This window comes from Virgibacillus sp. CM-4, from assembly GCF_000445495.1.
Taxonomy (GTDB): domain Bacteria; phylum Bacillota; class Bacilli; order Bacillales; family Amphibacillaceae; genus Virgibacillus; species Virgibacillus salexigens.
This window is the reverse complement of the sequence record NZ_AUQA01000001.1, coordinates 115,343-173,013: the sequence shown is the minus strand read 5'-3', so window position 1 is coordinate 173,013 and position 57,671 is coordinate 115,343. Positions and strand designations below refer to the sequence as shown.

General features: G+C 37.5%; 58 protein-coding genes, 1 pseudogene and 2 other annotated features (2 of these 61 running past the window's edge). Of the genes and pseudogenes, 33 read left to right on the top strand and 26 right to left on the bottom strand.

Annotation, left to right across the window (positions count from 1 at the left end):
* The 3 genes in view from M948_RS23395 to M948_RS23385 are tightly spaced (at most 29 nt apart) and all read right to left on the bottom strand, a layout consistent with a single transcriptional unit that may run on beyond the window.
* A protein-coding gene (locus M948_RS23395) for a LytTR family DNA-binding domain-containing protein (protein ID WP_021288764.1) crosses the window boundary here: on the bottom strand, positions 1 to 148 show its beginning. 314 nt of this gene lie to the left of the window's left edge; only the first 148 of its 462 coding nucleotides appear in the window; it begins with the start codon at positions 146 to 148; the stop codon falls past the left edge of the window.
* A gap of 17 nt (positions 149 to 165) precedes the next feature.
* Entirely contained in the window at positions 166 to 915 is a 750-nt protein-coding gene (locus M948_RS23390) for an ABC transporter permease (protein ID WP_021288763.1), read from the bottom strand.
* A gap of 29 nt (positions 916 to 944) precedes the next feature.
* A complete protein-coding gene (locus tag M948_RS23385; RefSeq protein ID WP_021288762.1) occupies positions 945 to 1,844 on the bottom strand; it encodes an ABC transporter ATP-binding protein in 900 nt (299 codons plus the stop codon).
* Between the two features lie 220 nt (positions 1,845 to 2,064).
* On the opposite strand from M948_RS23385, the gene M948_RS23380 reads away from it, so the two are divergent.
* Positions 2,065 to 3,555 carry a BCCT family transporter gene (locus M948_RS23380; RefSeq protein WP_021288761.1) on the top strand — a complete coding sequence of 497 codons (1,491 nt, stop codon included), beginning with the start codon at positions 2,065 to 2,067 and terminating at the stop codon, positions 3,553 to 3,555.
* 36 nt (positions 3,556 to 3,591) lie between these two features.
* Here M948_RS23380 and M948_RS23375 read toward each other — a convergent pair whose 3' ends face one another.
* Together M948_RS23375 and M948_RS42675 are read right to left on the bottom strand one after the other, a co-directional pair.
* On the bottom strand, positions 3,592 to 4,035 hold the full coding sequence (locus M948_RS23375) for a YueI family protein (protein ID WP_021288760.1): 444 nt from the start codon (positions 4,033 to 4,035) through the stop codon (positions 3,592 to 3,594).
* A 118-nt stretch (positions 4,036 to 4,153) separates the two neighbouring features.
* A complete protein-coding gene (locus M948_RS42675; RefSeq protein WP_021288759.1) occupies positions 4,154 to 4,324 on the bottom strand; it encodes a YfhD family protein in 171 nt (56 codons plus the stop codon).
* 191 nt (positions 4,325 to 4,515) lie between these two features.
* Between M948_RS42675 and M948_RS23370 the strand changes: the two genes are divergently transcribed.
* A complete protein-coding gene (locus M948_RS23370; protein ID WP_021288758.1) occupies positions 4,516 to 6,471 on the top strand; it encodes an aconitate hydratase in 1,956 nt (651 codons plus the stop codon).
* A gap of 16 nt (positions 6,472 to 6,487) precedes the next feature.
* A complete protein-coding gene (locus M948_RS43400) occupies positions 6,488 to 6,664 on the top strand; it encodes a hypothetical protein (RefSeq protein ID WP_021288757.1) in 177 nt (58 codons plus the stop codon).
* Between the two features lie 117 nt (positions 6,665 to 6,781).
* On the opposite strand, the gene M948_RS23365 is transcribed toward M948_RS43400, so the two are convergent.
* Positions 6,782 to 7,405: a spore coat protein gene (locus tag M948_RS23365; RefSeq protein WP_021288756.1), complete on the bottom strand. Its 624-nt coding sequence runs from the start codon at positions 7,403 to 7,405 to the stop codon at positions 6,782 to 6,784.
* A 172-nt stretch (positions 7,406 to 7,577) separates the two neighbouring features.
* Between M948_RS23365 and M948_RS23360 the strand changes: the two genes are divergently transcribed.
* The 5 genes from M948_RS23360 to M948_RS23340 all read left to right on the top strand — a co-directional run bounded on the left by M948_RS23360 (position 7,578) and on the right by M948_RS23340 (position 13,483).
* Positions 7,578 to 7,832: a hypothetical protein gene (locus M948_RS23360; protein ID WP_021288755.1), complete on the top strand. Its 255-nt coding sequence runs from the start codon at positions 7,578 to 7,580 to the stop codon at positions 7,830 to 7,832.
* A gap of 3 nt (positions 7,833 to 7,835) precedes the next feature.
* The gene (locus tag M948_RS23355; protein WP_031334891.1) at positions 7,836 to 9,188 is read left to right on the top strand and encodes a tripartite tricarboxylate transporter permease; all 1,353 of its coding nucleotides are present in this window, start codon (positions 7,836 to 7,838) and stop codon (positions 9,186 to 9,188) included.
* Between the two features lie 90 nt (positions 9,189 to 9,278).
* A complete protein-coding gene (locus M948_RS23350) occupies positions 9,279 to 11,066 on the top strand; it encodes a cation:proton antiporter (RefSeq protein ID WP_021288753.1) in 1,788 nt (595 codons plus the stop codon).
* Positions 11,067 to 11,172: 106 nt separating this feature from the next.
* Positions 11,173 to 12,468 (top strand): alpha/beta hydrolase family protein, encoded by a 1,296-nt coding sequence (locus M948_RS23345; protein WP_031334890.1) that lies wholly within the window; start codon positions 11,173 to 11,175, stop codon positions 12,466 to 12,468.
* A 67-nt stretch (positions 12,469 to 12,535) separates the two neighbouring features.
* Positions 12,536 to 13,483, top strand: a complete 948-nt coding sequence (locus M948_RS23340) for an MBL fold metallo-hydrolase (protein ID WP_021288751.1) — start codon at positions 12,536 to 12,538, stop codon at positions 13,481 to 13,483.
* A 77-nt stretch (positions 13,484 to 13,560) separates the two neighbouring features.
* On the opposite strand, the gene M948_RS23335 is transcribed toward M948_RS23340, so the two are convergent.
* Together M948_RS23335 and M948_RS23330 are read right to left on the bottom strand one after the other, a co-directional pair.
* Complete coding sequence (locus tag M948_RS23335; RefSeq protein WP_021288750.1) at positions 13,561 to 13,953, bottom strand: hypothetical protein; 393 nt, start codon at positions 13,951 to 13,953, stop codon at positions 13,561 to 13,563.
* Between the two features lie 81 nt (positions 13,954 to 14,034).
* Positions 14,035 to 14,796 (bottom strand): exodeoxyribonuclease III, encoded by a 762-nt coding sequence (locus M948_RS23330; RefSeq protein ID WP_021288749.1) that lies wholly within the window; start codon positions 14,794 to 14,796, stop codon positions 14,035 to 14,037.
* A 241-nt stretch (positions 14,797 to 15,037) separates the two neighbouring features.
* Here M948_RS23330 and M948_RS23325 point away from each other — a divergent pair, with 241 nt between their 5' ends.
* Genes M948_RS23325 through M948_RS23310 form a run of 4 tightly spaced genes read left to right on the top strand, consistent with a single transcriptional unit; the run spans position 15,038 to position 18,201 of the window.
* On the top strand, positions 15,038 to 15,436 hold the full coding sequence (locus M948_RS23325; RefSeq protein ID WP_021288748.1) for a GntR family transcriptional regulator: 399 nt from the start codon (positions 15,038 to 15,040) through the stop codon (positions 15,434 to 15,436).
* Positions 15,429 to 16,118 carry an ABC transporter ATP-binding protein gene (locus M948_RS23320; protein WP_021288747.1) on the top strand — a complete coding sequence of 230 codons (690 nt, stop codon included), beginning with the start codon at positions 15,429 to 15,431 and terminating at the stop codon, positions 16,116 to 16,118. The genes M948_RS23325 and M948_RS23320 overlap by 8 nt, the downstream gene beginning before the upstream one ends.
* Positions 16,115 to 16,951 (top strand): hypothetical protein, encoded by an 837-nt coding sequence (locus M948_RS23315; protein ID WP_021288746.1) that lies wholly within the window; start codon positions 16,115 to 16,117, stop codon positions 16,949 to 16,951. The genes M948_RS23320 and M948_RS23315 overlap by 4 nt, the downstream gene beginning before the upstream one ends.
* Before the next feature lie 14 nt (positions 16,952 to 16,965).
* The gene (locus tag M948_RS23310; protein ID WP_021288745.1) at positions 16,966 to 18,201 is read left to right on the top strand and encodes a hypothetical protein; all 1,236 of its coding nucleotides are present in this window, start codon (positions 16,966 to 16,968) and stop codon (positions 18,199 to 18,201) included.
* A 20-nt stretch (positions 18,202 to 18,221) separates the two neighbouring features.
* Here M948_RS23310 and M948_RS23305 read toward each other — a convergent pair whose 3' ends face one another.
* Entirely contained in the window at positions 18,222 to 18,563 is a 342-nt protein-coding gene (locus M948_RS23305) for a thioredoxin family protein (RefSeq protein ID WP_021288744.1), read from the bottom strand.
* 110 nt (positions 18,564 to 18,673) lie between these two features.
* Here M948_RS23305 and M948_RS43395 point away from each other — a divergent pair, with 110 nt between their 5' ends.
* Positions 18,674 to 18,850, top strand: a complete 177-nt coding sequence (locus tag M948_RS43395; RefSeq protein ID WP_021288743.1) for a hypothetical protein — start codon at positions 18,674 to 18,676, stop codon at positions 18,848 to 18,850.
* A 193-nt stretch (positions 18,851 to 19,043) separates the two neighbouring features.
* On the opposite strand, the gene M948_RS42465 is transcribed toward M948_RS43395, so the two are convergent.
* Positions 19,044 to 19,586, bottom strand: a complete 543-nt coding sequence (locus tag M948_RS42465; RefSeq protein WP_021288742.1) for a CotY/CotZ family spore coat protein — start codon at positions 19,584 to 19,586, stop codon at positions 19,044 to 19,046.
* Positions 19,587 to 20,020: 434 nt separating this feature from the next.
* On the opposite strand from M948_RS42465, the gene M948_RS23300 reads away from it, so the two are divergent.
* A complete protein-coding gene (locus tag M948_RS23300) occupies positions 20,021 to 20,224 on the top strand; it encodes an SHOCT domain-containing protein (protein ID WP_101953562.1) in 204 nt (67 codons plus the stop codon).
* Positions 20,225 to 20,270: 46 nt separating this feature from the next.
* Here M948_RS23300 and trpA read toward each other — a convergent pair whose 3' ends face one another.
* From trpA to trpE, 7 genes are read right to left on the bottom strand one after another with little or no spacing between them, the layout of a single operon-like run.
* A complete protein-coding gene (gene trpA / locus M948_RS23295) occupies positions 20,271 to 21,044 on the bottom strand; it encodes a tryptophan synthase subunit alpha (protein ID WP_021288740.1) in 774 nt (257 codons plus the stop codon).
* A complete protein-coding gene (gene trpB, locus M948_RS23290; protein ID WP_021288739.1) occupies positions 21,045 to 22,241 on the bottom strand; it encodes a tryptophan synthase subunit beta in 1,197 nt (398 codons plus the stop codon). It lies immediately after the preceding gene.
* On the bottom strand, positions 22,219 to 22,851 hold the full coding sequence (locus M948_RS23285) for a phosphoribosylanthranilate isomerase (protein ID WP_021288738.1): 633 nt from the start codon (positions 22,849 to 22,851) through the stop codon (positions 22,219 to 22,221). The genes trpB and M948_RS23285 overlap by 23 nt, the downstream gene beginning before the upstream one ends.
* Entirely contained in the window at positions 22,841 to 23,626 is a 786-nt protein-coding gene (gene trpC / locus M948_RS23280) for an indole-3-glycerol phosphate synthase TrpC (protein ID WP_202406577.1), read from the bottom strand. Before trpC ends, M948_RS23285 begins: the two co-directional genes overlap by 11 nt.
* 6 nt (positions 23,627 to 23,632) lie before the next feature.
* On the bottom strand, positions 23,633 to 24,658 hold the full coding sequence (trpD, locus tag M948_RS23275) for an anthranilate phosphoribosyltransferase (RefSeq protein ID WP_021288736.1): 1,026 nt from the start codon (positions 24,656 to 24,658) through the stop codon (positions 23,633 to 23,635).
* Complete coding sequence (locus M948_RS23270) at positions 24,642 to 25,241, bottom strand: anthranilate synthase component II (RefSeq protein ID WP_021288735.1); 600 nt, start codon at positions 25,239 to 25,241, stop codon at positions 24,642 to 24,644. The genes trpD and M948_RS23270 overlap by 17 nt, the downstream gene beginning before the upstream one ends.
* Positions 25,222 to 26,622: an anthranilate synthase component I gene (gene trpE, locus M948_RS23265; RefSeq protein ID WP_021288734.1), complete on the bottom strand. Its 1,401-nt coding sequence runs from the start codon at positions 26,620 to 26,622 to the stop codon at positions 25,222 to 25,224. The genes M948_RS23270 and trpE overlap by 20 nt, the downstream gene beginning before the upstream one ends.
* Before the next feature lie 70 nt (positions 26,623 to 26,692).
* Positions 26,693 to 26,946, bottom strand: a binding site (T-box leader).
* Positions 26,947 to 26,988: 42 nt separating this feature from the next.
* Positions 26,989 to 27,235 (bottom strand) — a binding site (T-box leader).
* 370 nt (positions 27,236 to 27,605) lie between these two features.
* On the opposite strand from trpE, the gene ddlA reads away from it, so the two are divergent.
* Positions 27,606 to 28,706: a D-alanine--D-alanine ligase gene (ddlA, locus tag M948_RS23260; protein WP_021288732.1), complete on the top strand. Its 1,101-nt coding sequence runs from the start codon at positions 27,606 to 27,608 to the stop codon at positions 28,704 to 28,706.
* 66 nt (positions 28,707 to 28,772) lie between these two features.
* Here the strand turns inward: ddlA and M948_RS23255 are convergent, their stop codons facing one another.
* The 3 genes from M948_RS23255 to M948_RS23245 form a co-directional block, all read right to left on the bottom strand.
* Positions 28,773 to 29,327 (bottom strand): nitroreductase family protein, encoded by a 555-nt coding sequence (locus M948_RS23255; RefSeq protein WP_021288731.1) that lies wholly within the window; start codon positions 29,325 to 29,327, stop codon positions 28,773 to 28,775.
* A 371-nt stretch (positions 29,328 to 29,698) separates the two neighbouring features.
* Entirely contained in the window at positions 29,699 to 30,460 is a 762-nt protein-coding gene (locus M948_RS23250) for a DeoR/GlpR family DNA-binding transcription regulator (protein ID WP_021288729.1), read from the bottom strand.
* A gap of 96 nt (positions 30,461 to 30,556) precedes the next feature.
* Positions 30,557 to 31,657 (bottom strand): alcohol dehydrogenase catalytic domain-containing protein, encoded by a 1,101-nt coding sequence (locus tag M948_RS23245; RefSeq protein ID WP_021288728.1) that lies wholly within the window; start codon positions 31,655 to 31,657, stop codon positions 30,557 to 30,559.
* 203 nt (positions 31,658 to 31,860) lie between these two features.
* On the opposite strand from M948_RS23245, the gene M948_RS23240 reads away from it, so the two are divergent.
* The 4 genes and pseudogenes from M948_RS23240 (at position 31,861) to M948_RS23225 (ending at position 36,183) form a co-directional block, all read left to right on the top strand.
* On the top strand, positions 31,861 to 33,543 hold the full coding sequence (locus tag M948_RS23240) for a ribulokinase (RefSeq protein WP_021288727.1): 1,683 nt from the start codon (positions 31,861 to 31,863) through the stop codon (positions 33,541 to 33,543).
* 194 nt (positions 33,544 to 33,737) lie between these two features.
* Complete coding sequence (locus tag M948_RS23235) at positions 33,738 to 34,775, top strand: PTS transporter subunit IIC (protein WP_021288726.1); 1,038 nt, start codon at positions 33,738 to 33,740, stop codon at positions 34,773 to 34,775.
* A gap of 73 nt (positions 34,776 to 34,848) precedes the next feature.
* A pseudogene (locus tag M948_RS23230) lies at positions 34,849 to 35,712 on the top strand (fructosamine kinase family protein).
* A gap of 18 nt (positions 35,713 to 35,730) precedes the next feature.
* Complete coding sequence (locus M948_RS23225; protein WP_021288723.1) at positions 35,731 to 36,183, top strand: DUF2269 family protein; 453 nt, start codon at positions 35,731 to 35,733, stop codon at positions 36,181 to 36,183.
* Between the two features lie 145 nt (positions 36,184 to 36,328).
* On the opposite strand, the gene M948_RS23220 is transcribed toward M948_RS23225, so the two are convergent.
* From M948_RS23220 to M948_RS23210, 3 genes are read right to left on the bottom strand one after another with little or no spacing between them, the layout of a single operon-like run.
* Positions 36,329 to 38,221 (bottom strand): PTS fructose transporter subunit IIABC, encoded by a 1,893-nt coding sequence (locus tag M948_RS23220; RefSeq protein ID WP_021288722.1) that lies wholly within the window; start codon positions 38,219 to 38,221, stop codon positions 36,329 to 36,331.
* Positions 38,222 to 38,236: 15 nt separating this feature from the next.
* Positions 38,237 to 39,148, bottom strand: coding sequence for a 1-phosphofructokinase (gene pfkB, locus M948_RS23215; protein ID WP_021288721.1), 912 nt, complete (start codon positions 39,146 to 39,148; stop codon positions 38,237 to 38,239).
* Positions 39,145 to 39,897 (bottom strand): DeoR/GlpR family DNA-binding transcription regulator, encoded by a 753-nt coding sequence (locus tag M948_RS23210; protein WP_021288720.1) that lies wholly within the window; start codon positions 39,895 to 39,897, stop codon positions 39,145 to 39,147. The genes pfkB and M948_RS23210 overlap by 4 nt, the downstream gene beginning before the upstream one ends.
* Before the next feature lie 224 nt (positions 39,898 to 40,121).
* On the opposite strand from M948_RS23210, the gene M948_RS23205 reads away from it, so the two are divergent.
* Entirely contained in the window at positions 40,122 to 40,658 is a 537-nt protein-coding gene (locus M948_RS23205) for an HD domain-containing protein (RefSeq protein ID WP_021288719.1), read from the top strand.
* A 39-nt stretch (positions 40,659 to 40,697) separates the two neighbouring features.
* Here the strand turns inward: M948_RS23205 and M948_RS23200 are convergent, their stop codons facing one another.
* Positions 40,698 to 41,720 carry a D-alanyl-D-alanine carboxypeptidase family protein gene (locus tag M948_RS23200; RefSeq protein WP_021288718.1) on the bottom strand — a complete coding sequence of 341 codons (1,023 nt, stop codon included), beginning with the start codon at positions 41,718 to 41,720 and terminating at the stop codon, positions 40,698 to 40,700.
* A gap of 154 nt (positions 41,721 to 41,874) precedes the next feature.
* On the opposite strand from M948_RS23200, the gene M948_RS23195 reads away from it, so the two are divergent.
* On the top strand, positions 41,875 to 43,080 hold the full coding sequence (locus tag M948_RS23195) for an MFS transporter (RefSeq protein WP_021288717.1): 1,206 nt from the start codon (positions 41,875 to 41,877) through the stop codon (positions 43,078 to 43,080).
* A gap of 7 nt (positions 43,081 to 43,087) precedes the next feature.
* On the opposite strand, the gene pepT is transcribed toward M948_RS23195, so the two are convergent.
* Complete coding sequence (gene pepT, locus M948_RS23190) at positions 43,088 to 44,317, bottom strand: peptidase T (RefSeq protein WP_021288716.1); 1,230 nt, start codon at positions 44,315 to 44,317, stop codon at positions 43,088 to 43,090.
* A gap of 224 nt (positions 44,318 to 44,541) precedes the next feature.
* Here pepT and M948_RS23185 point away from each other — a divergent pair, with 224 nt between their 5' ends.
* Together M948_RS23185 and M948_RS23180 are read left to right on the top strand one after the other, a co-directional pair.
* Positions 44,542 to 45,390: a sulfurtransferase gene (locus tag M948_RS23185; protein ID WP_021288715.1), complete on the top strand. Its 849-nt coding sequence runs from the start codon at positions 44,542 to 44,544 to the stop codon at positions 45,388 to 45,390.
* Positions 45,387 to 45,950 carry a DNA-3-methyladenine glycosylase I gene (locus tag M948_RS23180; protein ID WP_021288714.1) on the top strand — a complete coding sequence of 188 codons (564 nt, stop codon included), beginning with the start codon at positions 45,387 to 45,389 and terminating at the stop codon, positions 45,948 to 45,950. Before M948_RS23185 ends, M948_RS23180 begins: the two co-directional genes overlap by 4 nt.
* Positions 45,951 to 46,064: 114 nt before the next feature.
* Here the strand turns inward: M948_RS23180 and M948_RS23175 are convergent, their stop codons facing one another.
* Positions 46,065 to 47,831 (bottom strand): methyl-accepting chemotaxis protein, encoded by a 1,767-nt coding sequence (locus M948_RS23175; protein ID WP_021288713.1) that lies wholly within the window; start codon positions 47,829 to 47,831, stop codon positions 46,065 to 46,067.
* 161 nt (positions 47,832 to 47,992) lie between these two features.
* Between M948_RS23175 and M948_RS23170 the strand changes: the two genes are divergently transcribed.
* From M948_RS23170 to rsgA, 10 genes are all read left to right on the top strand, one after another.
* A complete protein-coding gene (locus tag M948_RS23170) occupies positions 47,993 to 48,505 on the top strand; it encodes a hypothetical protein (protein WP_021288712.1) in 513 nt (170 codons plus the stop codon).
* Positions 48,506 to 48,645: 140 nt separating this feature from the next.
* On the top strand, positions 48,646 to 50,061 hold the full coding sequence (locus M948_RS23165) for a LysM peptidoglycan-binding domain-containing protein (protein ID WP_021288711.1): 1,416 nt from the start codon (positions 48,646 to 48,648) through the stop codon (positions 50,059 to 50,061).
* 69 nt (positions 50,062 to 50,130) lie between these two features.
* On the top strand, positions 50,131 to 50,244 hold the full coding sequence (locus M948_RS43910) for an RAxF-45 family protein (RefSeq protein ID WP_021288710.1): 114 nt from the start codon (positions 50,131 to 50,133) through the stop codon (positions 50,242 to 50,244).
* 184 nt (positions 50,245 to 50,428) lie between these two features.
* Positions 50,429 to 52,057, top strand: a complete 1,629-nt coding sequence (gene abc-f / locus M948_RS23160) for a ribosomal protection-like ABC-F family protein (protein WP_021288709.1) — start codon at positions 50,429 to 50,431, stop codon at positions 52,055 to 52,057.
* A 74-nt stretch (positions 52,058 to 52,131) separates the two neighbouring features.
* The gene (locus M948_RS23155; protein ID WP_021288708.1) at positions 52,132 to 52,956 is read left to right on the top strand and encodes an aldo/keto reductase; all 825 of its coding nucleotides are present in this window, start codon (positions 52,132 to 52,134) and stop codon (positions 52,954 to 52,956) included.
* A 242-nt stretch (positions 52,957 to 53,198) separates the two neighbouring features.
* On the top strand, positions 53,199 to 54,155 hold the full coding sequence (locus M948_RS23150) for an ABC transporter permease (protein WP_021288707.1): 957 nt from the start codon (positions 53,199 to 53,201) through the stop codon (positions 54,153 to 54,155).
* Positions 54,142 to 55,098: an iron chelate uptake ABC transporter family permease subunit gene (locus tag M948_RS23145; RefSeq protein WP_021288706.1), complete on the top strand. Its 957-nt coding sequence runs from the start codon at positions 54,142 to 54,144 to the stop codon at positions 55,096 to 55,098. Before M948_RS23150 ends, M948_RS23145 begins: the two co-directional genes overlap by 14 nt.
* Positions 55,095 to 55,871 carry an iron ABC transporter ATP-binding protein gene (locus M948_RS23140; RefSeq protein ID WP_021288705.1) on the top strand — a complete coding sequence of 259 codons (777 nt, stop codon included), beginning with the start codon at positions 55,095 to 55,097 and terminating at the stop codon, positions 55,869 to 55,871. Before M948_RS23145 ends, M948_RS23140 begins: the two co-directional genes overlap by 4 nt.
* Positions 55,872 to 56,085: 214 nt before the next feature.
* The gene (locus M948_RS23135) at positions 56,086 to 57,120 is read left to right on the top strand and encodes a siderophore ABC transporter substrate-binding protein (RefSeq protein WP_021288704.1); all 1,035 of its coding nucleotides are present in this window, start codon (positions 56,086 to 56,088) and stop codon (positions 57,118 to 57,120) included.
* 324 nt (positions 57,121 to 57,444) lie between these two features.
* Positions 57,445 to 57,671: the beginning of a ribosome small subunit-dependent GTPase A gene (gene rsgA / locus M948_RS23130; protein ID WP_021288703.1), read on the top strand. It continues 838 nt past the right edge of the window; 227 of the gene's 1,065 nt are visible here — the first part of the coding sequence; its start codon is at positions 57,445 to 57,447; the stop codon falls past the right edge of the window.

The following is a 57,671-nucleotide window of genomic DNA, read 5'->3' as shown; positions in this document are numbered from 1 at the left end:
TCTGGTCAGCATCTACACCGAATAAGCGAGCTTGCTTCTTATTGTTAATGTAACGAATGATTTCTTCCAATTCATCTGTCCATTTTTGAGTTTGAATGGTTATTGAGGTTTCTTCGTACTGATCATCGATATCGATGTTTACTTTCATTTGAATTCCTCCAATAGCTAACCTTTCGCTTGCTTTAGAAAATAAGGATAACGTAAGAGTGCAGTAATAAAGCCAGCGGCTCCAAAAGCAAAAAGAATAGAAAGTACCATAATGAATTGCCGCCATTCAAGTGTGCCATCCATAGCACCTCGTAATCCTTGATGTGCCCAATATTGTGGCATCAATTTGCCAATGATTTGGAAAATGGTCGGCATCATATCCATAGGTACCCATAATCCACTTAGTAGTGCGCCACCTAAGGCAATAATTTGGGTAATGGCTAACCCCATATTATTTGTTTTAACTAGTAGAGCCAAAGCCAAGCCAAGACCGGTTACTGTAAATGTTAAACAAATGGAGATGATACTAATAAACAGCGGTTGTTCTAGCGGTATAGTATATACTGCTTTTCCGAATAGAAATAAAATCGTAATTTGGATGAGTACAATAACGAAATATGGCATCCATTTACCTAATAAATAAGCGTAAGAAGGAGCAGGTGTACTGGAAATACGAGCAGCAATTCCATTGTCACGATCCTTTATAAAAGTAGCTGTCATTGTAATTAGAATAAAAAACACAAACATAACTACATACCCAGGAACAATAGAGAGTATAACTTGTTGTTTGATTTCCTCAGCTGCTTTTGCAGTGAAGATAGAAATAAATAATACGGTGAAAATAATGGGGAGAATTAGCATCCAAAATATTAATCCTCTATCTTGAAGATTTTTAATGGTTTCCATGTGAAATAAAGCAGAAGTCATTGCTTATTCCTCCTTCTAGTTTAGCATATTTAATCACGTAGCTGACTCCCTGTTAATGAAAAAAACGTATCCTCTAAACGTGGTTTTAGTAACTCTAATTGTTCAGGGAGAATGTTGTTTGTATGGCAATGTTGGATAATGCTTTCCATAGTTGAAAGTGGATGGTTTGTAGTAATGATATATCCGCCATGTTTGTTTGTAACTCGACCAATCAAGGAGGCATGATCAGGTAAACATGTGTCTCCTTTTATAAATACTGATGGGCTTGCATAAGCGTTTGCTAATTCTTGTATCGTGGCACTTTTTATGATGTTCCCATGATCAATAAAAACTGCTTCATCACAAATTTGTTCAATTTCTTCCATATAATGACTTGCATAGATAATGAGTGTATGCTGTTGTTTTAATTCATGAATGAGTTGAAAGATGAACTGTCTAGATTGTGGATCAATACCGACAGTTGGTTCATCCATGATTAGTATAGAAGGCTGGTGAAGGAGTGCACATCCGATGTTTAATCGGCGTTTCATTCCTCCCGAAAAAGTAAAAACTTTCTCTTTTGCTCGTTCCGTTAAACCAATTAACTGCAACACCTGATAAATACTTGATTTTAACTGTTTTCCTTTAAGGCCGTATAATTTTCCAAAGAATAATAAATTTTGATAAGCGGATACGGTTTCTTCAAGACTTAATTCCTGTGGTATATAACCGATGAGGCCTTTGTGTTTTTTACTGAGTGATTCATTGTTAATGAGAACCTTCCCATCATCTGGTTGATTAATCGATGCTAAAATCTTTAGTAATGATGACTTTCCAGCGCCATTTGGACCAATTAATCCGTAGCATTTTCCTATTTCCATTTGTAATGATACGTCTTGCAATGCTTGAATTTTTTTGTGTTTTTTCTTAATATGTTTAATTGTCAGCAAAATCTTCCCCTCCTAATAAACCGTTGATACTATTATTACAAGGAAGCATCTGGATGTAAGCAAACATGGAATAACATACAGTTATTCCCGCCTTACATGATAAAAATGGTGAATAAGGGGAAATTAGTTATCATGTCAGATTCGGTTTGATAATATGCCGTATAGGGTATAAGTATGGCTGTACATAGGTGGAAAAGTAAAAAACAAAAGAGGTGTACGAATGAAAAGTGTAACAAATGTATTTTGGTATTCTTTAGCATTATGTATTATCGTAGTTCTCTGGGGATCAATCGCTCCGAAAAAACTAGAGGGTTTTACAGCAGATGTCACTGCTTTTATTTCTGAACATTTTGGTTGGTATTATTTAATAGTAGTTATGCTTATGTTGTTATTTTGTATTTATCTTATCTTTTCTCGTTATGGAAAAATTAAGTTAGGGAAAGAGAATGACAAGCCAGAATTTAGTTTATTGTCTTGGTTCGCTATGTTATTCAGTGCTGGAATGGGAATGGGTTTAGTATTCTGGACAACAGCAGAGCCTATTTCTCATGCATTTATTAGTTCTCCAAGTGCTGAACTAGGGTCGGAACAAGCAATTAAAGATGGTTTGAAATTTTCGTTTTTTCACTGGGGGGTACATGCGTGGGCAGTATACGGAATTGTAGCATTAGTATTAGCGTATTTTAAATTTCATAAGGAGACACCTGGGCTAATCAGTGCAACATTAGTTCCATTATTTGGGAAAAACAGCATGCAAGGGTTTCCTGGAAAGTTAATTGATACTTTGGCTGTATTTGCAACGATCGTTGGTGTTGCAGCAACTCTAGGATTTGGTTCTGCGCAAATAAGTGGTGGACTATCCTTTTTGTTTGGTACACCAGGTACTTTTGCAATGCAATTACTGGTATTAGTGATTGCTACTATTCTTTTTATAGGGTCTGCCTGGTCCGGAATAGGTAGAGGAATCAAATATTTAAGTAATATTAATATGGGATTAGCAGTTGTATTATTGCTTCTATTATTCTTGGCAGGCCCAACACTTTACATTCTTAATATGTTTACTAATACATTGGGGGGGTATTTATCTGATTTCTTTGGTATGAGCTTACGCATGGCTCCTCAAGATGGCGATAAACGAGCTTGGATTGATAGTTGGACAATATTCTATTGGGCTTGGTGGATATCATGGGCACCATTTGTTGGTATTTTTATCGCTCGTATTTCAAAAGGAAGAACAGTGAAAGAATTTATGCTTGGTGTATTAATTGTTCCAGCAATCGTTTGTTTTGTTTTCTTCGCAGTATTTGGTGTTTCTGCTTTACATTTAGAGCAGAATGGGATCGCAAAAATATCCGAGTTTGCATTAGAAACATCTACTTTTGGCGTATTAAATGAATATCCATTAGGAATGCTGATGTCAATCATTACATTATTTGTAGTTGCAATATTCTTTATAACATCAGCTGATTCTGCAACCTTCGTATTAGGAATGCTGAGTACTGGAGGAACGCTTAATCCACAAAATTCAGTTAAAATTTTGTGGGGGTTCATGCAATCAGCAGTTGCTGCCATTATTGTTTACTTTGGTGGAACACAAGGATTGCAAAATATGCTGATTATTGCAGCGCTGCCTTTCTCTGTGGTAATCATCCTCATGGGTGCTGCATTTTTTAAATCTGCTCATGCTGAACACGGTCCACGAAAAAAATAAAATAAAACCCAAGTGGAGAGTACTCTCATTTGGGTTTTATTTAAACCAATTCTTAATTTTAGAAAGGATGGGGGGAGATGCGTCATTCTTTAGTTCTTCCTGATTTGGCTCTTCTTGAATAAAGATTTGCTCTTTATCAATCGCATAATCATAAGTTAATACCGCACCAATGTCTGTGTCGGACTGTTCTTCGTTGGTAATCGTGGAATGTTCAATATTGTATTTATTTGCTAATGCTTTTTCTTCTTTTTGAAAACGATAGGATACATGCCCATTTATAATCAGTTTTGATTTTGGATTATCTTTCATAGCCTGTTCCAGTGCTTCAAGCCCCTTATTGGACATTACTTGCCCTTTTGTAAGTACTAACACAATACGCTCTCTTAATGTACCTAAAAATTGTTTTCGTTCATTATCTTTAGGGAGCCTAGTACCATACATCCCTTCTGTAAGATAATCGTCAACGTCCTTTTTGCTCATACGACATTCCTCACTTCTTATCTGATAGCCCTATTTTACAAATCACGTAATTTAGAATCAATAAAATTGATTCATGGAAAGGAGCGGTCTTTTAAAGACCGCCCCCTTTATCCAAGTTTTACTCTTTTTTTGCACGTTTATCTGCATGACGACCGCGCGCTTGTGCTTCTTTATCCTCATGATCAGCAAATTCTTCAGAGAATTCAACATCTAGACCATCTGACTTTTGATTTTTCGGTGTTTGCGATAGATAATTATTCCTTTGCTTTCGATGTTCATCTCGTCCCATAATTTCACCTCATTCATCTAAATTTAGGTTTAGTATGTAACAAAAACAGAGAACTATGATAGTAACGAAAGTAGTTTTCTTTTATGTTGAATATTCAAAATAGATCAGCGTGTCTTGGTAAATAATATTATTGTTTTTTGTTATACTAATCGAAAGAAAATTTTTCTAGTGAATAAAGGGAGGTTTACACGTTGGCATTAAATTTAACTCAAAAGTTAATTAACGACCATTTAGTGTCTGGGAAAATGAACCCAGGTGAAGAAATTGGCTTGAAAATTGATCAAACGCTTACACAGGATGCGACCGGTACCCTCGTTATGTTGGAATTGGAAGCAATGGAGTTAGACAGAGCAAAAACTGAAGCATCCGCACAATATGTAGACCACAATTTGATACAAGAGGACAATAAAAATCCAGATGACCATTTATTTCTGCAAAGCGCCACGCAACGTTTTGGTTTATATTACAGTAGACCAGGAAATGGGGTAAGCCACCCTGTTCATATGCAGCGTTTAGCTAAACCAGGTAAGACATTACTTGGATCAGACAGTCATACTTGTGCAAATGGCTGTATGGGAATGTTAGCAATGGGAGCAGGGGGGATCGATGTCGCGTTAGCAATTGCTGGAGAACCCTTTTACGTAAAAATGCCGAAAGTTTGGGGGGTTCGATTAATCGGAAAACTCCCTAAATGGGTTAGTGCAAAAGATATTATATTGGAGCTGCTCAGACGGTATGATGTAAAAGGTGGTGTAGGGAAAGTAATTGAATACTATGGTCCTGGAGTCAGTCAACTTAGTGCAATGGATCGTCATGTGATTGCGAATATGGGGGCAGAGCTTGGAGCTACTGGTACCGTCTTCCCATCAGATAATGAAATTAAGCGGTATTTAAAAGAACAAGATCGGGGGGAAGATTGGATTGAACTTGAAGCTGACAAAAATGCTACGTACGATATAGAGGAAGAAATTGATTTATCCAGCTTAGAACCATTAATTGCAAAGCCTTCTAGTCCAGGGAATGTGGTACCTGTACGAGAAGTGAAAAATACGCCTATTTATCAGTCGTATATTGGTTCTTCAGCCAATCCTGGCTACAGAGACTTTGCCATTGCTGCTGAAATTGTGAAGGATAAAAAAATAGCGGAAGGTTTATCATTTGATATTAACCCAAGCTCGAGGCAAATGCTTCAGGATCTAGTAAAAGAAAATCACATTGCAAGTCTTTTGCAGGCTGGGGCACGACTACATCAAGCAGGATGTAATGGCTGTATTGGTATGGGACAAGCTCCAGCTTATGGTAGAAATAGTTTACGAACAACACCAAGAAATTTTCCTGGAAGATCGGGTACTAGAGAAGACAGTGTTTTTTTATGTAGTCCAGAGACTGCAGCTGCGTCAGCATTGACAGGAGAAATTACCGACCCAACTACATTAGACATGAAATATCCAAATGTACAATTACCAAAACAGCCTACGGTTGATAAGCAGTTGTTACAGCGGCCATTATCATATGAGGATGCACAGAAAGTAGAGCTACAAAAAGGGCCCAATATCGCATCCATTCCTAAAATGGATGAAATGCCAGACCAGATTGAAATTCCAATCTTGATAAAGATGGGGGATAATATATCAACAGATGAAATACTAGCTGGAGGAGCTAGAGTGCTTCCATATCGTAGTAATTTACCAGAAATTAGTAAGTTTACGTTCGAAATTATTGATGAAACGTATTATCAGAGAGGGAAAGAGACAGTGGAAAAAGGAGGGCATGCCATCGTTGGTGGTTTCAACTATGGCCAAGGATCTAGCCGAGAACATGCTGCGCTAGCTCCTCGCTATTTAGGACTTCGGGTGGCTATTGTGAAGGACTTTGCTCGTATTCATTGGCAAAATCTTGTTAACTTTGGCGTGCTTCCTTTAACCTTTGTGAATGAAGAGGATTATGATTTGTTGCAACAAGGGGATGTAATCGTTGCAAAGGATTTAAAAAGGAAAGTAAATGAAGGAAATGAATTCTCTATCGAACTGAAAGGAAAAAATCAAAAAATACAGGTGACCCATGCATTATCTGAACGGCAAAAGGAAATTATGTTAAAAGGTGGGATTATAAACTGGGTAAAAGACCGCAGTGAAAAACAAGGCTGATAAGGAGGGGATAATAATGGATAGTAAAGGTAATCGTTGTAAAGTCTGTGACGGAACTGGGTTACTTTCGGATGATGAGGGATGGCAATATAGATGTTCGGTATGTAATGGTGATGGTATTTTTGGAAAAGAAGATGAAAACAAACCAGCAAGAATAATGGAAGTAGATGAAAATAATCGGTTATTGGATTAGAAAGAGGGTGTTTCTGACACCCTCTTTCTACTTGAATGTTCGTACCCTAGCTAAACGATTCACGCAAGCTCTTATTTCATGCCCACCTGTCGTAGCATTCCAATGGTATCTGTGTTCCTAATGAGATACTGGCCCTTGTGATGGAGCAGGATTAAATGCATTTATTAACTGCTGCATATCTTGTTGCTGTAATTGCGGAACTTGATAATATTGGTGCTTATTTTGGTATAGAAATACTTCATATGCCATTTCAACCAAATTGGGAATACTATCAGAAAAAACCCGTCTTAGCACTGGATTTGTGGTTTCCAATGCCGTTGTAGTAAATGCTGAAGCTGATTGTTTCAACACACCTAACATAAAGCTTGATACACATTCATCATTAATTTCATTCACTGTTTGTGCAGGAGATTTAGGCTGAGTTGGCTGCATTCCATAAAGCACATTATTATCTGAAGCCATATTGTATGTCCGTGTTCCAACAGCGGGCTCTTGTCCTGTCTTTAATGTTTCCACTAATGTGTTATAAAGCTGCGTAAGGAAGGATTTATGCTGCCCGAGCATCATTTTTAATTCAGGATCCTGAATGTGCTGTTCATATAACAAATACTGTTCCATACCACCTACTAAACCTGAAATAGCCTCATGGGCATCAAATAATGCATGCCCACCATGACTTTCTTTTGCAGGCATTTGAGAAGAACCTTCAAGATTTTGATTTGTTTTTTGTTGAAGATGCATATGATTTCCTCCTTTAAGTTAGGTGTATCATCCATTATTTTGATCATTAGCGAATGATTTATGTCGTGAAGAAATTGGGAATTAAACTGATAGCGCGGTGGTTTTCTGCTTCAATTCTGTTTTGCTACCATGTATAATTATGGATTATACCTTACATAGAGGAGAACGAATCATGGAAAATAAATCCGATCATCATAGTCAAAATGAATATATAGAGGTATGGGAAGATCTTGTTCATATTAAAGATCTTATTTTATCGCTTATCATATGTACAGTTACTACGTTAGGAGCCTATTTACTTGCTCCAAACGCCCCCCCTAAACCACTTATTTTTGGTTTAATTGGCGCCGTTATTGGTTTTGTAGTTAGTAGTATAATCATTAAGCCAAAACGAAATTTTCGTTATCTTGAGGGGGAGGAGGAATAAATGATGGATATGGTATTAATAACTGAAATGATCGGTGCATCAGTTATCGGCGCCATATTGTATACCATTATCGGCATTGCACCTGGAACCGATGAGACAGCGGTTCTCGCACCGGTGACGTTAGTACTCGTATTGTCCGGCTTCGAACCAATTGTTATTTTAGCCTTCTTCATCTCAGCTATAGTAGCAAAAAAGCTGACTGATTCCATTCCAGTAGCCATTGCTGGCATACCAGGCGGGGTCATGTCAGCACCAATGGTAGAACATGCAATGATTCTAAAAAAACATGGGATGCCAGAATTAAGTATTCGTAAAATGGCCTCCGGCTCCGTTATCGGAACAATTATTGCAGTACCAATGAGCCTATTGTTAGCAAATTTAATTGCACCACTTTCTGGATACATAACCGAATATGCAAGTCAAATTTTCTTGGGTGGTGCAATTTTTTTAGCTTTAATGACAAAAAATCGCTGGGTTGCTTTATTGTCTATTTTACCCTTTGCTTTTCTTATACAGGGATTGCGTATCTTTTACTGGGAGGCAGAGATCGTCCCTGCGGATCAAACGGTTTTCACTTCGTTTTTCTTAGGGATAACGATAGGACCAGTCATATTAAAATTGGCCGAGTTACTTTCGGGTAAAGTAAGAAAAAATATGCCTCGTTATGGAATGAAAGATATTGCATTAAAGCGTACCCCTAAAACGAAAGGCTTCCCCAATCCATTTAAAATCTTAACAAAAAAGGAAATAGGGACTACTTCGTTAAGTTCTGTCTTAGGGGTACTTACGTTTTTTATGAGCCCTGTTGGAATGACTATTTTTCTAGGAGAAACCTTAACCAGCCGTATTAAAGATCCGGTTAAAAAAGCGGCACGAGCCATTTCGAGTATGGACGGTCTGACAAATGCTGCCTATATTTCAGGAACATTAATTCCATTAATTGCAATTGGATTACCTCTGTCTCCGACAGCAATTGGTCCAGGTGGTGCATTATTCAACGCACCGCCAGTATTTACAGAAGAAAATAACCTTCATCATCTGTTATCGATGACCGATTTTATTGTTGCTACGGTTATTGGCTCTGTGATTGCGATTGCGATTACATTTTATATTACGATGAAATACGCGCAGGAGATTTGTGCATTTGTGTTTCGGTTCATTCCTCATGAAGCCATGTTAGGGCTGTTCTTTGGACTTGTTATGATGCTTGCATTTATGGACGCAGGTATTATAAATATAGCTGGAGTGCTTATTGTCGCGATTGTTGCAGGTCTTCTGCATCGTAAAGGAGTAAATTATGGGGTGCAATTTATGACGCTCTATGCCGCTCCTTGGTTAGTTTCGCTATTTATATAATTTCTCTAATCATGTATGAAAACGGTGGAGAAGGAAAATTTATTATTAATCGGGATTAAATACGTAGTGGTGAAAAAAGGGGATTAGTCTATGCAAGAATTAGGTTTAATTAGTATCGTTGTTGTTATAGCATTAGGCATTTTCTCACAATGGCTTGCTTGGCGAATTCAATGGCCATCGATTGTCATAATGTCGATAGCGGGTTTGTTAATTGGACCAGTTTTTGGTTTTATAAATCCTGAACAGGCTTTAGGGGATTTATATAGCCCAATTGTTTCCCTTGCAGTTGCAGTCATTCTTTTCGAAGGAAGTACAACCCTCGACATTCGCGAAGTCAAGGGTATTTCCAAGTCGGTATTCCGGGTTGTTACATTTGGTGCTTTTTTGGCCTGGATTGGTGGTTCATTTGCAGCACATTTCATTGCAGGACTTAGTTTAGAGGTTGCCTTCATCATTGGGGGATTATTTGTCGTAACTGGCCCAACTGTGATTATTCCACTACTCAGGCAGTCAAAATTAAAGCCTCGAACAGCAGCTGTTTTGAAATGGGAAGGGATCATTGTTGACCCAGCAGGTCCATTGCTAGCCTTATTTGCTTATGAGGTCATTAAAGTCATCGTTGATGATTCCCAGAATATAGGCAGCCTAGGTCCATTTTTCTTTGCAGCATTCTTGGCAGTTGTCATAGGGTACTTATTTGGTGTTATTTTAAGTTTTATGGCAAGTAGAGGGCTATTTCCAGAATACTTGAAATCACCAATTACTTTATCTCTTGTTTTTATTTGTTTTGGTATCAGTGAAGTAATCATGCATGAAACAGGGATGCTTGCCGTAACGGTAATGGGCTTAACATTAGCCAGAACGAAGAAATATATTTCTTCCCTTGGCAATATTAGTCACTTTATTGAAAACATATCGGTATTATTAACATCTACTATTTTTATATTATTAACTGCTTCTTTGACAAGAGAGACGATAGGAGAAGTCTTTACACTGCCAATACTAGGGTTTGTGCTTGTTATGTTATTTATCGTCCGCCCATTGTCTATTTGGATTTCAACCATTGGTACCGAATTAACGGTTGCAGAAAAAACATTAATTGGCTGGATTGCCCCTAGAGGAATTGTTGCTTTAACCGTATCTGGATATTTTGCTTCAACTTTAATAAATGATGGATATGAAGGTGCTTCCATTTTAACAGCATTAACATTTGCTCTCGTATTTATCACGGTTTGTGCACATGGTTTTACATTAGGGCCATTGGCGAAAAAACTACAATTGGCGAGCTCTGAGCCACCAGGGGTGTTAATCGTTGGTGCTAGCAGCTTTTCCATTGCCTTTGCTGAAAAATTGAAAGAATTTGGGAATCCAGTGATGATTAGTGATTCTTCCAGTGGACGGTTATCTCGAATTGAACAAAATGGAATAGCGATTTTTCAAGGGGAAATTTTGGACGAGCATAGTCAATTTGAAGTGGATATGACTCCTTACGAAATCATCCTTGTTATGACCGAAGATTCAACTTATAATGCGCTGGTTACACAGTCATATATTCCAGAATTCGGCTATAATAACACCTTTGCTATACCTACGGAACGAATGGAGTATAAAGATGATGCACAAATCCCTATCGCATTAAAAGCTCATATGTTATTTGGAAAAGAGCATGTGTTTAAGGAATTAAATCGCAAAATCAATACAAATTATCATATTGACAGTGTTACATTAACTGAAAAAATCGAGAAAAAAGAGGATTTACCTGTCGATGGATATCCTCTTTGTATTCGGAAAAAGAATGGAACTATTGAATTCATTACTTTACGAAAAACACCAGCAATGGACAAAGAAGATCAGCTCGTATATTTAACCAAGAAATAAACTCTAAAAAAAGCAATTCTTTTATAAAAAAAGAATTGCTTTTTTAATGAAACTTTTTACTCAAAGAAACGTATTATTAGAAAAATCAAAAAAAGGAGTTCTTTTGTTGCACAAATTCATATTACTGTTCGCTATTCTTTTACTCGGAACGGTAGGATGTAATCAATCAGAGGGAGGAAAAGAAATGCATCCAACTATTGATGGATTTTGGAAAGGTGAAATTGAAATACCCAATCAACCACTGAAAATTGAAGTTACGTTAAGTAACCAAGAAGAATTACTTGGAACAATAAGTATACCCATTCAGGGTGTAGAGGATTATCCTTTATCTAATGTGACGTACGGTGGCAAACAGAACATTCATTTTACGATGGAAATTCAAAATCAGCTGCTTTCATTTGAAGGCGAAGTTAAACCAGAGCAGATTATTGGTACATTTACACAAAATGGACAGTCTTTTCCTTTTCAATTAACAAAAGGAGAACCTGTGGAGACAGAATCCGAATCAGGGGAATATATAGAGATGGAAACGGATACTGGAACATTGTTTGCTGAAGTAGAGTTGCCAAAAGGGAAGGCTCCTTTTCCAGTAATGCTGATTATTCCTGGGTCTGGACAGACAGATCGAAATGGTAATTCAGTTGGGGTTCCTGGTAAGAACGATAGTTTGAAGCTGCTCGCGGAAGAACTAGCTCAACAGGGGATAGCAAGCATTCGGTATGATAAACGTGGAGTGGGGAAAAACCTACAGGCTGCGGTGGATGAAGCAGATATGCGTTTTCAGTTGTTTGTCAATGATGCAGTTAACTGGATTCAAAAATTGGAAACAGATGATCGGTTCTCAACCATCGGAATTATTGGGCATAGTCAGGGCTCATTAGTAGGAATGCTAGCAGCAAAAGAGGCAACGATAGATACATTTATATCTATAGCCGGCCCTGGACATTCTTTGGATAAAGAATTAGGTCGCCAATTAAAGGAACAGCTATCCGAACCCTTAATGAAAGAGGCGAATGAAATTCTAGCATCGTTAACCGCTGGGGAAACAGTTGATCACGTAAGTAGAGAATTGCAAGCTGTCTTTAGGCCATCGGTACAACCATTTTTAATTTCATGGATACAGTATGACCCTAAAACGGTTATTGCTGAATTGGGGATACCTCGTTTAATCATTCAGGGAAGTCATGATATCCAGGTTCCCGAAGAGGATGCAACGTTGTTACAAGAGGCCGCGCCTGAAAGTGAAGTCGTCATTGTAGAAGGTATGAATCATGTGTTAAAACAAGCGCCGATGGAAAGGGAAAAGAATATTCAAACATATAGCCAGCCTGATTTGCCGCTTGCTTCTGGATTAATGGATGGAATTACAGGTTTCTTAAAGCAAATCCATTTTGCAAATTAATCTCGATATTATTTGTCATTATGCTAGGATATAACTACAAACTAGCTATTACTTAGGAGGAGTAGAAATGGAAAGCAAAGCACCTATTCAATTGGATGAACGCATCCACTTAATCGATGGATTTGATCTAGGTGTACCAAACCGAACAGGGACATACGTAATTAATGAACAAGAATTAACGTTAGTCGAAACGGGGCCAAGTCCATCGGTAAAGCATGTGAAAAGCGGGTTAGAAAAATTAGGGTTTCGATTAGATCAGGTGAAATATATTATCGTCACCCATATTCATCTCGATCATGCTGGAGGTGCAGGCGTATTGATAAAGGAATGCCCTTATGCATCTGTAGTGGTCCACCCACGAGGGGAGAGACATCTTATTGATCCGAAAAAGCTGGCTGCAGGGGCTCGTGCTGTGTATGGGGATAGTTTTTCCGATTTATTTGATCCGATTATGCCAATTACTAAAGATAGGCTGGTCGTTAAAGCTGATGGCGATACATTAAAGATTGGTGCTGACTGTATACTAGAATTTCTAGATACTCCAGGTCATGCAAAACACCATTTCAGTATATATGATCCTGTAAGTAATGGAATATTTACTGGAGATACCGTTGGAATTAAATACCATCAATTAGTGGAGCAAGGAGTACCGTTCTATTTACCCTCAACATCACCAAATCAATTTAATCCTGCTGCTATGCAAAAGGCGATTGACCGTATTCGAACCTTAAATGTGGACCGTATCTATTATGGTCATTTTGGAGTAAGCGACTCACCAGAAGCAGCATTAGACCAAGTGGAAGGGTGGCTTGATCTATTTGTAGCAACGGGAGAACAGGCCTATGCATCAGGTCAATCGTATTATGAATTAGCTGAGCAATTATTATCTAGAATTAAAGTAAACTTACGGTCAAGAGGTATTGCTGATGATCATGAAGTTTATAGCTTGATTAATTTAGATATGCAAGTCAGCGCACTTGGTATATTTGATTATTTCCAAAAACAAAGGCAATAATGATAGGGGGCTAGCCACAGTACGCAGCCCCCCTCTTAACTTGATTAAGACTATTTCTTATACTCTGCTTATCTCTTTCATACCTCATCTTCTAGTTTAAGAAAAGTTAAAATTAAAAACAAAGCAAAGCTAATGAGTAAGATGGATCCGCCAACAATAAAGAGAACGGTTGTCATAGTTTCGTTCAAATCAAATGGCCGCAAGTAGTATAGCCACATTCCAGCTGTTAAGCCAATTGCGCCGATAATAGCAGTCCATACATGGAGGGTTGCCAACAATTTATTTGCAGGAGGAAATACTTTATAATAAACGGCCCATGCAAATAATGTTAGCCAGCCAACAACTAGGATATGAGCGTGTACAGTACGAAATTCATACCCGCCTGCGCCAGCCATGTGGGAACCTATAAATGCACCAATCACTGCAAAAATCGCTGAAAAACGTAATAATGTTTTACTATACGTGTTCAAGTAGAACGCTCCTTTGTATTGAAATGGTACGGTTCATCGTTTAGCTTATTAAAGGTTTATGAATAGAAGATGAACAACATGTTACAACCGTTTATACATTTCCATAAAAATTGGACAATGGTCACTTCCATATACATGTGAATGAATATCCGCATCAACCAATTTAGATGTTAGACGATCCGAAACAATAAAGTAATCAATGCGCCAACCGACATTTCTTTCCCGAATTGTCTTCATATAGGACCACCAAGAATATAAGCCTTCCGTATGCGGGTGAAAATGTCGAAGGCTATCGGTAAATCCATTTTCTAGTATGCGTGACATTTTGCCTCGTTCTTCTGTGGTGAATCCTGAATTTCCATGATTTGTTTTATGATTTCTTAAGTCAATCTCTTGATGGGCGACGTTTAGATCGCCGCAATAAATAACTGCTTTTTTTGTATCTAATGCTTTTAAGTACGTATAAAGTTCGTTCTCCCATGCCAAGCGGTAATCTAATCTTGTTAAATCTCGCTTTGAATTCGGTGTATAGACATTAACTAAATAAAAATCTTCATACTCTAATGTAATAATCCGGCCTTCTTCTTGAGACGATTCGTTACCTAAGCCATAAGAAACGGATAACGGTTTTTGTTTGGTAAATACAGCTGTTCCAGAATATCCCTTTCTTTGTGCGTAGTTCCAATATTGGTGATAACCGTTTAGGTCTAGATCAATTTGTCCTTCCTGTAATTTAATTTCTTGAACGCAGAATATATCTGCATCTACTTCATAAAAATAATCTAAAAATCCTTTGCGTATACAGGCACGAAGCCCATTTACATTCCACGATACAAGTTTCATAGATTTATCTGTTCCCTTCTAAAATTCAGTCTGCTGTGCTTTATTCTAGCATATTTATGGCATTGTTCGCTTCCTATAATAACACGGTGAAAATAAGGCATTGACAATTTTAGTGTATCAACCGTATAATACACTTCAGGAGCGTATTACGTGGTTAATACAGTATATATTTTTGCATCGCGTGTATTAATTGGTTAATACACAATGGAGGAACATCAGACGAATAATAGGAGTTGTTGCTATGAAGGTTAATTTTAATAATCGGGATCCGGTTTATGTTCAAGTTGTTCGTTATTTTAAACAACAAATTGCTACCAATATGCTTGAACCTGGTCAGGAGATTCCTTCACGTAGAGAATTAGCAAGTGAATTAAAGATTAATCCAAATACCGTTCAGCGAGCTTATAAAGAAATGGAGGAAGCAGGCTTGATTTATACAGAACGTAATTTACCTAGTAAAATCACCAAGGATGAAAAAATGCTGCATTCCGTGCGCGAGGAACTTATTATTGAGGCGGTTGATTCGTTTGTTGCTTCCGTTCATTCGATACAGGTGCCATTCGAAGAAGTAGTTGCTATCTTAAAAGAAAAATATGAAGAAGTAAGTGATGAGAATAAAAGGGGGGAGAGCAATGATTGAAGTTCATAATATTATAAAGAAATTCGGCCGAAAACAAGTACTAAAAGGCGTGAATTTCACAGCAAAAAAGGGAGAAATTACTTGTCTAATTGGTATCAATGGGGTTGGTAAAACAACTATTATGAATGCCATAATGGCTTTAACACCAATTAACAAAGGCAGTATACAGATTGACGGTAAGGCTATAAAAAAAGACACCTTTGATAGAATTACTTTTATTCCTGATGCAATTACTGTCCTTCCTCATATGACAATTGAAGAATCGATGCAATTCATGCGTGATTATTATAAATCATGGAATGATCAACGAGCATTGGAGCTATTATCGTTTTTTAAGTTAAACCCAGATGAGAAAATCGCAAGTTTATCGAAAGGAAATACAGCAAAAGTAAATTTATTGCTCGGATTAGCGTTGGATGTGGACTATGTATTAATGGATGAACCCTTTTCCGGAATTGATATGTTTAGTAGAGAACAAATTGCAAATGTGTTTACAAGTCATCTGATAGAAGATCGTGGTGTCATTATTACTACACATGAAATCAATGATATAGAACATCTGATTGATAAAGTCATATTGCTAGATGATGGTGTGGTAATTAAACAATTTAACACCGAAGAAATGCGTGAAGTAGAAGGGAAATCTGTTGTGGATGTCATGAGAGAGGTGTATCAATCGTGAAAAGCTATTTAAAACTAACAAACTTTGAAATTGATCGGTTTTTTAAGATTTACCTTGTTTTGATAGCCATTACGGTTACTGTGCAGATAATCGGAACGATTATTGTAGCAAATGACTATATGAATAGAGCTAGTCGTATTATGAATGAAGAGTCTCTGCAAACATCAGCGTTCATTCATAATTATGGATATTTTAGTTTACTTAATTTAATGGACAGCCTTTGGTTTTTTGGGCCAATTGCATTCTGTGTTGCCGGCCTTATCTTTTATACTTTCTTTATTTGGTACCGTGATTGGTATGGTAAGAATACATTTATTTATCGTCTGCTTATGCTGCCTACTTCGAGGTTAAATGTATTTTTTGCAAAAGCGACAGCTATTTTCTTAATGGTATTGGGGTTAATTGCTTTACAACTCGTGCTTCTTTATATCGAAGAACTGATCGTAGAGTTAATTGTACCGTTGGAGTTCATTCAATTTACCAGTATTCCACAGATCATGAATGCGATTAATAGTGCATATGTAGTGCTTTTTCCGAAGACTTTCATCGAGTTTAGTCTTATTTATGGAACTGGTTTAATAGCAGTATTCACTCTATTCACCGCTATTTTATTAGAACGAAGCTATCGTTGGAAGGGCGTATTAATGGGGGCTGGATACTGTATCGTGGCAAGCGGAATCTTCCTCTCACCTGTACTTATTAGTGAACTCAGTGGAAATTATTATCTGTATATCGGTGAGATTATTATCTTAGAGGTTGCTTTGGGCTGTATCATCATTGCTAGCTCTATCTGGCTTAGTCGTTTTTTACTAAATAAAAAGATCACGGTATAGAGGGGGTCACAATAATGGGACGATTTTGGAAATTAATACTAATACCGTTCGTTGTAATGATTTGTATTGGCGCATTTTACTTACAAAGAGCGATTGCGAACGGTCAACTGCCAGATTACGATTGGGATACTCAAAGTGGAGATGAGCAATTATTAGAAAATGTAACAATCTATGGTCACCCTATTGATCAAACGGGTGCGATGAAAATAACGAAAAATGATACGATTTATCAAAATGAGCTATTCTTTATTGAGCGAATGAACGGATTAACAACCCATCCGATTATTGAAGATTTAATTGAAGACCATCGTAATTTTATGCGTGGGAAAAGTAAAGAGCTAAACCATTTTTATGAAGATGAAGAACTTCTGGTATCCGTTGAAATAGAATCAAACAGAGAACTTAATCAGGTTAGGGAGACAGACTTCCGATTAGCCGTTGAAGTGTTTAGAAAAGATACCAAAGAAGTAAATTCCTTCAGCGTGAATATTCCAAACGAAGATGTTTACGATTATATAAGCCTATTGGATATTCGAGTAGAAAATGGCAATCTATTTGTTATTACGAATAACGATACAATGGAACCAACATCCGATCATCCATCAAATGAAACAAGGGTATATCGTTTAAATATAGCAGGAGAAAAGCTAATTAGTGAAGAGCGGTTGCTTTCTTTTGTAGGTTATGATAACAATCACCCAAATGAAGTTGCTTCTTTATTGGGTGGTGCGGAGGAAATATATTCAAATGAATACATGGCCGTGTCAGTAAGAGAAGTAAATGAGGAGGAAGTCAACAAACTCATTGTAGTAAACTTGAAAACAGAGGAACAATTCCGTGTTGATCTTCCTAAAGATACCCTTTCGCAAGAGGCATGGATAGACAAGCAGTCGAATATGTTATATTTCTGGAAAAGTACGGAAGGCGGATTAGAGATCACCCCTTATGATCTTTCAAAGCAAGCAGTACAAAATACGATAGAAGTAAAATTACCAGAATCGACATTTACTGAGCCTCGTTCATTTGATGGGAAAAATCCAGGTTCAAATGCCATTCAAGAACCCTATCGGATGAATGTGATTCGTATCCATGAAGGGAATGCCTATGTACTGAGTGGACAGAATCCGGACAAGACGGATGTTTATTTGCATGTTGTACGTCTTTCCGATGGAGAAGTCTTATATAAAGGTAAATTAGATAACCGTCAAAAAGATGTTGGGTTTGAAATTTACAATATGACCATTAGATAAGAAAAAATGTGGTTGGTTCGTTAATCCGTTCCAACCACATTTTTGTAGATACGCTTGATTTTCGCTTCGAGTAAGTCTAAATGCACAATACGTGCTTCGCGGATATATTCTTTTCCATTGACAAAGAGAAGGAGCACCGGGACGGTAAAGATGGAAAAACGACTGGCGACTTCTTCTACCAGTTCAGCTCGAATATGCACTGCTGTTATTTGTGGATAATCGGTTAATAATTGCTGTACTTGTGGTAATAGACTATGACAAACACTACATCCCTCACGCGATATAAACAGAAAAGCCAGTTCATGTTCCTCAATAAAGGAATTGATATCATTTATCTGTTTTAATTCTTGAAATGTATGCATGGCAAGACCTCCTTTTATTAGAATAACACAGAAGATATGTTTCTACTCATTCTACGTTTTACGCATGAAGAATGCAGGAATAGGTAAGTAAAAACAATGAGGTGGTATATATGAGCAATGAGCATAAACCAGAAAAACGAAAAAAAGATATAAAAGAAGATCGAACAAAATTAGATGAATTTGAAGACCAAAAGCATGTCGATGCTATTCCATTAGAAGATTTGAGAAAGGAAATGAAAGAGGAAAAACAAAAAAGAAAATCTAAAAACTCCTCTCAGAGTGAGTAAAGGGCCCGAAAAGAATGAAAACGAGCGCTCGATAATGAACCGCCAAATGATTCATTCCTTTTGGAGGAATCATCTGCTTGCAAAAATAAACGATAAAAAATCTGAACTACTTTTCGAATCTAGCTTCGGCTTTAGATGATCGTTCAGATTTTTTATCTAACTTACTTTTTTTTAGACTCCTAGGGGAGTGCATCTATTCCCATGGAGTAATGGGGTCTAAACAAGTAATTGCAAAAAAATGACTTAAATCAACGGTGATACATACGCCAGTTGCTTGAAAATCAGTGACCCTAGTATCGTCTGGAAAAAAGGCGCAAGCATGACTGCAATGCCCAGTAGAAGTTTCGTATCCATCTGATATCGGTAACAGCAGCTCAAGATTTACACAGCATTTGCTTCCCTTCGCAAAGTGTTTGGCACGGAAAATTGGTGATTCAATGCATTCAAATCCGTGGCGATGACACGAGCAAGTCTTCGAAACACCACTACCAATAAATGGTTCACAACTACATTTATCATACAACATAAAAGGGATGGTAGTATGCCTTGGTCCGTGTTTTTTCCCACGTAATTGTTCAATCGAGGTGTGACAGCTGGAATCACAATGACAGTCGTTACGTACTTCATGTTGAGCATCTATAATTCGGCGGACAATATCACAGATGCAATCCTTTCGTTGTTTTTTTGAAGAACAGCCTTTTGAACAGGTCTTTTTCTTTCTTTTATTACAACCCATATGATCTCTCCTTTTGTACAGCTAACGAATTATAATAGTTTATGCTTCGCTCTCATTTTAGCCTGTATAAAAGTCTAGTTTTTAAAAAATAAGGTAGTAGTCTAGTAAGTAATTAAAAATGTATGGATACCCTAGTGGATATGCCGATGCCTTTATAGGAATAAGTCATATGATAATATAAATCATTACAAGCTTGTATAGATTTTACCCATGAATTGTTCTCCCAGAAAAAAGCCGACTGATCCTCGGCTTTTTTCGTTTTATGTAGTTTGTTATGTGTCAATCAGCATTCTAGTGATATCGGAGTGGGCCGCTGTTAGAGGTAGATATTATTATGAGCGGCAAAAATGTAACATCAGATGGAAGCGTGTGCGCGTGAGGAAAATAATGCTTAAAATGATGAAAACGGGTTATCGTATAAATAGAGGTGATAGATGATGACTGCAATATTTATGGATCAAACCTTTCGTTTTTGGTTATCGCTTGCTTTAGTGATCATTATCCTGGGGATTCTTTTTCGCTTTCGTGCCAAAAAGAACCCAAAGAAAGATTCGCTTGAATTGTTAAAGGAACGATTTGAGCGTGGGGAAATAAGTAAGGAAGTGTATGATAGGGCACGTAAACAAAGGGGGAAATGATTAAAGAACAGAAAGAGATCGATCAGTGACCAACCTCTTTCCAGTTCTAGATGCTTGCTTGAATTAATTGTTTAATTTGTTCTGTCTTTCCTTCATGAAAAAGATCGACAATCTTGCTTCCGACGACAACGCCGTCGCAATAAGAACCAAGCTCTTTCGCTTGTTCATTAGTGGAAACGCCAAATCCGGCTAAAACAGGAACAGGACTTTGTTGTTTTACTTGTTGAAGGTATGTCTTTACCTTTGATTCATAAGAAGATCTCACGCCTGTCGTTCCAGTGACTGTAACCGCATATAGAAAGCCTTCTGATCGATGGGCCAATGTTTCAATCCGTTCACTAGAGCTAGTTAGCGCTGCAAGTCGAATCAGTGCAATTGCCCTATGTTGAAGCGCATCTGTTACCATGGCTTCCTCTTCTAATGGCAAATCTGGAATAATCAGCCCATCTATGCCAGCTTGGACACAAGAATCTGCAAATGATTCTACGCCATATTTATATATTGGGTTGATATATGCCATTACAATAATTGGCACTATACGCTTCTCTTTAAAGGATGCGAGCTTATCTAATACTGCAGTTAATGTTGTTGCATGATCTAGGGATCGTTTGCCGGCATTTTGTATGGTTGGTCCATCTGCGACGGGATCGGAAAATGGAATACCAACTTCGATAGCTGCTGCACCACATTCTTGTAAAAATAGAATGCGTTCTTCTAGGTTATCTAGGCCACCATCTCCAGCCATAATATAGGGAACGAAGAGGTTTTTATTTTCACTTTGAAGTTGATTAAGGTAATTATCTAGTTTTTCTTTCCCCATTTATTTCTCCTCCAATACTTGTTTTATTTGCTCAACATCTTTATCTCCGCGTCCAGAGAGACAAATGACCAACCTTTGATCTGAATTCATTTTTGCAGCTAATTTTTCAGCATAAGCGATCGCATGTGCACTTTCTAGTGCGGGAATAATTCCTTCGGTTTGCGACAATGATTGAAATGCAGTGACCGCTTCATCATCGGTAATCGATACATATATAACGCGCCCCGTATCATTTAAATGGCTATGTTCTGGGCCGACACCAGGATAATCTAGTCCAGCTGATATAGAAAAAGCCTCTTGAATTTGTCCATGTTCATCCTGAAGTAAATTCGTCATGGTCCCATGTAAGATCCCTGGGTTTGGATTTACTAATACGGATGCATGTTGATTCGTATCTAATCCAGCTCCCCCGGCTTCGACCCCGTACAACCTTACTTGCTTATCTTCAATAAACGGGTAAAACATTCCCATCGCATTACTGCCTCCACCTACACATGCAATCACGGCATCGGGTAATGAACCATCTTGTTTGAGGATTTGCTGTTTTGTCTCTTTGCCAATAACGGATTGAAAATCACGAACAATTTTCGGAAATGGATGAGGTCCAACTACTGATCCGAGGATATAATGGGTATCTTCGACATTCGTCACCCAATATCTTAGTGCATCATTGACAGCATCCTTTAACGTACCACTTCCGTTTTTGACACTACGTACTTCTGCACCTAATAACTCCATCCGAAATACATTTAACTTCTGTCTCCGCATATCCTCTTCACCCATAAAGACAACACATTCCAGGCCAAGAAGGGAACAAACCGTAGCAGTAGCAACTCCATGTTGTCCAGCTCCTGTTTCTGCGACTACCTTTTTCTTTCCCATTCGTAACGTTAATAGAGCCTGGCCAATGGTGTTATTTATCTTATGTGCTCCGGTATGGTTTAAATCTTCCCTTTTTAAATAGATTTGTGGACCACCAAGCTTCTTTGTTAGGTTCTCTGCATAGTATAAAGGTGTTTCTCTACCAATATATTGATTCAGGTAATAATGTAATTCCTCTACAAATGCAGGATCATTTATTGCTTCTCCATACGCCTTTTCTAATTCAAGTAGAGCGGGCATTAGTGTTTCTGGAACATATCTTCCCCCAAACTCTCCAAATCTTCCATTGGCATCAGGCATTGTGTAGGTTGTCATGGAACTCATCCTTTCGTTTAGCATTAGCTATAAATTGCTTTATTTTCTCTGGATCCTTTCTACCTTTCGTTTCTACTCCGCTTGATACATCAACAGCATATGGGCGAAGTGTTCGAATGGCCTCTCCGACATTTGCTGGTGTCAGACCACCAGCAATCATAATTTTATCCCTTGGAATTGATAAACGATTGAATAGACTCCAATCGAATGTAACACCATTACCACCTGGCCTTTCCTTTACTGGTCCGTCTAACAAATAAACATCACATGGATAGGTTTTAATACGAGATAGCTGCTGGGCATCTACGGGATATGCTTTTATAACCTGACGTTGAAGTTGCTTAGCAACGGTGGTACTCTCTTCACCGTGAAGCTGGATATAATCAAGCGGAACAAGTGAAGCAATTGTATTCATTGTTTCAATGCTTTCATTTACAAAGACACCTACTTTTTTAACTGACTGAGGCAGGTTATTTACAATGGTGGCAGCCGCTTCGGGAGTGATGGATCGCTTGCTGCCAGCAAACACAAAGCCGATGAAATCAGCACCTGCTTCAACTGCTGCCTGAGCTGCATCCATTGATTGAATGCCACATATTTTAACGCGCATGTTTTGCACTCCTTTGCTTTGCAATTTTTAAGTGATTAAACGTTTTGGATAAGTTATCGGAACGCATTAATGTTTCGCCGATAAGTAGCACCTCTGCACCGGCATCACGTGCTAAAATTGCATCTGCACGAGTTTGTAATCCACTTTCACTGATAATTAATGTATTTCTATTTTTTATACGAGCTGCTAGGTGAGTTGTTGTTCGTAAGTCTACTTCAAATGTTTTTAAATTTCGGTTATTAATTCCAATGATTGCAGGATCTAACGCTAGTAAATCCTCCAATTCCTCTAATTGATGAACTTCGCAAATGACTTCTAATTCTTTTTCCGTAGCATAATGATATAACTCGTATAATTGCTGTTTAGATAATGCAGCAACAATTAATAGGATAATGGAAGCGCCAGCAGCTTTAGCTCGGTCTATTTGGATAGGGTGAATGATGAAATCCTTACATAAGACCGGTATTTGTACAGCGTCAGAGACTGCTTGCAAATCCTGAATGGATCCTTTAAAAAAGGTAGTATCCGTTAATACGGATATAGCGGCTGCACCATTTGCTTCATATTGTTTCGCCTGCTGTACATGGTTTATCTTTGTTTTTATATCCCCTTTTGAAGGGGAGGCCCGTTTTATTTCCGATATAATCTGCACATGTGTTGAAGCGGCAATTTTGCTTTTAAAAGGGACCGGTTGTTTTGCTGAATCAAACGTCATTCCTTTGTTTACGAGTTCCTCTACTTCGATTTGTTTCTTCGCTAGGATTTTTTCCAACATTGTCACTTATACCACCTCGCTATCGTATTTTTTACTGAAATGAACTAAGTTAGTTAAACACTCCAACGCTTTTCCTGAATGAATACTTTCCTTTGCTAATTCGATTCCATGCTTGATGGAGGATGCTGTACCATGTGCATATAGTCCAAGTCCAGCATTTAAAATCACTGTATCTAAATAAGCACTGGGGTTTCCTTGCAGAACATTTTTTGTAATGGTGGCATTTTTCTTAGCATCGCCACCTTGAATTTCTTTAATGGAATATACTGGCAACCCAACTTCTTCTGGATGTAAAGTGAAGGGTTTTAGTTCACCATCCTCAAGTAAAATAAGGTGATTTTTACCTGCCAGCGATGCTTCATCCATTCCTCCAGCACCATTCACTACTAACGCTCGTTTTCTACCTAAGTTTCGTAATGCCTGTGCAACGATATGAAGTTTATCTTTACGATAGACACCGATAAATTGCGAATTTAACATAATCGGGTTCGTTAACGGTCCAATTACATTGAAAATAGTTGGTAAACCTAAATCTTTGCGCACCTTTGTAAATGGTTTTAACGCGTTATGCACATGGGGAGCGAATAAAAAAGCAATTTGATTTTGTACTAACGATTCTTCTACTTGAGAACGGGTGAAAAATAATGACACTCCCAAATATTCTAAGACATCGGCACTGCCTGTTTTACTGGAGACACTGCGGTTTCCATGTTTAGCAACAGGAACGCCGGCACCGGCAATCACAAATGCTGAAGTTGTACTAATATTAAAGCTTCCTGACATGTCTCCTCCAGTTCCGCAATTATCCATTGCGTTCACTATGGAGTCAGTGTTAAAAGCGGATTGAGATAGAATAACTTCTACTAAACCAGTAACTTCTTCTGCAGTTTCTCCTTTTACTTGTAAAGCTGTTAGTAAAGCTGCAATTTCAGATTCTGTAATAGACTCCTTGAAACAAGCAAGAGCTGCTGCCTTCATCTCTTCTATACTTAAATTATTTCCTTGAATTAATTTCTCAAGATAAGTTCTCATGGGGAGTCTCCTCTCTAAGTTCTTGAATGAAGTGATTCATTATTTTACGTCCAATCGATGTACCAATTGATTCTGGATGGAATTGTACACCATATACCGGATAAACAGGATGTTGAATCGCCATCACCGCATGGTCATCCATTGAAGTCGCCACCACTTCTAACTGTGGTGGGATGGATGCTGCTTCTAGTATATTTGAGTGATAACGCATGACTTCGAGTGGTTGAGATAAATATTGAAAAATTCCTGTTCCTTTATGCGTAATTAATGATGTTTTTCCGTGCATAATTTGGTTTGCTTGGCGAACAGAAGCTCCTAATGCTTCTCCAATAATTTGATGTCCTAAACAAACGCCTAATATTGGAAGCTGTCGATAAAATGCTTGAACTAAATCAAGACAAATTCCTGATTCTTTAGGTAGCCCTGGTCCGGGAGAAATAATGATTGCTTGTGGCTGTAGAGCATTCACTTCATCGACGGTGACGTGGTTATTACGAACTACTTGAACATCGAATCCCGCTTCAGATACGTATTGATAAATGTTGTATGTGAAAGAATCATAATTATCGACTAATAGAATCATGAGCTGGCACCTCCATAAGTGATTGGGCTTTAAATAATGTTTCTTCATATTCCTTATTCGGCTTCGAATCATAAACAATCCCTGCACCTGTTTGCAGGTATGCATAATCTTCTTTAATAACAAGCGAACGGATAGCGAGTGCAATCGTTAAGTCGTGATTAAAACTAATAAAACCAACTCCACCGCCATAGACACCACGCTGTTTATCTTCTAAATCATTAATGATTTGCATCGCTCGTATTTTAGGGGCACCAGAAACGGTACCTGCAGGTAGACAAGATTTCAGGGCATCGAATGATGTCGTATCATCTCGAAGCTCCCCGTGTACTTCTGAGACAATATGCATGACATGCTGGTATTTTTCGACCACCATATAGGTAGGAATGGTAATACTTCCGATTGCACATATTCGTCCGAGATCATTTCTGCTCAAATCAACAAGCATGCGATGTTCGGCAATTTCCTTTTCATCGTTTAGCAACTCTTTCATATGCTGTTCATCTTGTAATGCTGTTTTGCCACGCGGCCTAGTCCCAGCAATTGGATTCGTCATGACTGTTTTTCCGCTTGTTTGAATAAGGCTTTCCGGTGAAGCACCGAGTAAAAGATAGTCTTCAAAGTCAATATAGAACATATACGGAGATGGGTTTACCTTTCGTAGTTGGCGGTAAAAGGAAAAGGAATCGCCATGGACGTTTGCTTTCATTCGTTGCGATAAAACAACCTGAAAGATATCCCCGCGCTCTATATGCTGTTTAGCGATTTCTACATTTTGTTCAAAATGTTTGCGTTCGATCTCTGGATAAAAATGAAAAGTGGTTGTGCCCTGATCAGTTGTAGCCGTTGGCTGGAGTATTTGTTCCTTCATACTGTCTATACGTTTAGATAAATCAGTGCTTTGGTCGTCTGGTAATTGTATGGCAACGATATAGACGGATTCGCTAGTATGATCAAACACAATAATCTCTTGATAGAGCATTAAGTGGATATCGGGCATTTCAAGGTCATCAGGCAGATTTTCTCCGATATCTTCTACACAACGGATCGCATCGTAACCAATATATCCAATGGCTCCTCCATAAAAGGGGAGGGGGAGGTCAATTTCGATACATGGCAAGTGCTGTTCCACATAAGTTAAGGCATCTTGATTAATTTTCGTAACGGTGTTTTTTTTAGAATCGACAACCGTTGTTTGTTTCCCATCGCCAATAATTTCTTGGTAAGGATTGCAACCAATAAACGAATACTTTCCCTTTGTTTCGTGTTGAAATGTACTTTCTAGGAGAAATTTTTTGTTTCCAGTTAGCCGTTTATATAGCTCAATCGGGGTTAAGGTATCGGCATTTAACTTTAGTATTTGATGATTTGTTTTAGTTGGCATGTCTTTCATCCTTTCCTTTCTGTTTTTCGTTTCATAAAAAAAGTCCTCTATAAACACATCAGTTGTGTTTATAGAGGACGATTATGGGACCGCGGTGCCACCTCTGTTGAAAAGCAAATGCTTTTCATCTTTGTTCGAATACGGGATCTAATACAATCCGATATTCTATCCGTGTAACGGCGGAACTCCGTGTTTCCCTACTACTTATTTCAAGAAACCTCTTGTAAGTCCATTCAGCAGGGTAGATCGTGCTAGCATCCCAGCATCACTAGCTCTCTTTGAACGACCTAATCCTTGCTTACTCCTCTTACGCAACGATTTTCATTATTTAATTACGTACACGAAAACGAAAAAGCCCCTCATCCAAAAAAGGACGAGGGGACCGTGGTACCACCTTTATTAGCTAAATACAGCTCACTTTGACAATAGGAAGCTAAAACTGCTGCCTATCTGTCTCAGGTAACGATAAGACGAATTCGCCAAAGCCTACTGCAATTATGGTTCGGTTTGGAAGCTCAGAAGTCCATTCTTCTAATGAATCACACTGATTCTCACCAGCCATCAGCTCTCTTATGAGTTCAATTAGAATACTACTCTTCTTCAATGCTTAAGTTGATTAAGTTTATTGTCATTAATACTAAGAGAGTTTTTTCAAAAAGTCAACCCCATTTTTGCTTTTTTTGGAATATAATTGATTTACTATATGAGGAGCATGCAATGAAATGAATCATATTCATTCCTTTGGATTTGAGATATAATTGACAATAAAATAGTACTTTCTTATCCAAGCCACTTTGTGCTATTTTTAATATAGCCTTCATCCTTAAAATGGTTGAATGGTCAAAAATTTTAGCGCTAATTATTGTTATTTTTCTGTGAAAATCATTAGGATTCACATAGGTTAGGAGAAAAGCAACCGATGTAAAAGTTAAACCATTCGTTGCATGTTATAGGTTGTGTATTGTAGGAAAGGACGGAGGAGAATGGAAAAGAAAAAGGTGGGTATCATCTTTGGTGGTAAGTCTGCTGAGCATGAAGTATCGCTTCAATCAGCTAAAAATATTGTAGATGCAATTGATAGGGATAAATACGAAGTTGTGTTAATTGGAATTGATAAAGAAGGAAAATGGCATTTGAATGACCAATCATCTTATTTATTGCATGCAGAAAATCCAAAACTTATTCAATTAAATAAATCGAACGATACAGTAGCTGTAATACCTGGAGAACGTGATAACCAGTTCATTCATGCATCAACTTCGTTACAAGTAGACCAACTTGATGCTGTTTTCCCTATTGTTCACGGGACGTTAGGGGAAGATGGCAGCCTGCAAGGGATGCTGCGACTAGCGAATATTCCATTTGTAGGATCAAGTGTGTTAGGTTCTTCGGTATGTATGGATAAGGATATTGCGAAGCGTCTCTTACAGGCTGCAGGAATCAATGTAGCTAAAGGAATGGTATATTCTAAAGCGAAAAAGCATCAAATATCGTATTCGGATGCAGTTGATCAGCTTGGGACTCCAATCTTTATCAAACCAGCCAATCAAGGATCTTCGGTAGGTGTAACAAAGGCTGCGACAGAAGAAGCGTTTTACAAAGGTATTGAAGAGGCGTTTCAATATGATCATAAAGTTGTGGTAGAAGAAAATATAATTGGTAGGGAAATCGAATGTGCTGTATTAGGCAATACAGAACCAAGAGCTTCGTTGCTTGGTGAGATTCTACCCCAAACGGAATTTTATTCGTATGAATCAAAATATATTGATGAAAAGGGAGCGGATTTAGCAATCCCAGCGGATGTTTCAGAAGAAACAACCAAGCGCGTTCAAGAAGAAGCGATTAGGGCATTTGAAGCTCTTGAATGTGAAGGATTGGCTCGAGTTGATTTCTTCATCACAGAAGATGAAGCGATTTATGTTAATGAAGTGAATACACTTCCTGGGTTTACAAAAATTAGTATGTATCCAAAGCTTTGGGAAATTAGTGGTCTCTCCTATAAAGAGTTAATTCATACATTAATTGAACTTGCTATGGAAAGACATGAGCAGGATAACCAATTAAAAAGTACAAAGTGGGAGTAAGCTGCTTTTATGTATCAATATAAAAAAGGCTGCTGCATCAAGATGCAGCAGCCCTTTTTTATGCTTTTAAAAAAGCGAGAATTTTTCTTCAATAGGGGTCCGTTCTTTGACAGCAGGTTTTTCGTCAAAATAGCCTAAATGTAGGAAGCCAATAATTTTTTCATTTTCTTTCAGTTGTAATAAGTCATTTACTGCAGGATCATATATATGCGGATTTGTTTTCCAAACAACGCCTAATTGTTTCTCCCATGCTAATAGCCAGAAATTTTGAACCATACAAGCAACGGCACCATAATTCTCCTCCCACTGCTTTTGAATTTCTGCTTCTTCCATGACGACGACTAATATAGCATTTGGTTCATTCAAATAATCTTCACGGTTTTTTTGTCTTTCTTCAGGATAAGTTGCCGCGACTTTTTTGGCAAAATCAGGACGTTTATTCTGTCCGACGAAGATAAAACGCCAAGGTTGTCTCATCCCATGGTTGGGAGCCCAAATAGCATCTTGGAGTAGTTCTAATATCGTCTCTTTCTTTACTTCTTTATTATTATAGCCTTTTTTAACCGCACGGCGTTCACGGATAACCTTAGCCAGCTGTGATTTAGTTGCTGTATATTCCATGTAATACATCTCCTTATATACATGCTGCATTATATTCGAACAATTGATAATTATTTTCAATGAAAATTGTAGCCGATAAGAAGGAGAAAAGCAAATCTTCATACATTAGGTAGAATTCTGTTGATATATGCATGCGCATAGTAGTCTATTCAACCTTATCGGAAGATGTTACAACATGGAATAATAGGATTAACCCTAATGATAGGTGCTGAGCTCATGTTTTAATAGTCCCATCCATAATAGAGTTCTGAAATTCACGTCTAACTCTTGATTTTCAATAGGTCTTAGAAATACTCTGGACAATTCGAGAAACTTCATCATAGAGAAGTCGAAATTCTTTGGCATGTATCCCCCTTTCCGTTAATAAGTGGTCAAACTGTATATACGGTAAGTCCAGCATCTCTAAACTGCTGGATTTGTGCTTCTGATGCCTCTTTACCAGTGATTAGTTTATTTATTCGATCTATAGGTGATACCGTATGAAGCGAAACACCACCTAGTTTTGTGTGATCGGTTACAACGATAGTCTCTTCTGCAGCCTCAATCATGCTTTTTTTTGCCGATATAAGTTGTTCATCAAAATGTGTTAACCCACGTTTCGGATGAAATGCAGGGATGGCAACAAATGCTTTTGAAACATACAAGTTGTTTAACACGCTATCTGTATAGACCCCGTTAAGAATGTAGCTGTCCGGAAAGAGAATCCCGCCAGTTACAATTACCTTGATGGAAGCACATGCTTTAAATTCAGCGGCAATATTGATATCATTCGTAACGATGGTGATATTTACTTTATTCGTTAACTCTTGAGCAATTTGATAGGTGGTCGTCCCTGAATCAAGAATGATATTATCACCTTCATCCACCATCGAAGCTGCCTGCTTAGCTATTCGTTGTTTCTCATCAATCCGTTCACTTGCACGTATGGTAAATGTTGGCTCTGAACTTACATCTTCTACTAACACCACTCCGCCATGAGTTCTTCTAAGCTTTCCTTCTTTTTCAATTTCATTTAGGTCTCTTCGTATCGTCGCCTCATGAACCTGGAAAGTGGAAGATAGCTCAGCTACCGATGCGGTTTCTTTGTGCTTAACATATTCTATGATTTTTAGCTTTCTTTCTGCTGCGAGCAAGGCAATTAACTCCTTTAACAAAATACTAGTTAATGCTAGTCTAGCATACATGTAATTGATTATTCACTTTTGCTCATACTGACGTATTAGATAATTTTACGACCATTTAAAATCTAGTATAGTTTTTTTCCAGCCTTTATGGTTCGAAGCATCATTCATTGCGTTTTGAAAATCATGGGCGCTATATATAGAAGTATAATGATCGGGGATAATTTCTTTTAGTGCATGTTGGTAGTTAAGATTTTCAAAGGCTTCCATAACAGCATGGTAATCTGGTACGGAACTTCTACTGCTACCATATAAAGAAATCCCTTTCTCAAGAATATCTCTCGTATTAATTGGCACTCTATCCTCAGAAACACCCATTAGGATTAACGAGCCTCCTGGATATAACAAATTAATCGCCTGATTAATGGCTGATTCACTAAATATCCCTCCAGTACAATCAATGGCAACGTCTATTCCGTTTGTCTTTTTAAAATCAACCTCATGTACTAACTGACAGGTTGCAAAAGTGAAGTGAGATAATTTTTCAGGTATTGCACCGAAAACAAGTAAACGAGAATAATCGACCCCGAACAGGAAGCGTAGCATGGCAGCAGTCAAATATCCAACTGGTCCATCTCCAAAGACAGCTATTCTGGTACTGTTTGCGTTTAATGTTCCTTTAAGAGGATGTAATGCATGGTAAGATACGGTACAAAGTTCACTTAGAACTGCAATTTCATCTGGTATGTGTTCCGGTATAGGTATTGCGCATGATGAAGGTACCACAACACGATGTTGCGCAATGCCATCATAACCACTTCCCATAAATGAACTTTTTTCGCAGTAGTTATCCGGATTACCTTTACGGCAAGAGTTACAACAGGCTTCTTTTTCATTTCCTTTGAGTAAATAGTTTGGTAGATTTGGTACGATCACGACACGTTGACCGAATTGGAATTCCGAATCATTACTTTCAACGATGGTTCCAATTCCCTCATGCAATAAAGCCATTGGTAACTTTTTAGCCAAAGCTTCTGGTTTTCTTAACCCAGCATAATAACGTATATCCGCATGACAAATGCTAGCTAAAGTGGGTTCGATGACTACATAACCTGCTTTTATATCTTTTTTTTGAACGTTTTCTTGAATCTTGCCTGGCTGTAGGAGCTGATATGTTTTGGATGAAATGGAATGTAAGGTTCTAGCCATAATAATACCTCCTCATATCTTGTTTTTTATCTATCTTAATGTTCATTTATGCTTATGTCAATATAAAACAAACATAAATGAACAGTAATAATTAGGTTTTTAATACATAATCACGAATATATTTATTTCATTGTTGCTCGAATTTGCTCGTTTTGATAAAATGAGTTTATGTGAAAGGGGTTTCGATACAGGGAGGGGATGAAATGGTGGATAACTATTTTTCGATCGGAATAGATTTTGGAACGGAATCGGGAAGGGTTCTGCTTGTAAATGTGCATAGCGGTTCAATTGAGGCGATAAAAGTTATTCCCTACAGGCATGGTGTGATTGAAGATACGTTGCCTATTAATAAACAACGAATTCCGAAAGGGAGTGTGCTTCAACATCCCGGGGATTATTTGCATGTATTGAAAGAGGGTGTTGCGCATGTACTTGCTGAATCAAAAGTCAATCCAACACATATCATCGGTATCGGTGTTGATTTTACTTCTTCAACAATCGTGCCGGTGGATCATACATTAACGCCATTATGTTTTTACTCTAACTATCATCAATCACCGCATTCATGGGTGAAGTTATGGAAACACCACCATACAAAGGCAGAAACAGAAAAGATTTATCGTGTAGCCACACAACGAAAAGAAAAGTGGATGCGGAAATTAGGCTATAATATATCTGAAGAATGGATGATTCCTAAGATTCTTGAAGTGTTTGAACAAGATAGAGAAATATATACCCATACAGCCTATTACTTAGAAGCGGTTGATTGGATTGTATCAACACTTGCATCGAAAGTATCAAGAAATAATTGTTCATTAGGATTTAAAGCGTTTTGGAATGAAAAAGATGGCTATCCAGAAGAGTTTTTCACTGCAATAGACCCGGTGTTTGGAAAGACAATTCTTCCAAAACTAGCAGGAGAAGTAAAAAATATTGGGGAATGTGCGGGGTATTTAACAGAGGAATGGGCCAGAAAACTTTCACTACCTGTAAATCTTCCTATATCAACAGGAATTATTGATGCTCATTCAGCAGTGCTTGGAACAGGCGTTTACCAAAGTGGAGAGCTATTAATGGTAATGGGAACGTCAACTTGTCATATGATGTTACATTCTGAAGAAAAGGAGATTCCGGGAATATCTGGAGTGGTTAAAGATGCCATTATCCCAGGCTTATACGCTTATGAAGCTGGACAGTCAGCAGTGGGTGATCTGTTTGGGAGTTATATTAAGAACCATGTACCCGAATCATACAAACAGGAAGCTGACAAACAGGGGGTTTCCATGTTTGACTATTTAGAGAAAAAAGCTGTTAAACTTTCACCAGGGGAGAGTGGATTAATAGCATTGGATTGGCATAATGGTAATCGCTCTATTTTATCGAATACGGATCTTTCTGGTTGTTTAATTGGCCTAACACTTCATACGAAACCTGAAGCCATTTTTCGAGCGTATTTAGAAAGTACAGCTTTTGGAGCGAATATGATTATTGGAGCTTATCGTGATTGGGGAATGGACGTAAGAGAAGTGGTAGCTTGCGGCGGATTACCACAAGCAAACAAACTATTAATGCAGTTATATGCTGATATATTAAATATGCCAATTCATGTATCCCAATCAAATTACGCTCCGGCAATTGGGGCGGCAATATTAGGTGCTGTTGCAGCAGGGAGGATCAATAACGGATACGATGATATGGAGGCAGCTATTCGTTACATGGCTCAACCAATAGAAAAAACGTATTATCCAATAAAGAAACATGTGGAAGTTTATCAACAGCTCTTCGCTCATTACAAGGAATTGCATGACTACTTTGGGATGAAACGGTTATCGATGATGCGAAATTTAAAGCATGGAATTGATAAAGAAACAGAGACTGTATATTAAGAAAGATGTGTTTCACAATTTTGATGAACAGTACGAAAGCATGACAATGAGCTGTCTATGGTGCAGCTCTTTTTTGTTTGTATAAATAGTACTTGATTATGGGAGCGTTTTAGCGTAATAATAGAGATTGGACGCGAACGTGTGAGGAGATACTGAAATATTTGTGAAATAAATCACAAAAGGAGGGTAATCAGATGCGGGATTTTTTAAAGCGTAAAGGCGTTTCGTTATCTGGGAGAACCTATTTTATTACAGCTTTAGGTTATATGGCGTTAGGTTTGTTTTCATCATTAATTATTGGACTTATAATTAAAACAATCGGAGAACAAATTATTATTAATTTTTCCCCAAGTATTGCCCAAACACTGATTGAAATGGGCAGCTTTGCGATGGAAACGAAAATAATGGGCGGCGCAATCGGGGTAGCTATTGCTTATGGACTAAAGGCACCGCCATTAGTGCTGTTCTCTGCTTTATTTGCCGGAGCGTTCGGAGCGGAATTAGGTGGTCCAGCTGGCAGCTATGTGACTGCATTATTAGCCACAGAAGTTGGAAAACTTGTCTATCAAGAGACGAAAGTGGACATAATTGTTACTCCATTTGTAACGATTGTATTCGGTTTTACAATAGGAACTTTTGTTGGTCCAGCAATTAATCAATTTATGATTGGGTTTGGAGAGATGATTAATTGGTCCACAGAGCAACAGCCATTCATCATGGGAGTGCTAGTTGCTGTGCTTATGGGGATAGCATTAACTGCTCCAATTTCATCAGCAGCTATTGCTATCATGCTATCCTTGGATGGATTGGCAGCAGGTGCTGCTGCTATAGGTTGTTCTGCTCAAATGGTAGGCTTTGCGATAGCAAGTTATCGTGATAACGGCTTTGGCGGGGTAATCGCCCAAGGTGTAGGAACTTCTATGCTTCAAGTTGCAAATATTGTAAAAAAACCAATCATTCTGTTACCTCCAACACTTGCTGGTGCGATCTTGGCACCATTTGGAACGGTTTGGCTTGAACTAACAAATAATGCCTCTGGAGCAGGAATGGGAACGAGTGGTTTTGTTGGTCAAATTATGACGTTTGAATCGATGGGATTTTCAATGGATGTTTTTTGGGCAGTGCTAGTGCTGCATATAATAGCTCCAGCAATTATTAGTTTTTTACTAGCCGAAATACTACGAAGAAAAGGCTGGATTAAGCCAGGGGACATGAAGATAACATATGAATAAGGTTTATCATGAATCTGGATCATGATAGGATGTGTACAATTCATTTGTATAATCATAAAGGAGTATCTATAACATGAATACTTTATTCAAAAGTGCGCTAGAGAGGGCAGGGGATAGTAGTACCTTGCTTACAATCAAAAAAGTGGCTGGCGGTTCGATTAATGAAAGCTATATTGTTGAAACTAAGAAAAGGAGCTACTTTGTTAAGTATCATAAAGATGCCCCCGAACGTTTTTTTGAACTGGAAGCTAAAGGGCTGCAATTGATAAAATACACAAACACAATTGATGTACCAGAGGTTATTGATTATTCAGATGAACAGGAGGAAGCTTACTTAGTGCTTGAACATGTACAAGGAGAGCGTAATAATCATACGGAGAGACTGTTAGGGGAACGCCTTGCTGGGTCACATCAAACCATAGGACAAGCTCATGGCTTTAGAGAACCAACATTTATTGGTACGTTAACGCAGCCTAATGGATTGTATGACAGTTGGCTGGAGTATTATCGCGATCGTCGATTAGCTGCTCAGTTGAAGTTAGGGATAAGAAATAAGCGAATGGTTGGTAAGCGTAAAAAGAAATTAGAGAATTTACTGAATCATTTGGATCAGTGGATTCCTAGAGACATTGAACCTTCCTACTTACATGGAGATCTATGAGGAGGGAATTGGATCGTTGGGGGAGATGGGCATCCTTATTTAATTGATCCTTCATTCTTATATGGGGACCGACATTTTGAATTGGCATTTACTGAAGTATTTGGGGGATTTTCCGAGCAATTCTATCAAGCATACGAAGCTACATATCCAACGAGCAATCATTACCAATCGTGCAAGAAAGTATATCAGCTCTATTATCTACTTGTACATTTAAATCTATTTGGAGAAATGTACGGCTCAGAAGTGGATGCAATTCTTAACCATTATGTTCGCTGACTATCCGGGGGCATTAAAATGACTTTTTACGATCTTCTTGCTTTCGTTCATATATTCTCCGCTATTTTAGGGCTAGGTCCTGGTTTTATGATGATTCCTGTCGTCTCGAAAGCAAAAACTATGGAAGAACTACGCTATGCTTTTGCTATCAGGGGAAGACTCCATCGTTGTGTAATGATAGGAGGAACTTTGTTATTAGTAACAGGTTTAATAATGGGAAGTCTTCGACCACATTTATTCACAGAAGGTTGGTATGTACTAAGTTTAGCTTTATTCCTAATAGGATTAGCATTCGGACCATTGGTGTTGTCGCCAAAATCAAAACCAATAAAGAAATTATTGAATGAATATCAAGGAAAAAATATCCCGGTGGCGTATGATCAACTTTCACGTAAGTTATTCTTCTACGAAAACATCGAGAACTTTTTATTTTTACTTATTATCGTATTAATGTTTAGTAAGCCATTTTAGTAATAAAAATAGCAGCACACTTTAGTGTGCTGCTTTACAGGCTGTCGACTTTTTGACAGTCGTTTTAAATAAAAGAACGGTACTTGATCATGGTGTCAATTTTGAGTGTATAAATCAAAGATTTGGAGTTAGAACTCGTCTGTATTTAAGCCCCTATTTTTTTCTTTAGTACTCCTGCTAGTAAGGCAGTGACTATTGCACCAATAATGATTGCTAGACCGTAGAGGAGTGCAGAAGAAACGCCGCCTTCGACTAGTCCAATTACAAAGATTCCACCATGTGGTGCACGTAGTCCAATATCGAATAACATCGTGAGCCCGCCTGTAATGGCTGCCCCGGTCATAACGGATGGAATTACTCGAGCAGGGTCCGCTGCAGCGAATGGAATAACTCCTTCGGTGATAAAGCATGCACCAAGTACATAAGAAGTTTTACCTGCTTCTCGTTCTGTTTGCGTAAAACGATTTTTAAAAAACGTCGTCGCTAAGGCCATACCTAAAGGTGGTACCATACCGGCTGCCATTACAGTTGCAATAAACGAGTAATTTCCAGCATCTAGCATTGCGATGCCGAAAGTGTAAGCTGCCTTGTTAACAGGTCCTCCAAGATCAAATGCCATCATGGCCCCCAACAATAGTCCTGCCAGAATTTGATTTGTTCCTCCCATTCCTTCTAAGAAGGAAGAAATACTTGTGTAAACTTGTGTAAGAGGGGGATTTATCGTCATCATGATCAACCCAGTAACAGCAATACTAATTAATGGATAAAATAAGACAGGCTTTAAACCCTCTAATGCTTCTGGTAATCGGGAAAGTATCTTTTTTATTAATAAGGTAATGTATCCTGCTAGAAATCCGGCGATTAACCCTCCGAGAAATCCAGAACCCCCATCTGCTCCTTCAACCCCAGATACAGTAACGGCAATTAATCCACCTATCATTCCGGGGGCAAACCCTGGACGATCGGCTATGCTAGAAGCGATAAACCCAGCAAGCACTGGCACCATGAGGAAGAATGCTTTACCCCCGCCTATTTCATTTAACATGGCAGCGAATACATTATACTGATCGCTGTCAGGGTTGCTTGATTCTACGCCCCAAAAGAATGAGAGGGCAATTAGAATTCCTCCACCTACAACAAATGGAAGCATATTGGAAACGCCGTTCATGAGATGTTTGTAAAAGCCATTTTTTCCTTCCTTTTCTTTAGAACCATTACTGTGTGCTTCTTGGTAAATAGGTGCCTCTTTTTGGATGGCACGTTTTAGCAAATCCTCTGCTTCATGAATGGCTTTACCTACAGGTACCTGAATAACAGGTTTTCCATGAAAGCGAGCCATTTCTACTTTTGTATCAGCAGCGACGATGATAGCGTCAGCAGCTTCGATGTCTTGCTTGGTTAGTTGGTTTTTTACCCCACCTGAACCATTCGTTTCAATTTTAATAGAAGTACCCATGTCTTTCGCAGTCTCAGATAATTTTTCAGCAGCCATATATGTGTGAGCAATCCCTGTAGGACATGCGGTTACTGCTAATAGCTGTTGGTTGGTTGAATTGGTACCTTTATTAGATTCTTCATCCACGTCTAATTCTTTCTTGCTTATCGCTTGCAGGACCTGAGAGATATCCGCAGCTTCATATAATTTGGTTCGGAATGTTTCATCCATCAAGAACGTTGATAATCGAGATAATGCTTCAAGATGTTCATTATTCGCGCCATCTGAAGCGGCTATCATAAAGAATAGATGCGACGGTTCTCCATCAAGTGAATTATAATCAATTCCAGATAGTGACCTACCAAATACAATAGCGGGTGTTTTTATTGCAGATGATTTGGCGTGAGGGATGGCAATCCCTTCGCCGATTCCGGTAGTACTTTGAGCCTCCCTTGCAAAGATATCTTTATGAAAAGCCTGTTTATCTATTAATTTACCAGTTTTGTTTAATTGATCTATGAGTTCATTCAATACCGCTTCTTTGGTGTTCGCTTGTAGATCTAATAAGATCGTATCATCACCTAATAATTCCGTAATCTTCATTTATTTACCCCCCATTTATACCTGTGTTATGGATACGCGATCTATTAAATGCTCGATATGTGATTTATCGCATAAGTCGTGACTGAACGCCGTAGCACTTCCTGCTGCTACCGCATAGCGAAAAGCTTCTTGGCTTTCTTGGTTAATTAAATAAGATGCTAAGAATCCAGCTACCATTGAGTCTCCAGCTCCTACCGTGTTTATTACGTTTCCTTGTGGCGATTCAGCTACCAAAGTAGTATCCTCGTTAACTAAAATAGCGCCCTTTTCTCCCATAGAAACCATTACATGCTTAATACCTGTACGCATAATTTGCTTTGCACGATCAATTACTTGCTCTGTCGTGTGAAGTTTCGTGTTAAATAATGCTTCCAGCTCTGTTTGGTTCGGTTTAATCAAAAAAGGTTCTGTCTGCAATAATTGATGTAATGCTTTCCCTGATGTATCAATTACTAAATGTACTCCTTTGCGATTGCAAGTAGCAGCTATCGCTTCGTAGAAGGATGAGTCAATGGTTTCTGGGAGACTCCCAGCTAATAAAAACCAATCGTTTTTTTGAAATTGTTCTATTTTTGTAAGTAGCGCACGCTGTTGTTGTTTTGAAATAATTGGTCCTGGTCCATTTAACTCTGATTCCTTTTCTGCCTTAATCTTTACATTAATCCGCGTAATTTCATTGGTTGCTATAAAGTCTGTTTGAATCCCTTCTACAGTCAATGCTTGTTGAATAAACTCGCCAGTAAAACCACCTGCAAATCCGAGTGCTGTAGTAGATATACCTAAACGATGGAGTACTCTCGACACATTAATCCCTTTTCCGCCTGGATAATAATGAACATGTTCCGTTCGGTTCAGCTCTCCCGGTTTAAAGGTTGGTAGATGGATTGTATAATCGATTGATGGTGTCATTGTGCAGGTATATATCATTGGTTTGCCACCTTTACTGTTGTTAAGTCGGAGAAAATTTTGTACGCTTCTTCAGAAAGGTGACAAGTAATGAGGGCGGCATCGCTTATATCAGCTATTTTTGCAAAACTAACGTTATTTCTTTTCGTTTGGTCAGCCAACATGAACGTTTCAAGAGCATATGCACTTGCTTGTCTCTTTGTACTTGCTTCTTCAGGATCAGGAGTTGTATAACCGAATTGTTTATGGAATCCATTTACACCTAAGAAGCTTTTATCAAAACGATAATTGCTAATTGATTGAATGGTTTGGGCTCCAATTAGAGCTCCTGTTTTGGTCTTTATATATCCTCCTGTAACATAAGTAGGGATGCCATAATTCATTAAAGCTTCTACATGAGTCAGACCATTTGTAACTACAACAACCTCTTTATCTTTAAGAAAAGGAATCATTTGCATCGTAGTCGTACCGGCATCAAGGAATATGCAATCTCCTTTATTCAAGAGGGAAACAGCATATTGAGCAATTTGAACCTTCTCGTGAAGGTTTTTGGTGGATTTTTCTTTGATACTGAATTCCTGTAACTTCCGTTTAGGTAAAGTGGCACCACCGTGAATTCGAACTAATTTATCTTGTGCTTCTAGCTCGGTTAAATCTCTGCGAATCGTTGATTCAGAAGCGTATGTTAACTCGATAATATCTTTTATTGTAAGGTTTTTATATTTCGTTAATTGTTCTAAAATAAGGGAATGTCTTTCTGTAGTCAGCATTTGAATTCCTCCTATATCGATTACGTATTCAGTATATAGTAAACGATTACAAAAATCAATCATATTCGTTCATTTTTGTTCAAAATCATTCATTGGATGTTAATGTGGATGAAGGAAAAGTTTAAAATATGTAAAGTTAGGGAAATAAGTATTGCAAAGTATAGCTGATTTATGCTATATTTTTAAAAATTTATATTTCATTAAAAAAGAAAGGAGTAGTTTAAATGCGAAATGTTACTCTTGAAGACGTATTTGTTCACCCAATCACACAAAGACATTTAAAGCGTTCAGGCATTGCTCATGCTATTGCAGTAGCTGAATATGCATTTATGTTATCCAAAAAATATGGCGTGAATCCAGATCATGCTGCAAAAGCTGGATTATTGCATGATGTAGGACACTATAATTGGTATCGAGAAGGTAAATGGGATTATGAATTATATAAAGAAAATGATATTCATGCGATTAAAGGTGCAAGTAGAGCGCATAAATTATTAATACGAATTGGTGAAGAACGTCACGTAGCAAAAGAGATTGCGGTTGCTATTCTGCTTCATACTGATTCGTATTTGCCTAAAGGTGAATTACAATTAAAACCATTGCAGCAAGTGGTGAACCTTGCAGATGAAGCGGATGAGGAAATCGGTGGGAATCACCATTATAAGGTAATTGAAGATCATGTAGCATTAGAGCGAATTCGTGTCTTGGATAAGCAAATTGATCATTGGATAAATAAAAACCAGACAAAGGAAATTGTCTGATTTTTACTCATTCTCCATGTTATTTCTTCTCATTCTTCTCTAATTTTCTTCTTGCTTTAAATACTCTTCCAGTGTTACATCCTGTTCCGTAATTTCTTTTGCGGCCTTCTTCCCTACATAACGAATATGCCAGGGCTCATATTGGTATTCTGTAATATCCTCTTTCCCTTTAGGAAATCGAATAATAAAGCCATAATCAACTGCATGCTGTGCTAACCATTTACCTTCATCTGTATTTGCGAATTCCGTTGTTAACTGAAAATCAATATCAGGGCTGGTAACATCCATTGTGAGCCCGGTTTGATGCTCGCTTTCCCCTGGACGTGCGCTAAATTTATTAGCTGCTTCCTCACCATCTGCCTCCACATTTGATGCGAAAATTGTTTCTTGTCTTTCATAGGAACGATAGCCAGACTGAGCAAATAAATCAAGTCCTGCTTCGTCAGCTGCAACAAATAGCTCTTCTAAAGAACTAGCAGCGATTTTTCTCATTTGTTTTTTTGGTAAATCTTCAGTGAACGGAAAACGAACGTCAGGAATTACTAAATCTTCTGGTATATAATCTTCAGGAAGTGCATGTTGTTTGTTTACTAGAGCCAATTGTTCATAAGGATTTGCAATGACTTCTGTACCATGATTAGTTGTAGCAGTTTCTGTTTTCGCAGGTAGTCCATTTCCTGGTTCGAATGTTTCTGTATTCTCATGGAGAAGCGTGTCTATTGTTTGAGCTGTATCTTCTGTGTAGATTCCAGTAACCAGTAAAGCATCATGTTGAAGTTGAATATCTGTAATTGCCCATACAGTAGAAGCATCAAATTCTCCGTTTATTGTGATTTCATAACCTAATTTATTTAGAACTGTTTGTAGAGATTGAACAGCATCACCATTGTCTAATTTTTGTAATTGCTCTTTTGGAAGTTCCATTGTATCGTTTTCTGCATTTGAAGTATTCTTTTCTTGGTCTGGTTGTGTAGTTGTTTCAAGGCTTTCTTTATCGGTGCATGCGGCAGCGATAAGCAAAATTATAAACACTACGAATACAACAATTCGCTTATGTTTCATGACGTTCCTCTCCTGTGCGAAATAATTTTAAAGGTCTTAATAAAACCATCTTTTATTCTCTCATAGTTTTCGCTCAGGTGGCAATCCATTTTTATAGGCACATCATCTTTTAGCGTCTCATATGGATAATAGAAGAGTGAAGAGGGTGACATAAGTGTTTCAAAATAGCTCAAAAAGATATTATCTATATACGTTTATTCTTTTTTGGTGTGCGCTAGTCGTTGTTTCAAGTGTATATGTTGTAACGCCATTAACAGATACCTTTTCCAGTTATTTTCAAGTAAGTGAACAAGAAACGACTTGGATAGGAAGTGTGTTTTCTGGATGCTATGCAATTGGATTCCTTTTATTTGTACCGCTCGTGGAAAGCTTTGGAAAAAGGCAGCTAATTGTATTTGGGCTCGTTATGCTTACATGGTTAACTTTTTTGCTTGCTTTCGCTGAAGCTTTTTGGTTTATGTTGATGTTTCGTGCCTTGCAGGGCTTTTTTGCTGCAACATTTGCTCCTACTGCACTCGCATATGTATTTGACCTGTTTCCAAAAGACAAAAGGATGGTGGCAATTAGTTACATTAGTTTTGGATATGTTCTAGCAGGGATCTTTGGTCAAGCAGTCGCAGACATAATTAATCAAACGTTTGAATGGCAACTTGTATTTTACGTGTTTTCGGTAATCTATTTGATTAGTATATTTCTTGTTTATTGTTTTCTTCCATCTACAACACAAACAGTCAGACAACTTAAAGTAAAAAGTTATATTTTGCAAATAAAGCAATTAATAATAAGAAGAGAATTACAAGTATGTTATTTCATTGCGTTTACTCTCTTGTTTACGTTTCTCGGTATGTATAGCCTTATGGGGGACTATTTACAGGGAAATCCGTATTATCTTCTTGATCGGGAGGTTTTTAATGTAAGAGTATTAGGTATCACTGGAATGCTGTTGTCTCCATTTGCAGGGTTCTTTGTCAAACGATGGGGAGAATTAATTGTACTGCGTTTTAGTCTCAGTATAGCGCTCATAGGGTTATTTTTTATGGTAATTAGTAATAACCTCTGGTTTACAATTAGTGCGAGTGTTGGATATGTAGCAGGGATTTCGCTTACTTTCCCTGTACTAATGAAAATCATTGGCGATTTAGGCGGGGAAGCTAGGTCTGTTGCATCTGCACTTTATGCATTTATATTATTTGTGGGTGCTTCTCTAGGGCCGATGACTTCTTTATATTTTAAGGGGATAGCTGGTTATCATGGTGCGCTTTTAAGTTTAGCAAGTTGTTTATTTATTTCATGTTGGGTTGCTTTTCTCTCTAAGTTATTAAGAGAAAAGTCAGATGCTTCGTTTAGTGAAAGCACCTGACATTAGCTTATCGCTGTTCAAATAATTTGCAAATTTCGATTATGGTGTTGGTTGCTTTAATCATATTATCTACAGAGATGTATTCATATTTACCGTGAAAGTTTTCTCCACCTGTAAAAATATTTGGTGTCGGTAATCCCATATAAGAAAGCTGAGAACCATCAGTACCACCGCGAATTGGCTCTACAATTGGTTCAATAGCGAGGTTTTTCATTGCTTGATGTGCGATATCAACAATTTCTTTTACAGGTTCGATTTTTTCTCTCATGTTATAGTATTGGTCGATTAATTCTATCGAAATAATATTTTCGCCGTATTTCTCCTGTAACTCATCGACAAACTGAATAACTGTATCTTTTCGTTTCTGGAAAATACCCTTATCAAAATCACGAATGATGTAAGTTACTTCTGCATACTCAACATCTCCTTGAACAGAGATTAGATGATAAAAACCGTCGTAGTTTGCTGTATGCTCTGGAGCTTCTAATTCTGGAAATTTACTAATAAATTCTGTGGCCATTTTACCAGCGTTTATCATTTTATTTTTGGCGGTCCCTGGATGTACGCTATTTCCCTTGAAGATAACCTTTGCCGCAGCTGCATTAAAGCTTTCATATTGCAATTCACCTAATGGCCCCCCATCAACCGTATAAGCGTATGATGCCTCAAATCGATCTACATCAAATTTATGTGGACCTCTACCAATCTCTTCATCTGGAGTAAATCCTACACGAATGCGTCCGTGTTTAATTTCTGGATGGTTTACGAGGTAATCCATGGCAGTCATAATTTCTGAAATACCAGCTTTATTATCTGCACCTAACAATGTCGTGCCATCTGTTGTAATCAAAGTATGACCTTCGTATTTGGTTAGCTCTGGAAAATCTTCATTCGATAAAATGATATTTGAATCTTCGTTTAGAACAATATCACTTCCATCAAAATTCTCAATCACTTGGGGTTTTACGTTTTCGCCAGTAAAATCGGTGGCGGTATCCATATGAGCTAAAAAACCAATTGTTGGTATGTCTTTATCGGTATTTGCAGGTAGTGTGGCCATTACATAACCGAAATCATCCACGGTTACATCAATTAGGCCAATCTCTTGAAGTTCGTTACCTAATTGATTAGCTAATTCTAGTTGTCCCGGTGTAGATGGAGTTTGATCATTATTTTCATTTGATTGTGTATTCATTTTTGCATAGGTAATAAATCGTTTCATTAAGTCTTCTTTCATTTTGAATTCATCTCCTATTTAAATAATTCTAATTTTATTATAGCTTATTCTTACGTGCGATCTAAATAGAAATTTCCATTAGGGGTATGGAACGCTTGATAGATCGATAGTCATGAAATTGTTGAATAGGGTAGGAATGCATGAATACTTCGTTTAAAATAAAAGGTAATAAAATATTGTCTGTTACTTTTATCCGAAATAAATTCCAGTTTGGAGGTCTGAATATGACGTACTTAATTAGTGTAAATCGGTTAAAGAATCGCTTAAATAATAGTCTAAATAATACGGTAATTATTGATGCTCGTTTTGAACTAACGAAACCAGATGCAGGAAGGAAAGCATACTTGAAGGACCATATTCCTGGAGCTGTTTATATGGACTTGGAAAAGGATTTATCTGGTAAAAAGGAAAAACATGGTGGGAATCATCCTTTGCCAGATCTTGATATGTTGGTTAATAAACTCAGTAATATTGGAATTGATCATCAAACGACAGTCGTTGTATATGATCAACGCAATGAAATGTATGCGGCAAGAGCATGGTGGCTTCTGCATTATTTAGGACATGATAAAGTGTATATTCTTGAAGGGGGCTATCAGCGTTGGAAGGAAGAAGGCAATCCAACGACAGATGCTATTCCAGAGTTATATGCAAAGGAATTTGAAGCGAAGCTGAGACAGAATCAAACCGTTGAGATGAAAGAGGTAAAAGATAAGCTAGCGAAGCAAACGGCGGTTGTCATTGATTCAAGGTCGAAGGAAAGGTATTTAGGCGATGTAGAGCCATTATATGCTCGAGCAGGTCATATCCCGGGAGCAACCAATTATTTTTGGAAAGACGTATTATCGAAAGTCGATGGTAAGTGGAAGGATAAACATGAATTAGAGCAGCAGTTTGCTGGATTATCCAAAGATGATGAAATTATTGTATCTTGTGGTTCTGGTATCTCGGCGTGCCCAAACATTCTCGCTTTAAAATCACTCGGATTTACAAATGTAAAATTATACCCCGGAAGCTTTAGCGATTGGATTTCATATGATGAAAATGAAGTAGCTATAGGAGAGGATTCATGAAGCAGAGATGCCATTGGGTAACTAATGACCCTATATATATCGAATATCATGATAATGAATGGGGAAGAGCAGTATACGATGATCAGAAATTATTTGAAATGTTATCTTTAGAAGGAGCCCAAGCAGGATTAAGTTGGATTACAGTCCTTAAACGAAGAGAGAATTATAGAAAGGCTTTTGAACAATTTGACCCAGCTGCTGTCAGTGGGTTTTCGGAATCAAAAATAAATGAATTAGCGGCAAACGAAGGAATTATTCGACATAGAGGAAAAATTGCATCGGTTGTCACAAACGCACAAGCATTTTTGCAGATTCAACAAGAATTCGGTAGCTTTTCAAGGTATATCTGGAATTTTGTGGATGGGAAGCCAATTGTAAATAATTGGCAGTCCCATGAAGAGGTTCCTGCTTATGCAAAAGAATCTGAAAATATGAGTAAAGATTTAAAACGTCGTGGATTCCGATTTGTTGGGCCGACGATTTGTTATGCTTTTATGCAAGCTACTGGCATGGTAAATGATCATATTCAAGGGTGTTTCTTGTATAATGGCGACATTTAACTGTGTTATCAAGGAATTTATTCTAGTTTCTCATTACATAACCCGTAAGCTTTTCCCAGTTCCGCTCTGGAAGTATTGGCTTACGGGTAAGGTAACTTCATGCTCCTATATTCCTTATAGTTTAAATACATTTACTTCTTTATTTAGTTGTTCGGCAAGCACCGATAATTCATTTGCATTACCCGAAACTTCTTCCATGGAACTGGAGGATTGTTGGGCAGAAGCGGCAGCTTGTTCAACAGCTGCGGCAGACTCCTCAGATACAGAAGCAATTTCTTCAATTAAATTGTTCATATCCATACTGCTCGCTGCTATATCGTTGAGATTCTGGGAAATATCATTTATTCTGCTAGTCATTTCTAATACAGCGGTGTTAATTGAGTTAAAGTTGTCGCCAGTTGCTTCAATTTGATTCGTACCTTCCTTCACTTCGTGATACCCATTATTCAATGATTGAACCACTTGATTGGTTTCGTCCTGAATAGTTGTCACAATCGAGGTAATCTCTCCTACAGAAGAAGCGACCTGCTCAGAGAGCCGACGAACTTCATCTGCAACCACAGCAAAACCTTTACCGTGTTCTCCTGCCCTTGCTGCTTCTATAGCTGCATTTAACGATAATAAATTTGTTTGGTCAGCAATATCTTTAATCACTAATACAAGCTTAGAAATTTCAGTTGATTGATGTTCTAATCCTTGTACCTTGTTTACGGCTTCAGCAACAATTGTATCAATTTGCTTCATTTGTGTGACAGATTGCTGCATCAGTTTTTTACCCTGATTCGTTAATTGTTGTACTCCTTCAGAGCTGGTTAATATGTCTTTGCCTTTTTCTTCAGAAGAACGAACTTTATCTACAAAGCTTAGCATCGTTTCAGATAGGTTACTTGCACTATTCGCTTGGGATTCTGAACCTGTTGATAATTCTTCCATCGTTGTTGCAATTTGGTTACTGCCTTCTTTCACCTCAGTAGCTGATTGTGTGAGTTCTTTACTTCGAGAAGAGACAGAGGAGGAAGCGTTTTGTACTTTCATCAGTATTGCTTTAATATTTTCTTTCATTAGATTAACAGAAGTAGCTAATTGACCGATTTCATCCTTTCCATGATCCTTTATTGAATCGGATTGTAAATCTCCATTTGCCACTCTTGAGGTTAAATGGACGACTTGTTTTAACCTTGAAGTGATGCCGCGGCTGACAATTATCATTAATGGGATTCCGATAATTAATACGAGTAGATTGGCACTTACTAAAACATAAATACTCGTATTTGAACTGTTTTTCGCTTGGGTTAGTGCATTCGATTGATCCTCTTTCATTAATTCCATAAGTTCATTTACTAAAAGTATCGTATCGTTTCTCATCCTAGACGAATAATCTCGTAATGTATTAGCCATGATGTCATTATCACCTTCTAAGGAAGAGACCATTCGATCGAGAAAAGCAGTGTCGATGGATTCATTTTTTTCTTTGATCTCTTGAAACAAGCTTCTTTGCTCTTTTGTAACCAATGTGGATTCGAGTTTGCTTGCTAATTCATTAAAATCATTTTGATATTCTTTAAAAGAATCAATATACTGCGCATTTTGTGTCAGAAGGTAGTCTGCAGATTGTACATCTTTTGCCTGGATAAGAATTGCTAATTGGGATACGTCGTTTAATTGGTTACTATAGTCATCTACTGCTTGTATATCCTTCTGACCATGATTTAATTGTAAGTATACAATAATGGCAGAGGTGACAAATAAAGCGATCGTAAGGAAAAAAACGATCATGTATTTCTTGCTGAGCTTTAGGTTTCTCCATTTTAAGAATAGAAGTTTCGGGTGTTTCCTGTTTCCTTTCTTATGTTTTACTTTTTCCAACTTTTTCTTTTTCATTGTTATCCCCCAATTAATAAGACAGCTTTTCTTCATTATCGACATAATTGGTGTAGGTATGAAGTACTATTTCAAATTTTTTAACATTTGCATCATTTAAGCATATCCTGTACAATGCACCATTGTGTGTCTTATTTTAGATAAATTGCAGGTGATTAAAATTGAGTTATACTGCATTCGTTGATATAGATAGGAATAAGGAAGAATTAAAAGAAGAACTGGATTCTATAGAGTTTCAATTATTTCGAATGCAAGAAAATGTAAAAGAAATAGCTAAAAAATCTGAGATTATCAGTATCGATCGAACAAAGGAAGAGAACTGGGCTGTTATCTATGTTGATAAAAAATCCACCACTTTCCAAATTATGCTACATGAGTGCACAAAGCCATTTCGTGGAAATTGGGACTCTGCGATCGAAGTAGAATATAAAAATGAAAGAACCATTCACATCTGTGATATAAAGGGAGAAGAGAATAAAGGATTTGGTTCTGTCCTAATCAATCAGTTAAAAGAAATAGCCCGTGAAGAAAATAAGCAATTTATCACAGGTGATATTGTCCAACGCGATTTTGATCATGTTCATCGACTAAAGCATTTTTATTGTAAACATTATTTCAATGTAAACATAGACCATAGCCAACAATCTGGAGAAATTATTTGGACAGATAGTTGATGTGAGAGGCTGTTCCGCGAATGGAGGGGAATGGTCTTTTTTATTCTCTAATTTAGATAACAGGACAAACACCCAATGAATAAAATATGAAGTAGCGAGATCGAAACATACCTAATTGTTTACATGGGGAGCGAATAGAAATGCAAATACATGTGATAAGTCGTAATGATACATTATGGAATATTGCTAATAATTATGGTTCTGACGTAAATCAAATTAGTTTACTTAATCAAATAAATAATCCAAATACATTGGTAGTCGGGCAAGCTTTAGTTGTTCCAAATGCCCAACTGGAGTACGTAGTTCAATCTGGGGACAATTTATGGGCGATTGCTCAAAGGTATCAGATATCGGTTAGTGAGCTCGCCTCGTTTAATAATATTACAGATCCATCCTTGCTTTTTGTTGGTCAAATGCTGCAGATCCCTTTTTTAACATATGTTATTCAACCAGGGGATTCCTTATGGGCAATTGCTAATCGTTTTGGGGTGAGTGTGGATGACATTGTCAGGGAGAATGAAATCGTTGATCCTTCCCTTATTTATTCTGGACAGCGCATCAGGATTTCACAACCAGCAAGGCCAACTACAGAGATAAATGCATATTCCACAAATACTAATCAGCAAGGAGCTCAAGAAGTAATGGCCTATGGAAGGCTTCTAACGTATCTATCCCCATTTTCGTATCATATTCAGTCTGATGGAGGAATAAATGAATTAGATGATAGGCCAATTCTTCAAGCAGCTGAAGCAACCAATACGTTTCCTTTACTTGTGTTGACTAATTTTGTAGAGGGAGAATTTAATTCAGATGTAGCTGCTAGTCTTCTACGTAATCCGGAATTGCAAGAAACAATGATTACAAATTTACTAGAAATTATGCAAGAAAAAGGCTACCAAGGGGTTAACTTTGATTTTGAATATGTCTATCCAGAAGATAGAGAAAATTATAATGCGTTTCTAAGACGTGTCGTTGCTCGGCTACATCCAGAAGACTATATTGTTACAACTGCTTTAGCTCCTAAAATTAGTGATGATCAAGAAGGTTTATTATACGAAGCCCATGATTATCAAGCACAAGGTAAGATCGTGGATTTCATTGTATTAATGACCTATGAATGGGGATGGGCAGGAGGCAGGCCTTTAGCCATAGCACCGATTAACAACGTTCGTGAAGTATTGGATTATGCAGTTACCGTCATGCCACGTGAGAAGATTATGATGGGTATTCCTTTATATGGTAGAGATTGGAAGATTCCATGGCAAGAGGGGACGGTTGCTCGAACTGTCAGCTCACAGGAGGCAATTCAGCTGGCTGCAACGTATGGAGCAGAGATTGAGTACAATGATACGTATCAGTCCCCCTACTTCCAATACACAGATGAAGAAGGTCAAGCACATGAAGTATGGTTTGAAGACGCAAGAAGCATACAGGCAAAATATAACACAGTAGAGGAATATAACCTAAGGGGGGCTAGCTACTGGGTAATGGGGGCACCATTTCCTCAAAATTGGCCAGTATTGCAAGATACCTTTGCTGTGCAGAAAATTGAGTGAGGGGGAAGTATTGACATTAATCTGAATTTTTCGGTACACTAAACGTAACACAAAAAGGAGGTGGGTTAGATGAATCATACTGGTAGTGTAACGAAGCTTATGGAATATCTCTATATTCGTTATGCGATTTTTTCCGGAATTGCCACTAAAGGGATACGTATGTCCTTTTTAGCTACCAATTAAATGGAAAAAATACCAGTAAGAGGCATCTACCTACAAACGGATATTGCATGGACTCAGCTTACTATTCTGATGATTGAAGAGTAGCTGCTAAACTATGCATTATAAAGACACGGATGGGAGTAGAAACGTCTTCGTGTCTTTTTGTGTATCGAAAATGCCTCTTCTGACGATGGAGGAAGGGCAAATGATTATTAGTAGTTTGCAACAGGTTACTCAAATGCTAGGAGCAAATGTAATATTTACAGATTTATCATTGGAAATCAAACAAGGAGAACGAATTGGACTTATTGGAAGAAATGGAGCAGGCAAGTCTACATTATTACATTTACTGGCCAAGAAAACAAAACCTGCAAGTGGTGAGATAACGTGGAAAAAGAATGTAACGATTGGCTTATTAGAACAAGCTCCCGACATGGAGGGAAGTGCAGTAGTTGAAACATTATTGTTTGATGTTTTCATTGAATTAAATCAATTAAAGGCTCAGATGGAAGAATTGGAAAGCAAAATGGCTAATGAGAAGAATCACAAAAAATTAAATGAACTTATGGAAACATACGGAAAACTTCAAGAACGGTTTCAAGATGGTGGTGGATATGTAGTAGCTGCTGATGTAAGACGTGTTATGAAAGGCCTGCAAATGGAGCGCTTATCCAATAAAAAATGGAACACCTTAAGTGGCGGTGAGAAAACAAAGGTTGGTTTAGCGAGACTATTATTAACAAAACCGGACCTGCTTTTATTAGATGAGCCAACCAATCATCTTGATTTTTTAGCCATCGAATGGCTAACTACATTTATAAATCAATACCAAGGTACGGTGGTTATCGTTTCTCATGACCGTTACTTTCTGGATGAAACGATTACTTCTATTGTAGAAATAGACCAAGGAGATATTTTGAAATATAATAATACAAATTATACAAATTATGTAAAAGAACGAGAGGAACGCTTACTTCAAGAATTTCAAGCGTATCAGGATCAACAAAAGAAGATAAAGAAGATGAAGGATACGATAAAACGCTTAAAAGAGTGGGCAAATCGAGCAAATCCCCCAAATGATGGTTTACATCGACGAGCAAAAAGTATGGAAAAAGCTTTAGAGAGAATGACAATTTATAAACGTCCGATCTTAGAAAACAAGCGAATAAAAGTTGACTTTCAAATGGAAAAACGAAGTGGGACAGATGTAGTGAAGTTAGAGAATGTATCAAAAAAGTATGATGATAAGCGGGTGCTTCACCGTGTGAATATGCACATTCGCTATCAGGATCGTATTGCTATTGTTGGTAAAAATGGAACGGGGAAGTCTACATTATTAAATCTAATTTTAGGTTTCATTAATAGCGATGAAGGAAAAGTTGACTTAGGCAGTAATTTGTCCGTTGGTTTTCTCTCGCAACATATGATAGAAATGGATAACGAACGGTCTGTTTTACAAGAATTTCGAGAACATGTACATGTGGCTGAAGGAGCAGCGAGGGGAATACTCGCTCAATTCCTTTTCTATGGCCCCAGTGTTTTTCGTAAAGTAAGCCAGTTGAGCGGAGGAGAGAAAATGCGTTTACGTCTTGCAGAACTGGTATATCAAAATCATAATTTGCTTGTTTTAGATGAGCCAACGAACCATCTTGATATTGAATCGAAAGAAGTACTTGAGGAAGCATTGGAACAGTTCGATGGTACGATTATTGCTGTTTCCCATGACCGGTATTTTCTGGATCGTTTATTTCCTGTAACCTATTTGATTGACCATCATTCGTTAGTAAAGTTTGAAGGTACCTATTCAATGGTAAGAAAGAGATGGCATCTTTAAAAGCATATTAATTAATATGGGCTAAAAGCTATGATAAGATGAGATTAATTAAATCGAAGGGGTGTTTTAATAGGATGCAATTTATTACACTTAATAATGGTCTTAAAATGCCACAGTTAGGCTTTGGTGTATGGCAAGTGCCAAATGATGAAGCAGTACCTGCAGTAGAAAAAGCACTTGAAGTTGGCTATCGCTCGATTGACACGGCGAAGGTATATGATAATGAGCGAGGTGTTGGGGAAGCACTAGCTAGTAGTAATATTCCGAGAGAAGACTTGTTTATTACTACAAAAGTGTGGAATACAGATCAGGGCTATGAGAATACATTAAAGGCTTTTGATAAAAGTTTAGAAAAATTAGGGCTTGATTATGTGGATCTTTATCTTATTCATTGGCCAACTCCAGAATATGATGAATATGTGGAAACGTATAAAGCGTTAGAAAAGCTGTATAAAGATGGACGAGTGAAAGCGATTGGAGTATGTAATTTCAATGTGGAACATTTACAACGATTGTTAGATGAATGCGAAATTGTTCCTGCAGTAAATCAAATAGAATGTCACCCATACCTACAGCAAAAAGAAGTAAAAGAATTCTGTGCCAAGCATGATATTTATGTGGAGGCATGGAGCCCATTAATGCAAGGCGGAGATGTGTTAAATAATGAAGTCATTACCAACATTGCAGCCAACTATAATAAAACAGCAGCTGAAGTAGTGCTTCGCTGGCATCTGCAATATGATAATATTGTAATTCCAAAATCAGTTACTCCATCAAGGATTGAAGAGAATTTTGATGTGTTCGATTTTGAATTGAGTGCAGATGAACTAGAAAAAATTAAAGACTTGGATCGTAATGAGCGTAAAGGCCCAGAGCCTAGTGAAATGAATGTACGATAAATTTTATATCTATTATGTTAGGACCAGACGAGAGGATAGCGTCTGGTCTATTTTTTGGGTAGAATTTTCATTACCTATGATTGATTTTAACTCTTGTCTATACTAGGTTCGATTTTATTATTTATCTAGCAGCAGTATAATTCAGGTTGATTTTATACGATGTATTTTATATAATAAATTTACATTTAGAATGATAATCATTTTCAATTATAAAATGACAACAACACGTGTGAGGATAACCTATGAGACTATGGATATTAATTATAATTACTGTTATCCTGTCATTTATTTCGCTATTTATTGGTGCTATAGATATTCAACTAAGTGATTTGTTAGATTGGGAGTCCGATAAAGCGCAGACATTTCTCATTAGTAGAGTGCCTCGTTTAATAGCAATTATTTTGGCAGGAGCAGGGATGAGTATTGCAGGATTAATTATGCAGTCGTTAAGTCGGAACAAATTTGTATCACCGACTACGGCAGGTACGTTGGATGCAGCAAAACTTGGGATATTGATCTCCATGCTGTTCTTTACAAATGTTACATATACCCAGCAAGTGATTTTTAGTTTTGCTTTTGCATTAATCGGATCATTTTTGTTCATGCAGATTTTGGATCGTATAAAATTTAAAGATGCCATATTTGTTCCTTTAATAGGAATCATGTATGGAAATATTTTGTCCTCCATTACGACATTTTTTGCTTATGAAGCAGACTTGTTACAAAATATTTCCTCTTGGTTAATGGGAAGTTTTACATTAGTTATTGCTGGTCGATATGAACTATTATATGTCAGTGTTCCGGCAGTTATATTAGCCTATTTGTATGCGAATAAGTTTACTGTTGCTGGTATGGGTGAAGAATTCGCTAAGAATTTAGGGATGAGCTATAAAGTTGTGTTAAATATTGGGCTTCTTCTTGTTGCTGTAATTTCTACGACGGTGGTATTAACGGTTGGAGTTATTCCATTCCTGGGTCTAATCATACCAAATATCGTTTCACTTTATTTGGGTGACAATCTAAGAAAAACAATTCCACATACTGCTGTCATGGGAGTTGCTTTTTTACTGGCTTGTGACATTCTTGGAAGAGTGATTATTCATCCTTTTGAAATTCCAGTTAATATTACGGTTGCTGTAATTGGTAGTGCGATCTTCTTAATCATGTTGTTTAGGGGGAGAGCATATGCGCAAAAATAGGATCAGGTTATTTATTCTAGCTGGAATTGGATTGGTTTGTATATTACTCTACGCTTTTTATGATATAAAGGGTGGTTTTGACTACGCCTTCCCTAGACGAATGATACGTATTGCTGCAATGATTGTAACAGGTATCGCTATTTCATATGCAACAGTAGTGTTTCAGACAATTATTAGGAATCGAATATTAACGCCCTCAGTAATGGGATTAGATTCGATGTATGAAGTTGTCCAAACGTTGATTTATTTTTTTGCGGGATCTATGTCGGTATGGGTGTTGAATCAATACCTGAACTTTGGAGCTGCAATCATTGCGATGGTGGTTTTTGCTCTCCTATTATATCGATTCTTATTTCGGGCGGATAAACATCCGATTTATTTACTATTATTAATAGGAATGATTATTGGAACGTTCTTAGGAAGTTTTGTTACATTTTTACAAGTTATTATTGATCCAGTAGAATATTTGGCTTTACAATCTCGATTGTTTGCAACATTTTCAAATGTTAATTCTGATTTATTACTGGTTTCTGTAGGTATGTTATTGGTAGCATTCATTTATGGATACTCGATAATGGACAAATTAGATGTGATGTCACTTGGCAGGGAGAATTCAATTAACCTAGGTATTAATTATGATCGTATGGTAATGAATGTCCTAATTCTTTCTTCTATTCTTATAGCGACATCAACAGCTTTAGTTGGTCCAATTACATTCTTTGGGTTAATTGTAGCGAATCTATCTTATCAATATTTAGCTTCCTATAAGCATTCTGTATTAATATTAGGGGCAAGCTTGATCAGTATTATTGCTCTAGTTGGCGGACAATTTCTCGTAGAGCATGTGTTAGAGCTTCGTACAACCTTGAGTGTAATCATTAATTTTGTTGGTGGAATTTACTTTATTTACTTATTAATCAAAGAAAGTAGGTCTTCCCGATGATAGAGATAAAAGGATTAACGAAACGATTTGGTAAGAAACCAGTAGTAGAAGATGTTTCCGTTACTATTGAACCTGGAACGATAACTTCATTTATAGGTCCCAATGGCGCAGGGAAATCAACACTGCTATCAATGGTTAGCAGGTTATTAGATGCGGACACTGGGGAAGTTTTGGTAGATAAAAATAATGTGAAGAAATGGAAATCAAATGAATTTGCAAAAAGGGTTTCTATTTTAAGGCAGTCCAATTTTATTAATGTCCGATTGACAGTACGTGAATTAGTAGCTTTTGGCAGATATCCTTATTCAAAGGGAAGATTGACAGACGTAGATATCAATTACATTGAACAAGCATTGGATTATATGAATTTAGTTAATATACAAGATAAATTCTTAGATGAATTATCCGGGGGGCAAAAGCAGCGTGCATTCATTGCGATGGTCATTGCACAGGATACGGAGTATATTCTGCTTGATGAACCATTAAATAATTTAGATATGAAACATTCTGTTCAAATTATGAAGACTTTACGAAGGCTTGTAGATGACCTTGGTAAGACAGTAATTATTGTTTTACATGATATTAATTTTGCATCGGTTTATTCAGATAGAATTGTGGCATTAAAGGAAGGTAAACTCGTTAAAAACGGTAAAACGAATGAAATTATCAATTCTACAGCTTTAAGAGAAATATATGATATGGATATTCCTATACAGGAACAAAATGGTTGTAGGATTTGCGTTTATTTTAATTCACACACAGAGGCAAACTAAATAAAGCTGTATGTAGTCTAGAGTTACGGTTGGTTAAACAGTTGCTCTAGACTTTATTTCTTGTATATGACAAATCGATGAAATGTTGAAAGTTTATTAAAGAGTCTTGACGGTTGATGTGAAAGGGATTATACTATAAATACAACAGATGATAATGATTATCAATATCATTTGTTGCGAATATATTACATAATTTTGAGGGGTGTCATAAAGCGTGAATAAATTTAGAATGGCAGTTGTACTTATATTTTTATCATTCGTACTTGTTGCTTGTGGGTCAAACGAAGATAGTGCCACAGAACAATCAGGTGATTCAAATGCTGAAAGCCAAGGTGCTAATTCTGAAGATCAAAGTAAAGATTCAAAATATCCGATGACAGTTTCTCCAACTGTTTCTAACAGTGAAGGTAGGGACGGATCATCTTATACTTTCGAAGATGTAGAATTCGAATCGATGCCAGAGAATATTGTAGTTTTTGACTATGGCATGTTAGATACTTTAGATGCATTAGGTGTTGAGGGTATTGTAGGAGTAGCTAAAGGTTCTACGTTACCATCTCATTTGGAAAAATATGCATCGGATGAATATACGAACATTGGTACATTAAAAGAACCGTTACTTGAAGATATTGCTGCTTTAGAGCCGGATGTTATTTTTATCTCTGGGCGCCAGTCAGCATTTTATGACCAATTAAAAGAAATTACACCAAATGTTGTTTTTGTTGGAACACAGCAAGATGATTATTGGAATACTTTCCAAGAGTCCGTTAATATTGCAGCAACAATGTTTGATAAAGAACAAGAAGCAGATGAATATCTTGCTGAATTTGATTCCGCATTAGAAGAAGTAAATGAACTAGCTGGAAATTATGAGACTAGTTTAGTTACCATGTATAATGAAGGTAACTTATCTGGATTTGCTAGTAATTCTCGGTTCGGCTATCTTTATGATGTATATGGTTTCAACCCTGTAACAGAAGATATTGAATCTTCTTCACACGGTTCAAACTTTGGCTTTGAAGCATTACTAGAGTTTGATCCAGAAGTGTTATTTGTTATTGATCGCACAGCTGCTATTGGTGGGGATTCGAATATTAATAAGGATATGGAAAATGATATTATTAAACAAACTAAAGCTTATAAGAATGATCAAATTATTTATTTAGATGGTCCGCTTTGGTACTTAAGCGGTGGCGGATTACAATCTGAAATGGATAAAATTAATGAGATTCTAGACGAATTAAAATAATTATACCTATAAGCCTTTCACCACTAAGCCTTTCACCACTAAAACAGTTAGTGGTGAAAGGCTTTTTATTAAGATAAGAAAGTGTCGCTTCGACGAAACACACTTTGACAGCACGCATATTCTCTTGTTCATTTCTCTTTTACAAACTTTACGTATACATAAAAATGAGGTATAACTAATCTAAGAGTATAAGGTTTTTCCATTTGAAAGGAGTGATGTTTTATGAGTGAATTCGTAATAAAAAAGCAAACCACCCATATTACACGTAAAATGGAGGAACGGTCGGTATAATGGCTTTCCTCCAGAAAATAGGAGGAAACAATCGTGAGTAATTTAGAAAAGTTAGGCTGGGATGAACATTTTTTCCCTGCAATAGATACGGATAAGCTGGCACGCGTTGCAGCGGTTCAACGTAATCAGTATCGAATTACCGATGGGGAGAATGACTATATTGCCCATGTAAGCGGAAGATTTTTAAATGGTACTACCTCCATATTAGAATTTCCAACCATTGGTGACTGGGTTCGCGTAGATAAATTGATGGAGGAAGG

Excerpts from the sequence above, each read along its gene's own strand:
- M948_RS23365 (WP_021288756.1), bottom strand. The coding sequence starts at position 7,405 with ATGCATCTTCAACAAAAAACAAATCAAAATCTTGAAGGTTCTTCTCAA.
- trpC (WP_202406577.1), bottom strand. The coding sequence starts at position 23,626 with ATGTTGGAAAAAATCCTAGCGAAGAAACAAATCGAAGTAGAGGAACTC.
- M948_RS23380 (WP_021288761.1), top strand. The coding sequence starts at position 2,065 with ATGAAAAGTGTAACAAATGTATTTTGGTATTCTTTAGCATTATGTATT.
- M948_RS23185 (WP_021288715.1), top strand. The coding sequence starts at position 44,542 with ATGACGTACTTAATTAGTGTAAATCGGTTAAAGAATCGCTTAAATAAT.
- M948_RS43910 (WP_021288710.1), top strand. The coding sequence starts at position 50,131 with ATGAATCATACTGGTAGTGTAACGAAGCTTATGGAATATCTCTATATT.
- M948_RS23355 (WP_031334891.1), top strand. The coding sequence starts at position 7,836 with ATGGATATGGTATTAATAACTGAAATGATCGGTGCATCAGTTATCGGC.
- trpB (WP_021288739.1), bottom strand. The coding sequence starts at position 22,241 with ATGACAACCTACACAATGCCTGATGCCAATGGAAGATTTGGAGAGTTT.
- M948_RS23225 (WP_021288723.1), top strand. The coding sequence starts at position 35,731 with ATGACTTTTTACGATCTTCTTGCTTTCGTTCATATATTCTCCGCTATT.
- M948_RS43400 (WP_021288757.1), top strand. The coding sequence starts at position 6,488 with ATGGATAGTAAAGGTAATCGTTGTAAAGTCTGTGACGGAACTGGGTTA.
- trpD (WP_021288736.1), bottom strand. The coding sequence starts at position 24,658 with ATGAGAACTTATCTTGAGAAATTAATTCAAGGAAATAATTTAAGTATA.
- trpE (WP_021288734.1), bottom strand. The coding sequence starts at position 26,622 with ATGCCAACTAAAACAAATCATCAAATACTAAAGTTAAATGCCGATACC.
- M948_RS23155 (WP_021288708.1), top strand. The coding sequence starts at position 52,132 with ATGCAATTTATTACACTTAATAATGGTCTTAAAATGCCACAGTTAGGC.
- M948_RS23270 (WP_021288735.1), bottom strand. The coding sequence starts at position 25,241 with ATGATTCTATTAGTCGATAATTATGATTCTTTCACATACAACATTTAT.
- M948_RS23350 (WP_021288753.1), top strand. The coding sequence starts at position 9,279 with ATGCAAGAATTAGGTTTAATTAGTATCGTTGTTGTTATAGCATTAGGC.
- M948_RS23310 (WP_021288745.1), top strand. The coding sequence starts at position 16,966 with ATGGGACGATTTTGGAAATTAATACTAATACCGTTCGTTGTAATGATT.
- abc-f (WP_021288709.1), top strand. The coding sequence starts at position 50,429 with ATGATTATTAGTAGTTTGCAACAGGTTACTCAAATGCTAGGAGCAAAT.
- M948_RS23340 (WP_021288751.1), top strand. The coding sequence starts at position 12,536 with ATGGAAAGCAAAGCACCTATTCAATTGGATGAACGCATCCACTTAATC.
- trpA (WP_021288740.1), bottom strand. The coding sequence starts at position 21,044 with ATGGGGAAAGAAAAACTAGATAATTACCTTAATCAACTTCAAAGTGAA.
- M948_RS43395 (WP_021288743.1), top strand. The coding sequence starts at position 18,674 with ATGAGCAATGAGCATAAACCAGAAAAACGAAAAAAAGATATAAAAGAA.
- M948_RS23145 (WP_021288706.1), top strand. The coding sequence starts at position 54,142 with ATGCGCAAAAATAGGATCAGGTTATTTATTCTAGCTGGAATTGGATTG.
- M948_RS23320 (WP_021288747.1), top strand. The coding sequence starts at position 15,429 with ATGATTGAAGTTCATAATATTATAAAGAAATTCGGCCGAAAACAAGTA.
- pepT (WP_021288716.1), bottom strand. The coding sequence starts at position 44,317 with ATGAAAGAAGACTTAATGAAACGATTTATTACCTATGCAAAAATGAAT.
- M948_RS42675 (WP_021288759.1), bottom strand. The coding sequence starts at position 4,324 with ATGGGACGAGATGAACATCGAAAGCAAAGGAATAATTATCTATCGCAA.
- M948_RS23210 (WP_021288720.1), bottom strand. The coding sequence starts at position 39,897 with ATGCTGACTACAGAAAGACATTCCCTTATTTTAGAACAATTAACGAAA.
- M948_RS23200 (WP_021288718.1), bottom strand. The coding sequence starts at position 41,720 with ATGAAACATAAGCGAATTGTTGTATTCGTAGTGTTTATAATTTTGCTT.
- M948_RS23360 (WP_021288755.1), top strand. The coding sequence starts at position 7,578 with ATGGAAAATAAATCCGATCATCATAGTCAAAATGAATATATAGAGGTA.
- M948_RS23330 (WP_021288749.1), bottom strand. The coding sequence starts at position 14,796 with ATGAAACTTGTATCGTGGAATGTAAATGGGCTTCGTGCCTGTATACGC.
- M948_RS23245 (WP_021288728.1), bottom strand. The coding sequence starts at position 31,657 with ATGGCTAGAACCTTACATTCCATTTCATCCAAAACATATCAGCTCCTA.
- M948_RS23180 (WP_021288714.1), top strand. The coding sequence starts at position 45,387 with ATGAAGCAGAGATGCCATTGGGTAACTAATGACCCTATATATATCGAA.
- M948_RS23375 (WP_021288760.1), bottom strand. The coding sequence starts at position 4,035 with ATGAGCAAAAAGGACGTTGACGATTATCTTACAGAAGGGATGTATGGT.
- M948_RS23255 (WP_021288731.1), bottom strand. The coding sequence starts at position 29,327 with ATGGAATATACAGCAACTAAATCACAGCTGGCTAAGGTTATCCGTGAA.
- M948_RS23240 (WP_021288727.1), top strand. The coding sequence starts at position 31,861 with ATGGTGGATAACTATTTTTCGATCGGAATAGATTTTGGAACGGAATCG.
- M948_RS23175 (WP_021288713.1), bottom strand. The coding sequence starts at position 47,831 with ATGAAAAAGAAAAAGTTGGAAAAAGTAAAACATAAGAAAGGAAACAGG.
- M948_RS23285 (WP_021288738.1), bottom strand. The coding sequence starts at position 22,851 with ATGCGCGTTAAAATATGTGGCATTCAATCAATGGATGCAGCTCAGGCA.
- ddlA (WP_021288732.1), top strand. The coding sequence starts at position 27,606 with ATGGAAAAGAAAAAGGTGGGTATCATCTTTGGTGGTAAGTCTGCTGAG.
- M948_RS23205 (WP_021288719.1), top strand. The coding sequence starts at position 40,122 with ATGCGAAATGTTACTCTTGAAGACGTATTTGTTCACCCAATCACACAA.
- M948_RS23305 (WP_021288744.1), bottom strand. The coding sequence starts at position 18,563 with ATGCATACATTTCAAGAATTAAAACAGATAAATGATATCAATTCCTTT.
- M948_RS23390 (WP_021288763.1), bottom strand. The coding sequence starts at position 915 with ATGACTTCTGCTTTATTTCACATGGAAACCATTAAAAATCTTCAAGAT.
- M948_RS42465 (WP_021288742.1), bottom strand. The coding sequence starts at position 19,586 with ATGGGTTGTAATAAAAGAAAGAAAAAGACCTGTTCAAAAGGCTGTTCT.
- M948_RS23235 (WP_021288726.1), top strand. The coding sequence starts at position 33,738 with ATGCGGGATTTTTTAAAGCGTAAAGGCGTTTCGTTATCTGGGAGAACC.
- pfkB (WP_021288721.1), bottom strand. The coding sequence starts at position 39,148 with ATGATATATACCTGCACAATGACACCATCAATCGATTATACAATCCAT.
- M948_RS23165 (WP_021288711.1), top strand. The coding sequence starts at position 48,646 with ATGCAAATACATGTGATAAGTCGTAATGATACATTATGGAATATTGCT.
- M948_RS23325 (WP_021288748.1), top strand. The coding sequence starts at position 15,038 with ATGAAGGTTAATTTTAATAATCGGGATCCGGTTTATGTTCAAGTTGTT.
- M948_RS23300 (WP_101953562.1), top strand. The coding sequence starts at position 20,021 with ATGATGACTGCAATATTTATGGATCAAACCTTTCGTTTTTGGTTATCG.
- M948_RS23150 (WP_021288707.1), top strand. The coding sequence starts at position 53,199 with ATGAGACTATGGATATTAATTATAATTACTGTTATCCTGTCATTTATT.
- M948_RS23220 (WP_021288722.1), bottom strand. The coding sequence starts at position 38,221 with ATGAAGATTACGGAATTATTAGGTGATGATACGATCTTATTAGATCTA.
- M948_RS23140 (WP_021288705.1), top strand. The coding sequence starts at position 55,095 with ATGATAGAGATAAAAGGATTAACGAAACGATTTGGTAAGAAACCAGTA.